Below are 57,671 nucleotides of genomic sequence, written 5' to 3' on the forward strand. Positions count from 1 at the left end.
TCTAATTTCGGCTAACAATCATCCGTTTTCAAACTTGAAGGTGTTTTTTATTTGTCTCATCTTATGGGGTCAGTCCCCATAGGTGCGAAGCTTCTTTTTGTTTTAGCTTTTTAAGCTTTCTTTCAGTTCATTTGTGATGTCAGCTAGCTCGCTCTCATCTGCTTTATAGTAATAGACGTCATTGATTCTTGTGCCTTCGCCTTTCAGTTCGTGCTGCTTGATATGTTTTCGGGCGCCTTTGTAATCGGACTGGATATCCCACATATTATCAAACGTCAAATTGGTTTTCACATTATTTTCAACAACCTTAAACATATCTCCAAACTTTGTAACGGAAGAAATATTTGCCCCTTTGTTAATGATTCCTTCGATCACTTGGCGCTGGCGGTCCTGACGTCCGAAATCTCCTCTTGGATCTTCTTTTCTCATTCGTGTATACGCTAATGCTTCTTTTCCGTTCAGTGTGATTTCTCCTTTGCCGAATGAATAACCGTCATAGCTGAACGCAAATGTGCTGTTAACTGTGATGCCGCCGAGTGTATCAACCACGTCTCTAAAGCTTTCCATGTTGACTTTTACAAAATAATCGACCGGAACATCGAGGAAGTTTTCAACCGTGTCAACTGTCATTTGTGTACCGCCATATGCGTACGAATGGTTGATTTTATCCATCGTGCCTTTTCCGATAATTTTTGTATACGTATCACGGGGAATACTGACCATATCTGTGGTGTTCGTTTTTGGGTTAACGGTCATATAAATGAGCGTATCGGCGCGTCCTTTATCGCCTGAACGTTCATCCACCCCCATAATTAAAACAGAAAACGGGTCTTTTTTATTGATATTAACCTCTGTATCTCTCTTTTTGGATTTATCAATACTTTCATGAATACTTGCCACGGTTGAAGCGGCTTTATGCCATAAGTAGTATGCATAACCGCCTGTACAGAGGACGAACACTGCCAGTATGGTTAAAATGACAAGTAAAACCTTTCTCTTTTTCTTTCTTTTTTCAACTCTCATAAATAATGTCCTCACTTTTTTGTAATCTAGTTCGATTATAAGTTTCTTAATATTTGAAAACAACTAAAATTTGTCTGATTCTTTACAATAGACGACGGCTTGTAACAAATGTTTCGGTAATTTAAGAAAATCCGCAAAAAATTTTCGTTGTTTTGAAAGAAATCTTAAAATAAGCTTAAAATTGTCGATAAAAAGAGGAGAGGTGATATAGGAATGAAAAAAATCGCTATTTTAATGTTCTCAATGCTGCTTCTTTTATCTGCCTGTGGCACAGCTGAGAACAAAACAGGTTCAGAGACAAATTCAGAAAGCCAGGATTCGGCTGCTGAAGAGACTGTAACGAAGGAAGGCACGTTTGCCGGTTTAGCAGACAGCCATACGATTGCAGTCACTATTGATGGTAAAGAAACTTCGATTCAGGTTGGTTCAGACCTTCAGGACAAAATGAACAGCATTTCAGAAGGACAAAAAGTTGTTGTCAAATATACTAAAGGAACAAATGGCGTCCTAGAGCTTAAAGATTTAGAGACGAAGTAATTTAACTTCTTAGGGGGTTTACATGTTTTGAAAAAAATGAAGCTTTTGCTTCTATCGTCAGTCACTGCAGCGGCTTTTGCATGTCCGGCATTTATGCAGTCTGCAAAAGCCGCTGATAAAACCATTTCGGTAAAGCTGAGTAATTATGTAGGCAGTAAGTCAAGTCTGGATGTGGATATAACAGGCGGTTATGAGATCTCTGGTTCAAGAATTGCAGATACAGAGCGGTATGGGGGAGCTACTCGTTTTGATGTTGCCAATAATGTTGCTTCAGCGGGCTGGACAAACCCTACAACTGTAGTCATTGTGAACCGAGATGCCTTTGCGGATGCGCTCTCAGCAACACCGCTGGCTAAAAAATACGATGCTCCGATTCTGTTAACAGATGCGAATTCTTTAACACCTAAAACAGAAAGCGAAATTGCGAAATTAAACCCTGATAATATCCTCATTATTGGCGGGACAATAAGCGTTTCTAAAAATGTAGAAAACACATTGAAAAAATATGGTTCTATTGATCGGATTGGCGGGGCTACCCGTTATGAGGTTTCTAAAAACATCGCCAACCGCATGGGGAATTACAGTCAAGCTGTAGTGGCAACCGGCATGGTCTTTACAGACGCCCTGTCAATTGCGCCATATGCTGCAATGAACGGTTATCCGATATTACTTGCGGGAGACAATAACATCCGCAGCGATTATAAAATTCCGAGCAAGGTTACAATCGTCGGCGGTCCGTTGAGTGTCAGCACTGGCGTGGAAACCACATTAAAAAAACAAGCGACTGTGAAACGGATTGGCGGGGTTTCCCGTTATCAAGTATCTGCCAATATCGTAAAAGAATTAAATATGAAAGCGACAAAGGTTTTCATGTCGAACGGCCAAACCTTTGCGGATGCATTGACGGGATCTGTGCTTGCAGCAAAGCAGGGAAGTCCTTTATTGCTTGTTGAATCCGGCAGCCTGCCGTCACCAGTCGCTGATGTAGTGGCGGAAAAAGGGACACAGTCATTTGCTCTGCTTGGAGGAAGCATCTCCATCAGTGATTCGCTCAAAAATAACCTGGCTGATACCTTTGCGGGGACAGGTTATTCAGTTAAATTGTCCGGCGGGAACCTAGTACTCTATAAAAACAGCACTGCCATTAAAACTTTGGGCACTTCTTTTACCGCAAAGCCTAAAAAATACGCAACAACAAATTCTATTAGCTTGAATGGAACGCCGTATCTCGGAAACATGAAATTTACGATTGAGTCCGGCAAGTACGTTCGCCCGATCAACGTGGATATCCCTTTTGAGGATTATTTAAAGGGTGTTGTTCCGCACGAAATGCCGGCAAGCTGGCAGAAAGAGGCGCTAAAGGCTCAAGCTGTCGCAGCGAGAACCTATTCCATCAGCTCGGCCGGAAAAGAAGTGAAGGATACTACTGCTTTTCAGGTATACGGCGGCTATGACTGGAATTCGAAGACTTCTGAAGTGGTAGAATCTACAAGAGGAAAAGTCTTGAAATACAATGGGAATTTGATTTCAGCTACGTATTCATCAAGTAACGGCGGATATACAGAAGCAAGTAGCGAGGTCTGGAGCAGCCAGCTTCCTTATTTAATCGCCAAAAAAGATACGTACGACCCGCAAATCAGCTGGTCCCTGTCATTAAACAAAACTCAGCTGGATAAAAGCAGTCTGAATCTGAAAAGCCCGGGATCGTGGTGGAGCTCTAAAAATGAAACAAACTCTGCTTATTTAAGCGGTTTGAAAAGCTGGTTTATTAAAAATAAATACAGCAATGCCGAGTCTATCAAAATCACGAAAATTTCCAGTGTGAAATTCAGCACGGCAAAAACAGCCGGCCAGCGTCCGGAAACAGCAGATGTAACATTTTCATATTTCGCAAAAGAGAAATCAAATGGTTACATCCTTTCGAATGGAAGTTTGAGTGAAAAAACAGCGACAATTTCTGTACCGACGACACAGCTTAGAACAATGCTTGGCGCTTCAAATATGAAGAGTACATATGCGTCTGTCTCAAGCAATACAAGTGCTTTTATCATTAGCGGTAAAGGTTACGGACACGGTATAGGCATGAGTCAGTACGGGGCCAATGCCAGAGCTGCTGCCGGGCAATCATATACAACGATTTTAAGTTTTTACTATCCGGGAACGATTCTATCAAGCTATTAAAAGATTGATAGAAGTTCAGGGAGGCGCTGCTGCCTCCTTCGTTCGTTATTTGATGTATGAATCATTATCAATCTTTGGAGGGACTATCTTTGCGGATCTTTCTTAAAAGCATACCAATCCTGATATTAGGAGTCGTGTTGTTTGTACCAGATGCTTTTGCGGCCAATTCTGTCACAAGACTGGATGGGGCAAGCAGATATGAAGTTGCTGTGAATGTTTCAAAACAAGGCTGGAGCAGCGCGGGCACAGTTGTTGTGGCGAATGGAACAGCCTATGCCGATGTATTAACTGCAGCTCCTCTGGCTTATAAATACAATGCTCCTATTCTATTAACTGAATCATCTAAACTGACTGCGCCGACTAAAAACAGAATCAGCCAGCTCAAACCGAGCAAGGTCATCGTAATTGGCGGAACGATCAGTGTTTCCAACAATGTTGTAAATGAAATGAAAAACCTGGGTGTTTCCACAGTGGAACGTATTGGCGGAAGAAGCCGCTATGAGGTTGCCCAAAATATATCTAAGAAATTGTCTTCAAATTCTAAAGCAGTCATCGCCAATGGAACGGCATATGCTGACAGTCTGGCAATCGGTTCTTATGCTGCACGCAACGGAATTCCGATTTTGTTAACAACGGCAAGCTCAATCCCGACACCGACAAAAAATGCGATGAGCAGTAAAGGAACGTCATCGACTATTGTAGTCGGTGGTGAAATCAGTGTCTCAAAAAGTGTTTACAGCCAGCTTCCTTCTCCAACAAGAATCGGCGGAAACAGCCGTTTCGAGGTCGCTGCAAACATAGCGAAAAAGTATTATTCTTCATCAAAAGCCGCTTTTGTCAGCAATGGCTATACATATGCCGATGCTTTAGCGGGTTCTGTCCTGGCGGCCAAGCAAAATCGTCCGATGTTATTTACGGATGCCGGTTCACTGCCGACTGCTACAAGAGCAGCCATTGGGTCAAATAGCAAGAATACGTTCACTGTACTTGGGGGAACCATTTCAGTTACAACAAATGTTGTCAACCAGCTGAAAAATGTAATGGTAGGTAAAAAGGTATTTGTAGATGCTGGACACGGAGCATACGACAGCGGAGCGGTCGGGAACGGATTAAAGGAGAAAGACGTTAACCTTGCCGTTGCAAAGCTCGTAAACAGCAAACTTTCTAAAGGTGGAGCTATACCGATTATGGCTAGATCAACGGACGTATTCTTAGAGCTTTCTGAACGTGTTGCAAAAGCCAAAAGCAACAATGCAAACCTGTTTGTAAGTATTCACTCCAATTCAGCGAGCCCGGCTGCTACTGGAACAGAAACATACTATTATACAAAGTATGAGTCAGACAACAGTAAACGCCTTGCGACAGAAATACAAAACCGGCTCTATAAAGCGCTGAATACTCAAAACCGCGGCGTGAAAATCGGAAACTTCCATGTGATCAGAGAGTCGACGATGCCAAGCAGTTTAGTGGAGCTGGCATTCATATCAAATGCAAATGACGCTAGTAAGTTAAAGAGTGCTTTATACCAAGAAAAAGCAGCGCAAGCGATATATGAGGGAATTATCGGCTATTACTAGAAAGATAAGTACTTACTTGGATACGGCTTGTCGGCAAACCTATCAGGAATTGCTGGCAAGCTTTTTTATACGATAAAATGAATTTGAAATGAGCCTATCTTGTAAAAGTTTAACATAATTTAAACTTAGGTATATTTTTTTTGATATTTGTTTTTGCTATAATGAAATGAATCAAAATATTTATTCTGACCCAGTAGGGTAGTGAGGTAATCGATGAAAATAAGCATTGCTATACCTGTATATAATTCTGAAGATCTTATTTCTGAATGTCTTGACAGCTTAGTTAATCAAACAATGCCTAAAGAGGATTATGAGATTATATGTGTCGATGATAAATCTACGGATTCGTCTTTAGACATATTGAATCAATATAAACAGAAATATGAAAACATTGTTGTTGTTGAAAGAACGGAAAACTCAGGCGGACCAGGTGCTCCGCGGAATGACGCAATAAAAATTGCCAAAGGTGAGTACATTTTATTTGTTGATTCCGATGATTATTTAGGCAGTGAAGCATTATTGAGATGGTATAATTTTTCAAAAGAGAATCAATCTGATATTACTTTAGGAAAATTAAAAGGGATAAACGGAAGAGGAGTACCGAAATCGATGTTTAAGGAAACAAATCCGGATGTTGATTTGGTTGATTCCAAAATCGTTTTTACCCTTGGACCTCAAAAACTATTTAAAGCTTCACTTTTAAAAGAGAATCACTTAACGTTTCCTACTCACATAAAAGCAGCAGAGGATCAAGTCTTCACGATGAATGCTTATCTGAAAGCAAAGAAGATATCTGTTTCAGCTGACTATGATTATTACTATCTGGTCAAAAGAGACGGCGAACATATGAGTGTTGCTTATGTTCCTCCAGAAAATTTTTATGGAGCAATGGAAGATATTATCTCTGCAATCAAAGAAAGTGATTTGGAAGAAGAGAGAAAAATTAAGCTGATGGCAGTATTTTTAAATAGGCATTTCGATTTCTCTCGGACAAAAAATGTCACGATCAAAATGAAAAATGAGAAAGAAAGAGCAGAATGGTTTCAATATCTCTCATCATTTATTCATGCAGTACCTGAAGAGGCTGATCAGTTTTTATTACCGCATATCAAATTACGGCTTCTTTTTATTCGGAATAATGATTTACAAGGGTTAACCCAGTATGAGCGTGAGGAACAAGACATCAAAAAGTTCTGTACGGTGCATGAAGGTAATCTTATTGCACGTTACCCTAGCTTAGAGCGTTATCAAGTTTCTGAAGAGCTATTAAAAGTAAATTATAAAAACAAACTTGAACATTATCTGAAGAATATTGAATTTAGTGACCGTATGCTCAGCATTCAAGGAACAATTAAACACAAATTGTTGGATGATGAAACGAACAAAAACCAATCTCTTACTGGCGTATTTGTTCATCGCAATACTAAGGCGGAGAAGTATATTTCGCCAGTTTCATTTGATAATTCAACATTTGCATTTGAATGTCTGTTTGATGAGATTGCATCTGCTGAAGAAGATTTAGGAGTTTGGGATTTCTTCATTGAATCATCAGTAGACAGCTACAAACTTAGAGCAAGAGTAGGGAATAATCGAGCTTCTTACAAATATTCAACAAAAGCTATGTATCTGGGTCATAATGCTTTGTTTGTCTATAGCGCCAGACCATATTTTACAATGAATTATGATAATCTTTCGATTGATATAAAGAAACATGCCTATACAGAAGCTGAACTTTCTTATGAAACAGAAACAAAAGATTTATCATTTATTTTTAGCGGTAAACAAATCTGTCTGCCAAATCATTCAAAAATTATTGTAAATACCGGCCAGTCTGAAATCTCATTGCCGATAAAACGTGTTGATTTAGAGCCTGATAGCACTAAATTAACGATAAATGTTCAGGGTTTGCTTGACCAATTGTCTAATGTTAAAAAAGATCAGCAATTAGTTGAATTTGCGATAAATACATCAAATAATAAAATCAGTGCAAAAGAGGATAATCAAGCGATTATCCTAGACAAAAAGAGTGCGGAACAAAGCTTTATGTTGTTTTTTAGAAAAACGGTTGAGGTTCAATACAAGCTGACAACCTCTAAATCAAAATTTTACTTTCAATATTAAAATGCTTCTATTGAAGAGACAAATCGATGTAAAACGATTTGTCTCTTTTTTTATACAAAATGCTTAGTTTTTAAAAAAAGTGTCAAAAACAATAAAAAGTTAACAAAGAAATGTCAGAAAAAATAACAAATTCACACTTCTTAACAATCCATTTACAACCAATTAACATCCGTCTGCTAAACTGACTGGCATAGGTCATCATAACATCCCAAACAAATCGTGAGGTGTGTGTCAGTGGGTGCAGAAAAAAGCATGAATGTGAGTCGCGAATTCTCAGTGCAGCAAGCATCATTTGCATTATCTGAAAAAACGGCTCGTTATTTGGCAGTAAAGCGCGTGATGGATATTTGGTTTGCGCTGATTGGATTGGTGGTTGCGCTGCCAATGATTGCGGTATTTTCAATATTGATTTGTTTGGAGACGCCGGGGCCTGCCATCTATACGCAGGAGCGTGTAGGAAAAGGCGGGAAACCTTTTAAGCTTTATAAGCTTCGTTCCATGAAAATAGATGCCGAGAAGTCTGGGGCGGTTTGGGCGCAGAAGCAGGATCCGCGGGTGACACGAATTGGAGCATTTATCAGAAGAACGCGAATTGACGAGCTTCCTCAGCTGTTTAATGTGCTGAAAGGCGATATGAGCATGATTGGACCTCGCCCGGAACGTCCAGTGTTTACGGAAAAGTTCCAGAATGAGATTCCGGGGTTTACACAGCGTCTGGCTGTCAAACCGGGATTGAGCGGCTGGGCGCAGGTGAACGGCGGTTACGACATGACGCCGAAGGAAAAGCTTATATTTGATTTATATTACATTCGCAATCTGACTTTCATGTTGGAATTAAAAATTATGTTAAAAACTTGTAAAGTAGTCTTGACAGGTGATGGTGCAAGATAAACATCTGCATTCGCCATCAAACTGAGCTTAAAAAGAAGTAGGGAATATGATGCCAAGTATTACAAAACAAATCATGAGCGGCGCAAAGTGGACAAGTGTTTCAACAATCTGTATTACAATCATTCAAATCGTTCAGTTTGCCTTGCTTGGAAATATGATGACCTTAACGGAATTTGGACTCGTCGGCATGATCACAACGGTTACAATATTCGCCCAGATTGTGCTTGATATGGGTTTTGGCGCCGCGTTAATTCAAAGAGATGACGCCACGGAGCGCCAGCTGTCAACATTGTATTGGCTGAACATTATGACCGGCATTTTGCTGTTTGTGCTTTTATATGTGTGCAGTCCCGTCATTGCGGGATTTTATCAAAGAGAAGAGCTAGTGTTTCTCATCAGGATTTTGGGGATTATGTTTTTGGTAGCTCCGATCGGACAGCAGTACCAGTATATGCTGCAGAAGGAGCTGCAATTTAATACGTTAAGCAAAATAGAGATTTTTTCAAATGTATTGTCCTTCGGATATTTAGCGATAGCGGTTTTTATGACGGATGCGATTTTGGCGTACGTGGTTTCTCAGGTGCTGCTGCAGTCCAGTAAAGGGATTTTATTCTGGGCTGTATACCAAAAAAAATGGCGTCCATCCTTTGTTTTTGATCTAAGGGGAATGAAAGAGTTCTTCTCCTTTGGAGCCTTTCAGCTTTCATCCCGTCTTGTGAACAGGCTGGGAGCGAACATCGATATGATCTTAATCGGCCGGTTTATCGGTGCCGAAGCGCTGGGCATTTATAATCTTGCCTACCAGATTGTCACCATTCCGGTTTTGAAAATTAATCCGATTGTGACACGGGTCGCGTTTCCCATTTTCGCCAAAAACAAATACGAAAACAGCGTGATCAGAGAAGGCTTTCTGAATATGACAAAAATGCTTGCGCTTGTATCGTTCCCGCTGTTAATCGGGCTCGTATCCGTGTCAGACGCCTTTATCGCAGCTGTTTTCGGAGAAAAATGGCTTGCTGCTGTCCCTGTTCTGAATGTTCTTGCCATCGTCGGGATACTCAGGGTGCTGATGAATCCGAATGGTTCTGTGCTTCTTGCTAAAGGAAGGGCGGATTTGGCTTTTTATTGGGACTCCGGCGTCATGCTGCTGTATGGTTTGTCGCTGTTTGCAGCTGTTCAGACGGGCAATCTTCTGACTGTCGCTTGGGTATATGCCGTCATCAGCGTTTTCAATTTTCTAATCGGTCGCTGGCTGCTGGCATATGTTATTAAGCTCAATCTTTCAGCTTATTTTAAAGCCGTTATGAAGCCGTTTCTGATCACAGCGGGTATGGCCGTTATCGCATTCGGCGCGAGTTTAGGAACAGAACGCTTCAGCATGCAGGCGGAAATGAGGCTGGCAATTTCGGTGGCGGCCGGGGCGCTCTGCTATCTCTTTCTTTTGGGTAAAGCGTACCCTCAGATGAAAAGCAAACTACTAAGAAAAGGACGTTTGTCATGAAGATTTTGTGGATCACAAGCGTATATCCAAGCAGTCTGAAACCCGGCGAGGGAGTGTTTCATGAAACACAGGTGCAAGAGCTGCTGAAGCTCGGGCTGGATATCACCGTGATATGTCCAAGACCTTTTCACCCTGCGCCTGTCCGTATGCTGAAAAAGGTATACCGAAAAAAGGATGCCAGACCAGAATATGAGATACGGAAAGGAATCCCGGTTTACCGGCCTTTCTATCCCGCTGTTCCCGGCCAGCTGAAATGGGCCCAGCCACACGGGCGCATTGGGGCAGCTGTTTTAAAAACCATTAAACAGCATGACTTGAACCCTGATCTGATCCATGCGCACTTTGCTATGCCGTCGGGCGGGGCTGCGGCAGTCGTGTCAAAGACAATCGGGATTCCGTATATTTTAACTTTGCATGGAAGTGATGTGAATGTCTATCCTCACTACAGCAAAGGCGCGTTTAAAGCCTTCAAAACTGCGGTTGGTTCCGCATCCGCAGTTCTTACAGTCAGCGAAAAGCTTCAGGAAGAAACCAAAAAACTTTCTGGCTTTGACAGTACGGTTTTGCCGATCGGCATACAGCTCAGCCGTTTTCAGGAAAATGATCAGACAAAAGAAGAAATCAGAAAAAACCTTGGGCTCCCGCTTGACCAGCGCCTTGCTGTCTATGTGGGCAGGCTCGTTAAGGAAAAAGGCATTTTTGAATTGTCAGAAGCCATTGAGATGATGGAGGAAGCGCCTCGAGCTGTTTTTGTGGGAGACGGCCCCGCAAAATCTTTGCTGATGCAAAAGGGACATATTGTAACAGGCCAAGTGCCGAATCACAGGGTGAGAGAGTATTTGCTCGCCGCAGATATGTTTGTGCTCCCTTCTTATAGCGAAGGAATGCCGACAGTTGTGATCGAGGCGCTGGCACTGCGGGTTCCTGTCATCTGTACAGATGTCGGTGGAGTGGCTTCATTATTCGGAAAGCACCGGCATTTGCTGATTGAACCGAAATCAGCTCAAGCCTTAGCAAACACGATCTCTTTATACGCACAAGATCAAATATGGCAGCCGGAAGTGGCAGATGAATTATATCAAATCATTCACACTCAATATGACGCCGGGAAAAATGCCAGGGCGCTGCATGATCAGTATCAGATGGTTCTGACAACACCTGTTTAATCGTAAGTAACTGCGACCAATATAAATAGGAAGATGAATTTACAGGAGAGGGATGAGGGCTGTGAAAAAAATTGCTGTCATTGGAACAGGATATGTAGGACTCGTATCAGGCACCTGCTTTGCGGAAATCGGAAATAAAGTGATTTGCTGTGATATCAACGAATCAAAAATCAGAAGTCTGAAAAACGGAGTAATCCCAATCTATGAACCAGGGCTTGCAGATTTAGTTGAAAAAAATGTGTTAGAACAGCGTCTGTCTTTTACTAACGATATTCCGTCTGCCATTCGGGCATCAGACATTATTTATATTGCAGTCGGGACCCCGATGTCTAAAACAGGCGAAGCTGATTTAACGTATGTCAAAGCGGCTGCGAAAACGATCGGTGAACATCTCACCGGCTACAAAATCATTGTCAATAAAAGCACAGTCCCAGTCGGTACCGGAAAACTGGTTCAATCTATCATTCAAAAAGCTTCGAAGGGAAGATACTCCTTTGATGTTGTATCCAACCCTGAATTTCTTCGGGAGGGATCAGCGATTCATGACACGATGAATATGGAGCGTGCCGTCATTGGATCAACCAGTCATAAAGCCGCTTCCATCATAGAGGAACTGCATCAGCCTTTTCATGCCCCTGTTATTAAAACGAATTTAGAAAGTGCAGAGATGATTAAATATGCTGCAAATGCATTTTTGGCTACAAAGATTTCGTTTATTAACGATATCGCGAACATTTGCGAGCGAGTCGGCGCGGACGTCTCAAAAGTTGCTGACGGCGTCGGGCTCGACAGCCGGATCGGCAGAAAGTTCTTGAAAGCGGGTATTGGGTTTGGCGGCTCCTGCTTTCCTAAGGATACAACCGCACTGCTTCAAATTGCCAAAACGGCCGGCTATCCATTTAAGCTCATAGAAGCCGTCATTGAGACAAATGAAAAGCAGCGCGTTCACATTGTAGATAAGCTCTTAACTGTGATGGGAAGCATAAAAGGGAGAACCATTTCCGTGCTCGGATTGGCCTTCAAACCGAATACAAACGATGTGAGGTCCGCTCCAGCTCTCGATATCATTCCAATGCTGCAGCAGCTGGGCGCACAAGTGAAAGCATATGATCCGATTGCCATTCCGGAGGCATCAGCCGTCCTTGGTGACCAGACCGAGTATTACACAGATGTGTATGCTGCGATGGAGGGAACCGACGCATGCCTTATTTTGACCGATTGGCCGGAAGTAAAAGAAATGGAGCTTCTAAAAGCAAAAATGCTTTTAAAACAGCCAATCATCATCGATGGCAGAAATATATTTTCACTCGAAGAAATGCAGGCTGCGGGATACATTTATCACTCCATCGGCCGTCCTGCGGTTCGGGGAACAGAACCTTCCGACCGCTACTTTCCGGCTTTGCCAATGGAAGAACTGGCTAAGGATTTGGGGAGTGTCAATTTATAAAAAGAAAAAGGGTTACTTGTTTGAAGTGCCGGCTGCTTAGGCTCGGCCGCCGGCTCCTGAAACATCAGGAAAGGGGTTAAGCATGTGAGTATCAAACGTTCAGCGGTTCATACGCTTGCGTTACTGGCCGCTGTCATATTGGGGATCGTCCTATTGCTGGCAGCCATCCGCACAGATACAGGTCTTATGCAGATGGCTGCCGTTCTCGCTGTATTGGCTATCGGTCTGTTTGGGCTGACACTTGCAGCATCATTTACAACAAAAGAACAGCTGTTTATGGCCGTCATCTATATTTTGATTGCCTGCACTTTTTTAAATAATGCTTTTTTCGCGATTCATCTTGGATTCTTTAGTTTGTTTCTTTATCGGCTTTTGCTCATTGCCGCCGGCTGCCTCCATCTTGTGGGGGTACTGCGGAGCCGAACACATATTGAAAGGTGGAGCGGGCTGCAAGTAAAAGGGATTTTGCTCTTTTTCGCCTTTTGGTTTTTATATGGCCTTGTTTCCTTGCTATGGGCCAAATCAGTTACAGACGGTCTGAAATATTTAGCACTGCTGGCGATGGGGATATTTTTTATTTATCTTATTGTGATATATGTGCAAAAAATGGAACGTCTGATGATTATTTATTCCATCTGGCTGGTGATGACGGTATTTCTGATGATCATCGGTTTTTACAATCATATCACGCATCATCATCTCCCGAGTTCGACTTTGTACAGCGGACCGGAATATAAGCAGCATTATCCGACCTCAGTCTTCTTTAATCAAAATGATTTTGCGACATTTTTGTCGATCAGTTTCTTTTTTTACATCGCAATGGTGAAAAACATAAAGAACGGTTACTTAAAGGGAATTGGCCTTTTGCTCTCGCTTGGTGCATTGTATTTAATCTTTGCGACTGGTTCCAGAGCCAGCCTGCTGGGCGTTTTTGCGGGAATAGCTGTCTACATTTTTATTGTCTTGCCGCCTGTTCTGAAAAAAATCGCTATTTGGCTGTCGGCAGCAGGAATTGCGGTCTTTGCGGCTCTTTTTGCCAGCCGGATTTTCGCAGTGTTTTGGAAGCTGTTCCTGGCTCCTCAGACGTCTCATTCATTCCAAGAGACGCTTCCGTCCAATGTGGCCAGAGCCAATCTGTTAAAAAACGCATGGCACTTCTTCCTTGACTCATACGGATTCGGAGTGGGCGCAGGCAATGTGTCTTATTATCTTGAGCATCATGCTTTATATGATACTGACAATGTGACAGAGGTGCACAATTGGCTGGTAGAGATTCTGGCAAACTTCGGCTTGCTTATCATGCTCGGCTATCTGGCCATTTATTTATACCTGATGTGGGTGCTTTACAAGTTTTATGAAAGAAAAATGGAAAATCAGTCAAAACTGATCACAGAAGGGCTCATCACAGCTATGGTCAGTTTCCTGGTATCCAGCATCAGCCCAAGCTCTGTCTCAAATTTATTTTTCCATTGGGTATTTCTGGCGCTCGTCATCGCTGCGGTGAATGTCTTAAGGCGATCCAGGCAGCAGCTTGAGCCCATATACCGGTAAACAGACTACAAAAAAGCAGGGAGACTTATATGAAGGATATAGTGATAAGATTAGCCCGGCGCATAAAGAAAAATATCATCTGGATTATATTAGTGCCGCTTATTTTAGGTGCGGCGGGATATATACTGCCGTCCCAAATCGCGGATAAAAAGAGTTATACAGCTGAGGTTACTTTAGCTGTGGGGAGCTATGATCATCCGGTTTATAACAGTACAGAAGAGATTCCGCTCCTGCTGAGGAGTGATGCTTTTTTGAAGGAGGCGCTTCCTGACGAAAAAGATGAAGATCTTGCGGAGATCAAAGAGAAGCTCACCGTGAAATCGGAGTCTAAGTCTTTACTGTCTTTGAGCTATGCCGACCAGGATCAGGAAAGAACCGAATCGGTGTTAAACGCTGTTTCCTCCACCTTTCTCAAAAACGACCAAAAGCTGTTTGAGGAAAGAGAAGCCGTCATCCGCCGCAGCATAGATGCGCTGGAAGGTGAAACGGTGAGCGAGGATTCCAAGGTGGATAAAGAAAGATTTTTGTATGAGCTGAAAAACACACAGCTTAATCTGAAAGCGGCCAGTGCCGTTGATTCTGAAACCGTAAGTGAGGCATCAGGCGGAGGAATGTCCCCGAAAAAGAAAGCGGTTCTGGGTGTTCTGATCGGCATCACGATTGCCTTTATGTTCGTTGTCATTCCTGAATTTTTCAGAGAGTCCTTTTAAAATCATACGATGGAGATGTGATCATGACCAACTGGAAACCTCTCGTATCTGTCATTACACCTTCTTATAATGCGCGTGACTATATTGAAGACACGATTCATTCAGTGTTAGATCAGAGCCACCCTCATTGGGAAATGATTATCGTGGACGATTGCTCAACGGACGGCTCACGCGACATTTTAAAGCAGTATGAGAAGATAGATGAAAGAATTCATGTGATCTTTCTGGAAGAGAACAGCGGAGCCGCGATAGCAAGAAATAAAGCGCTGGAACATGCACAAGGACGCTATGTGGCATTTTTGGACAGTGATGACAAATGGAAAAAAGACAAACTGAAAAAGCAGCTTAATTTTATGATGGAGCGGTCCTGTGCGTTTTCCTTTACAGGCTACAGTTTAATGTCGCAGGACGGGGTGCCGATGGATAAATTCATTCATGCTCCCGAAAGCCTGACATATGATGATGCTCTTAAAAATACCATTATCGGCTGTCTAACGGTGATGATTGACAGGGAACAGACGGGACAGATCCAAATGCCGAATATTAGAACGAGGCAAGACTTGGCAACATGGCTGTCTCTTTTAAAAAAGGGTTTTACAGCATACGGAATGAATGAGTGTTTAGCTGAATACCGGCTTGTCAATAATTCGATTTCAAGCAACAAATGGAAGGCTGCAAAAAAAACATGGTTTGTCTACAGAGAGATCGAAAGGCTCCATTTAATGAAAGCGACATGGTGTTTTGTTCAATATGCGAAAAACGCGGTGAAAAAAAGACTGTAACCGCAAACAGAGAGAAAAGGTGATGAAGGTGGAAACAAAAGCAATGATTCACGTCATCGTGGCTACTGCTGAATGGGGAAAAGATCAATTGAGGTACAGACGGCATCGATTGGCTGAATTTTTAGCTGCTCAGGAAGAAACAAAGGAAGTCATCTGGGTCTGCCCGGCTCCGCGCACCCAAAGGATGGAATTTCAGCAAGTTCAATCCGGCATCCGGCAGTTTGCCGTAAAGGACTTACTGCAAAAGAAAATGTTTCGCTTCGGACGCTATACCGATGTGTTTTATAAGCATAAGCTCTCACCTTTATTAGAAGAGCTGAAATCCGCTTCAGCCAGAGGTGAACGCTGCTGCTTATGGTACACGTTTCCCGGATTCCCGCTGCTGTCTTCACTGTATCCTTGGGATCAGGTGATTTATGATTGCAGTGACTTGTGGGCGGCGCCGATCAGCGGACGTTCCAATATGCTTTCCGAGTTCAGGCGGAAAGTCATCAAAACAGCGGAGCTGCGAATTATCGAGCGTGCCGATTCCATTACTTGTTCATCGGAGTACCTGCACAATGAAGTTGACAAAAAGCTGACAGCGGGACAAGAAAAAGTTCATACCGTTGAAAACGGTGTTGAATATGACCTGTTTTCAGAACATAAAGCGGTTCCCGATCGAAGCATCTTGCAGGGAAGAGAAGGGGCTGTACTGGGGTTTATCGGCGGGATTAAACCAAAGTTGGATTTTAAATTGATTGAAGAAGCAGCTCTGAGAAAACCTGATTGGACATTTTTATGGGTCGGCCCGGACGCCACCAATGGTGACACAGCGTTTCAAGAGCTTTTGAAGCTTTCCAATGTGATATGGACGGGGCCGGCAGATCCGAAAGAAGTTCCGCACTTTATGGAACTGATTGATGTCGGTATTATGCCTTATAAAAAGTCATCCTATAACCAAGCGGTTTTCCCGCTTAAGCTATTTGAATTTTTAGCAGCAGGAAAGCCGGTCGTCGGCTCTAACCTTCCGTCAACTTCTAAAATGCAAAAGCCGTATATTTACGAATATATGGAAGGCAATGACCATAATGATTTTATAGCTGCGTGCGAGAAAGTGCTTGAAAAAGACGGAGACGAGACATACAAAGAGATGCGGCGAAACATTGCCCGCACACAAGACTGGAATGTTTTATTCAAACAAATCATGAAATATACAGGCATTCAAAAACATGCGTAGTCCTTTAATTGGGATGCGCGTTTTTTGATTATACGTGTTTCTTTTTGATGAAGCTTGTTATAATAACTAAGGAGAAGGTATAATGGAAGGAACGGTTCTCTATATAAATAAAGACTTCATATAATTCCAAAGGAGACTTCTTTATGCTTGACGAACGCATGATTCGCATTGTTGTTGCGTTTATTGTCTCGCTGCTAACGGTTTTAATCATAACCCCAATCGTAAAAAGGATTGCGATTAAAATAGGTGCAGTTGATCAGCCCGGCAATCGAAAAGTACATGATAAAATCATGCCCCGAATGGGCGGGCTGGCCATATTTATCGGGGTGGTTACAGGTGTGCTTGTATCCGGTATATACACAGAAACAAGAATGACGGCTATCACAGTCGGGGCATTTATCATTATTGTGTTGGGAATTCTTGACGATAAATATCAATTAAGCGCAAAAGTTAAATTTATCATTCAATTAGCCGTAGCTATTATGATTGTAAGCACGGGCTTAAAAATGGACTTTTTCTCAGTACCTTTTTTAGCTGAGCGATTTGAATTGGGCTGGATGGCATATCCGCTGACTGTATTATGGATTGTCGGCATCACAAACGCGATGAACCTGATTGATGGATTGGACGGCCTTGCGGCAGGTCTTTCTGTTATCGGCCTGTCCACGATTGCAGTTATGGCGCTATCTGGCGGAAAAGTACTCATTCTGTCACTTTCATTAGTTGTTATCGCAAGTACGCTCGGATTTTTGTTCTACAATTTTCATCCGGCAAAAATCTTTATGGGGGATACGGGATCACTGTTTTTAGGGTATGTCATTTCCATTCTCTCATTATTAGGGCTGTATAAAAGCGTAACATTGTTTAGTATTGTCATTCCGATTATTATATTAGGCGTGCCGATTTTTGACACAACATTTGCAATCATAAGACGGATACTAAACAAACAGCCGATTTCAGCGCCCGATAAATCACATATTCACCATAGGCTGATGGCCTTTGGCCTTTCACATCGGATGTCGGTCATTGTCATCTACCTGATTGGATTTATTTTCAGCATCAGTGCAATCGTGCTGAAAAGCGCTACAATTTGGCTTTCCCTGTTTATTATCTTTATCTTAATTATATTTATGCAAATAATAGCAGAAGTTACGGGACTCGTGAATGAACGTTTTAAGCCATTTACAAAATTCTATAAACGTCTTGTGAAAAGAAATTAAAAACACCGGTTCTACTATGAGCCGGTGTTTTTTCTGCGCAAAAAAGCCCGATCCGTTAAAGGACCGGGCTTTTTTTCAATATGATGAGTCAGTTGTTGAATTTGTTGTGCCGTTTGAGCTTGTGCTGCTGTCATTTGTGTAGCCGCTTCCGCTCGTAGTGCCGTCTGTTGCAGTGCTTCCGTCAGTGCTTGAACTGCCAGTGCTGTCTGATGTTGAGCCATCGGTACTGGAGCTGTCAGTGCTTGAACTGCTCGTATCAGGAACATAATCTAGATGTTCTTGAAGCGTTTTTCTGACGTTTTCCAGATTCGCAGCATCCGGTTCAAAATAATACGTGTTGTTAGGCCCTAAATACAAATCAGAACCAGTAATTGACAGCGTGTCAATTTTCTTGCTGGTAAAGCCGCTGTAAATTTGCTGTAAGGCTAAACCTTCAGTAATGCGAATATTGGTTTCTACGTTTTCACTGGCTGTTTCTGCGATTTTATCAATTTTTGCAATATTGCTTGCGCTGGACATCCGATCGATCAACGCGTTTAAAATTTGTTTCTGTCTGTCATTACGGCCGAAATCTCCGCGTTTATCCTGTTTTCTCATGCGGGCATACGCCAAGGCTTTTTCGCCATTTAAATGCATCTCGCCTTTTTTGAAATAAATCCGTTTGCTTTCGTCCACATCGCTTTTTTCATCAAAGTCGAAAGGTACATCTACATCAATACCGCCAACTTCATTAATAACATCTTTAAATCCGTCAAAATCGACTGTTACATATTTATCGATTGGGATTTGCAAGAAGTTTTCAACAGTTTCAACAGTCTCATCTTTTCCGCCTTTGCTGTAAGCGGAATTGATCTTTGTTTTGCTGCCGGTTGTGTCACTTGCTAATTGCACACGTGTATCGCGCGGAATGCTCAGCATTTTCATGGTTTTATTTTTTGGATCAAGGGTAACTACAATAAGAGAGTCAGATCTCCCTTTTTGTCCTTTTGTCGCGTAATCTTCGATTCCCATAAATAAAATAGAAAATGGTTTTTTCTTCATATCTACAACTTCACTGCGAAGATTTGATTTATCTCCGCGGGAAAGCGCATCGTATGAATCATCCGCAGCGTTAATGGTTTTATATAGTTTATATCCTCCGAGACCTACAACTACCAATAATGCAAGGACGAACAACAACATAATCCTTTTTAAAATTTTTCTGCGTTTGCTCTTTTTCTTTTTGCGCACACGCACTCTAACGCGTTCAGCCATTATTCAGTCTCCTTTATGTGATTGACGGCTTTTTCAAGATACGTCAACTCTCCCTCTGTAATATCACTTTTTCCATTTGTTAACTCTGTCATCCACTCAGAAAACGATTGTGTTTCTTTTTCTTCTACATATGCTTCGAATTCTACGTTTTCTGCATAATGAATTTCTTTTAATAGAAAAGGTGATTCCCTTAATTCATTTTCAATCTTGCCAAGCCAAGTATAATCTGCGGAAGTATGCATAACCCTCATAAGCTTCCGTTCTACAACACCTATATGGTTTAATCCTTCAGACACTGACTTCCCATAAGCGCGGATTAAACCGCCTGCTCCCAGCTTTATGCCGCCGAAGTAACGCGTAACGACAGCACAAGTATCCTTAAGTCCGCGTTTTTTTAGCACCTCAAGCATGGGTACTCCTGCGGTGCCGCTCGGTTCTCCGTCATCATTGGCTTTTTGGATATGATCGTTTTCGCCAATTACGTAAGCTGAGCAATTATGAGTTGCATTCCAGTGCTGTTTCTTTATTTTCTGTATAAATTCCTGTGCTTCTTGTTCGGTAGAAACACGGCATAAATGACAGATAAAACGCGATTTTTCTATAACAATCTCGTGTTCTCCTGCTTCTTTCACAGTAAAATAGCTGTGCAGCATGCTTGCTGACCCCCTGCTAAGCATAAAAGACCGCCTATACAAATTCGTACAGTCTTTAGAATTTTTGTGCGTATTTTGTTATCATAAAGAGTAAGAAGGTACATAAAATTGTTTTTTTCTAGAATATACGCATTCTTTCATTATAATTCGACACAATTTGCAGATCAATTACATTTATAATAAAAATATATGACAACACCGTGACGGAGGGAAATTATGAATAAAACAAAGATGGATTCCAAAGTTCTGGATTCTATTTTGATGAAGATGCTGAAAACCGTTGACGGGAGCAAGGATGAGGTTTTTCAAATCGGGGAGCAGTCACGCCAGCAGTATGAACAGCTGGTCGAAGAATTGAAACAAATTAAACAGCAGGTTTATGAAGTCATCGAGCTTGGTGATAAACTTGAAGTGCAAACCCGCCATGCGCGAAACCGTTTATCCGAGGTCAGCCGCAATTTTCATAGATTCAGTGAAGAAGAAATCCGCAATGCTTATGAAAAAGCCCATAAGCTGCAAGTAGAACTGACGATGATCCAGCAGCGTGAAAAGCAATTGCGCGAACGCCGGGACGATTTGGAACGCAGACTGTTAGGCCTTCAGGAAATCATCGAACGCTCAGAATCACTAGTGAGCCAGATTACGGTCGTGCTGAACTATCTGAATCAGGATCTTCGGGAGGTTGGGCTGCTTCTTGCCGATGCGCAGGCAAAACAGGATTTTGGCTTGAGAATTATTGAAGCGCAGGAAGAAGAGAGAAAAAGAGTCTCGAGAGAAATTCACGACGGTCCTGCACAAATGCTGGCAAATGTTATGATGAGATCGGAATTAATTGAACGGATTTTCCGAGACCGAGGCGCTGAAGACGGATTCCAGGAAATCAAAAATCTCCGCCAAAATGTGCGGAATGCTCTTTACGAAGTGAGACGGATTATATATGATTTAAGACCGATGGCCCTTGATGACCTAGGCCTGATTCCAACTTTGCGGAAATATCTATATACAACCGAAGAATATAACGGTAAGGTGAAAATACATTTTCAGTGCATCGGCGATACGGAGGACAAACGACTCGCGCCTCAGTTTGAAGTTGCGCTCTTCAGACTCGCACAGGAGGCTGTATCCAATGCGTTAAAGCATTCTGGATCTGAAGAAATTACAGTCAAAGTTGAGATTACAAAGGATTTTGTGATTTTAATGATAAAAGATAACGGCAAAGGATTTGACCTGAAGGAAGCGAAAGAGAAGAAAAACAAATCATTCGGCTTGCTTGGAATGAAAGAAAGAGTAGATTTATTGGAAGGAACCATGACTATAGATTCAAAAATAGGTCTTGGGACATTTATCATGATTAAGGTTCCGTTATCTCTTTGACTATGATTTGTAAAATAGAGCCAAAAGGCATATTGACCGAATACCAGAGTATATAGAACAATAATACAAGGAGGCGTGGCTTGTGACTAAAGTAAACATTGTTATTATCGACGACCATCAGTTATTTCGTGAAGGTGTTAAGCGGATATTGGATTTTGAACCTACCTTTGAAGTGGTAGCGGAAGGAGACGACGGAGATGAAGCGGCTCGTATCGTTGAGCACTATCATCCTGATGTCGTGATCATGGATATCAATATGCCGAACGTAAATGGCGTGGAAGCTACAAAGCAGCTTGTAGAGCTGTATCCTGAATCTAAAGTAATTATTCTATCAATTCACGATGACGAGAATTATGTAACACATGCCCTGAAAACAGGTGCAAGAGGTTATCTGCTGAAAGAGATGGATGCTGATACACTAATTGAAGCGGTTAAAGTAGTTGCCGAGGGCGGCTCTTACCTTCACCCGAAGGTTACTCACAACCTCGTAAACGAATTCCGACGTCTTGCAACAAGCGGAGTTTCTGCTCATCCTCAGCATGAGGTCTATCCAGAGATTCGCAGACCATTACATATCTTAACAAGACGGGAATGTGAAGTGCTGCAAATGCTTGCAGACGGAAAAAGCAACCGCGGCATCGGTGAATCATTGTTTATCAGTGAAAAAACTGTTAAAAACCATGTCAGCAATATCTTACAAAAAATGAATGTAAACGACCGGACGCAAGCCGTGGTGGTCGCCATTAAAAATGGTTGGGTAGAAATGAGATAGCATGAAATTGGACTTGCCTTTTTGAGGCAGGTCTTTTTTTAGGCTTCTGTTTCCCTTACAATAGAGTCATAAAGTGATAAGGCAGGTAACGAAGCTATGAATATTGCAGTAGTAACAGATAGTACGGCATATATTCCCAAAGAAATGCGTGAACAAAATCATATACACATGATTCCTCTCCAGGTTGTTTTTGGGGATGAAACATATCATGAAGAAACAGAAATGGACTGGAAAAGCTTTTACCAAGAAGTGAAAAAGCATACAGAGCTTCCATCCACTTCTCAGCCTGCGATCGGCGAGCTGGTTGCTTTGTATGAAGAGCTCGGCAAGACATATGATGCGGTGATCAGTATTCATCTTTCTAGCGGAATTAGCGGAACGTTCAGCAGTGCAGCTGCAGCGAATACAATGGTCGATAATATTGAAGTATACCCGTTTGACTCAGAGATCAGCTGTCTGGCTCAAGGTTTTTATGCTCTGAAAGCAGCTGAATTGATCAGAAATGGAGCGTCATCGCCGGAAGATATTATAAAAGAACTGGAAGAAATGAAAAAAACCGTTCGGGCATATTTTATGGTGGATGATTTAACACATCTTCAGCGAGGCGGACGATTAAGCAGTGCTCAAGCCTTTATTGGGAGTCTTCTCAAGGTAAAGCCTATTCTGCATTTTGACAATAAGGTAATTGTGCCTTTTGAGAAGATTCGCACACGCAAAAAAGCAATTTCGCGAATTTACGAGCTTCTAGATGAAGACGCGAGTAAGGGCATGCCGATGAAAGTCGCCGTTATTCACGCTAATCGAGAAGAAGAAGCATCGAGTATTATTGAAGAGCTCTCTGCAAAATATCCGCATGTTGAATTTTATAACAGCTACTTTGGTGCGGTTATAGGCACTCATCTTGGTGAAGGTGCAATAGGAATCTGCTGGTGTTTTAAATAAATGATGAAATCTCCGTTTTAGAAGCGGAGATTTTTTTATATTCTTTTTTTAGCTGTTAGACAGAATATTTTCATTCCGGCATAATATCTCGCAAGGAGGCCGTACTATGCAGACTAAGACATCAGAATCGAACAGCCTATTCTCTAAAGAACTGCAGCAGCAGCTTCAGGGCCGTCATCTGCTTAGAACAGAAATCCCATTTTCTGACGAGATCATTGATTGGCATATCGAGCATGGTTATATATCTGCCGAGGAGTCTATATCAAAAAATAAATGGGGATATAGATGCAATAGATGCGGTCAAAATAATCAACAGTATTTTTCTTCGTATCATTCATCAGGAGAAGATAAAGTATACTGCTGCTCTTGTGTCATGATGGGCAGAGTGAGTGAGGATGTTTCTTTATATTCCTGGCGCAAGGAGGCAGAGGCAAACTGGAAGCCTATAAAACTGACTTGGGATGGAAAGCTTTCAAGCGGACAGCAAAAGGCCGCTGACGTCTTAATTGAAGCAATTTCGAAGCAAGAAGAGCTCCTTATTTGGGCTGTTTGCGGTGCAGGTAAAACTGAATTATTATTCCCGGGTATAGAATCGGCATTAAATCTAAGACTGCGTGTTTGTATTGCGACCCCGCGCACCGATGTTGTATTAGAGCTTGCTCCGAGACTGAAGGCTGCATTTCAGGGTGCTGATATTTCAGCTCTATACGGAGGAAGTGATGACAAAGGGCGTTTATCTCCGCTTATGATTTCCACAACCCATCAGCTTTTGCGCTATAAAGACGCATTCGACGTCATGATCGTTGATGAAGTGGATGCTTTTCCATATTCCGCTGATCAAACTCTTCAATTCGCTGTTCAAAAAGCGAGAAAGAAAAACAGCACTCTTGTTTATCTAAGTGCAACACCTCCTAAAGAATTAAAAAGAAAAACGTATAAAGGTGAGTTAAAATCCGTTCGCATACCGGCCAGATACCATCGGAAGCCATTGCCTGAACCGCGCTTTCAGTGGTGCGGAAACTGGAAAAAGAAATTAACCCGAAACAAAATCCCAAATGCGGTAAAAAGATGGATAGAACAGCATGTGAAAGAAGGAAGGCCCGTTTTTTTATTTGTTCCTTCCATTTCTGTTTTGGAAAAGGCTGCTTCCTGTTTTAAAGATATGAATTATCGAACAGTGGCTGTACATGCGGAAGATAAGCTCAGAAAAGAAAAAGTGCAGCAATTTCGAGACGGTCAGTTTGATCTGTTAATCACAACAACAATATTAGAAAGAGGTGTCACAGTTCCTATGGTCCAAACAGGCATCTTAGGGGCAGAATCGCCCATCTTTACGGAAAGCGCGCTTGTGCAAATCGCGGGAAGGACAGGACGGCATAAAGAACATGCAGACGGCGATGTCATTTATTTTCACTTCGGAAAAACAAAGAGTATGATAGAGGCAAGAAAACATATAAAAATAATGAATGAATTGGCTTTAAAAAATAAATTGATAGACTAGTTAATATTTAAAAACATGATACAGTATACTCATATAACTAATGAGGAGCTGTAAAAATGCTTGTCAATTCAAAAGAAATCATGATGGAAGAACTTCTTGACCGATATATGGATCAGCTTCATATGACCTGCACTTGCCAAGTATGCAAAAATGATGTACTTGCACTTTCTTTAAACCAAGTAAGACCAGCTTACGTCACTGATTTAAAAAAGATTGCATATACGAAAGCTGAGCTGGTAGATAAACAGAAAAACACGGCTATGCTTGTGATTTTGGCTGAATCAGCTGCTGTGGTATCGGAGAATCCGAGTGATCAATGCGAAACGAGACAGGAGGAGGCTCTAAAAAACTGATCTGTCTATTATGTGATTCACAATTTTCTCAAGCTGTTTCATGGTGCTCACTATTCTCATTAAAACCTGACGACAGGGTCTGTCAGTCCTGCAGAAACAAATTACAGATCATCAAAGGGGCCATCTGTCCGCTTTGCGGCAGGCCTCAAACCGCTCATGAAGTGTGCGCGGATTGCGAGGCATGGAAATCAAGAATAGATGACGGCTTAAGGCTCAGTCAAAACCGTTCTGTTTACTTATATAATGACATGATGAAAGAAACGCTCGCCCGAATGAAATTCAGGGGAGATGCAGCGATAATAAGCGCTTTTAAAAATGACTTTTCCTCAGAATTCTCTGCTGTCTATCCAGATAAACGCCTTGTGCTCGTTCCCATTCCGTTAAGCGAAGAACGGAAAGCAGAACGCGGCTTCAACCAGTCACAAATGCTTGCTGAATGCTTAAACAGGCCCATCCTCAATCCTCTCATCCGCCTGAATAATGAAAAGCAGTCTAAGAAAAAGAAAACGGAGCGCCTGCTTTCAGAGCATGTTTTTGAAACAAAAAACAGCTCCGTTGAGGGTATGGATATCGTTTTAATCGACGATCTTTATACTACGGGCGCCACTTTGCACTATGCTGCCCGCTGTTTATTGGAGAAAGGCAAAGCTGGTTCAGTGTCATCTTTTACCTTAGTGAGAAGCTAAATGATTCAATTTTTGTGCCGATATAATGTCTAGAAATTACTGCAGGCATATTAATGAATAAGGAGTAAACATGATGGGTGAACTGGCGAATTGTCCGAAATGCAATGCTTTATTTTTAAAAACAAAGCTGCAAACCGTGTGTCAGGCGTGTATTAAGGAAGAAGAAAAATCATTTGAGACTGTGTATAAATTTTTAAGGAAACAGGAAAACAGGCAATCAACACTGAGCCGCATAACTGAGGAAACAGGTGTGGAGGAAGAGCTGATTTTAAAATTCATCAGGCAAAAGCGAATCCAAATCACTCATCTGCCGAATTTGGCATACCCTTGTGAAAGGTGCGGGACATCGATTAGGGAAGGCAAGTTCTGCAAGGCTTGCCAGTCCGATATAAAGGATCAAATAGATCATCTGAACCAAGAATCCGCATTGAAAACAGAACGGGAAAATAGTAAAAAAGACACATACTATGCCTATAATACCAAAAACAGCTGATTCCCTAAACTAACTGAAAACGCAGTCGATAAAAGGGTTAGATTGTTTAAAGACTGCAACGGAAAGCGAGAGGAATCCTATGAAAATCAATCAATTTGGAACACAATCCGTTAATCCATACCAAAAAAATTACGAAAAGCAAGCAGTGCAAAAAAATGCTGCACAGCCTAAAGATAAAATCGAAATTTCATCGCAGGCTAAAGAGCTGCAAAATGCATCCGACGCAGTCACTGGTTCACGCCAGGAAAAAATCGCGCAGCTAAAAGCGCAAATTGAAAACGGGTCATACAAAATAGACGCAAATCATATAGCAAAAAATATAATTAATTTTTATAAAAAGCAGTAAAAAAGGAGAAAGCCATGTCAGCAAAGCCAATTATCGAACAATTGAAGCGACTTTGCGTTCTGCATGAGCATTTGCTCACGCTGTCTGAGGAAAAAACGGAAGCGCTCAAAGCCGGCAAAACAAAAGAGCTTTCTAACATTTTGACAAAAGAACAAAAATATATTCAAGCAATCGAACAGACAGAAGATGACCGGATTAAAGCGGCTTCCGCTTTTCTTGGATACAGCGAAAATAACACTATTTCTGCTTGTATCGCCAAAACTTCAGGCAGTGAAAAGGTAGAGCTTGAACTTTTGTTCGAATCTCTTACTAAAGTTCTCGGGCGTCTAAAAGAAGTGAATAAGCTGAATAGACAGCTGACAAGAGATGCGCTGCAATTCATCTCTATTTCGTACGATATGCTGGTTCCTAAGGAAAATAACTTTAATTACAGCAGATCAATTAAAGCTGAGCTTCCGAAGAGCAGCCGGCTGAAACTGTTCGATTCAAAAGCTTAGCGGAAAGGAATTCAGAATATGACATCTACCTTTATGGGGCTTGAAACTGCAAGGCGGGCGTTAAGCGCCCAGCAGGCAGCGTTAAGCACGACTGCAAATAACGTGGCAAATGCCAACACTGACGGTTATACAAGACAGCGAGTCTCGTTGGAGGCAACTGACTACTTCCCTGCTGTATCAAAAAACGCAGAAAAAAACGCGGGGCAAATGGGAACGGGCGTTCAAGGGAAGTCAGTTGAGAGAATAAGAGATATCTTTCTAGACTACCAATACCGTCTTCAAAACAATAGTGCCGGATACTACGACACGAAGGCCAAAGCCCTGTCCCAAATGGAAGGGATTATGAATGAGACTGGTGGCAGCGGATTAAACAGCGTGCTAAATTCATTTTGGAATTCTCTGCAAGAACTATCCAATAATGCCAATGAGGACAGTGCGCGTTCTGTTGTCTCTCAAAAAGGACAGGCTGTTGCTGATACGTTTAATTATATTTCTGAGTCACTTTCAAAAGTTCAATCAAATTTAAAAGCAGAACTAGATACTAGTGTACTAGATGTTAATTCACTGTTATCTCAGTTAAACAGTCTCAATAAGCAAATTGCACAGGTAGAACCAGTCGGTCTGCTTCCGAATGGTTTATACGATCAACGTGATTTGCTGATTGATAAATTATCTTCGATTGTTGATGTCAAAGTGAGCTATAACAAATCAGGCGGGAATGCGCTTGCTTCTTCAGAAGGTACTGTATCGATCGAAATCCTGGATAAAAATAAACAGTCACTTGGAACTGTTCTGGACGGTAAAAATTACGAGGTTTCAGAGCTGAAAGCTAACTATGATAATGAAACGGGCTTAGTCACAAGTATTTCAATCGGAGACACTGCTGTACAAGCTGAGTCGTTCAGCAGCAATGGGTCATTGTTAGGATTTATACAGTCTTATGGATATGTCACGGCAGACGGCAAAGAAAAGGGCATATATCCGGAGATGCTTTCAGATCTTGATCATATGGCGCTCGAATTTGCAAAAGCTTTCAATGAAGTACACCGAAATGGTCTGACACAGAGCGGTGAACAAGGCGGGGACTTTTTTGATTTTACCGGGGGTGAAACTGAGCCGGCAAAAGGCGCAGCAGGTAAGATTAAAGTCACTGACAGCATAAAAGATTCAAAAGGCGCGAATATCGCTTTCTCACTTACTGGAGCAGCAAACGATAATTCAAACGCAACGAATTTAGCAAATGTGTTAACCGGGGACATCACCATTAACGGAAAAGAAACGAGTGTGCTAGATTATTATGCTGGTCTCATTGGCGAGCTGGGGATCAAAGCTCAAGAGGCGAATCGGCTGGCATCTAATACAGAAACACAGCTGAATGATGCAGACATAAACCGTCAGCAAATGAGCGCTGTTTCTTTAGATGAAGAAATGACCAATATGATTCAATTCCAACACGCATACAATGCTGCCGCAAGAATGGTAACGTTACAAGACGAAATACTCGACAAAGTGATCAATGGCATGGGTGTCGGAGGAAGGTAGGTAGATCAAATGAGAGTAACACAAGGGATGATTCAGCAAAACTCATTGAGATATATCGGTTCAAGCTACTCAAAGCTGGATAAACTTCAATCACAGATTTCTTCCGGAAAAAAAATCTCAAAAGCTTCCGATGATCCAGTAGTAGCTATGAAAAGCTTAAAGTACAATACGCAATTATCTCAAGTTCAGCAATACCAAAGTAATGCTTCTCAAGCCTTTACTTGGCTTGAAAACACAGAAACAAACATTACTGAAGGAATTGACATTATGTCAAAGGTCAGAGAGTTAGCTGTTCAAGCTCAGAATGACACAAATGGTGAAGCAGAATTGCAAGCAATTGGTGTAGAAGTAAAACAATTAAAAGAGCAGCTTTTAAATATTGCTAATACACAAGTGAACGGCAGATATATCTTCAATGGCACTAATTCAGATAAACCCCCAGTTAAAGACAACGGCGACGGAACTTATACGATTTCTGATACTGCTGACGTTATTGTCAATATATCGGATAATATGTCATTAAAGGTGAACTCAGATCCGAAGGCAGCCTTTGGAGGTACTTCTGGAAGCGGACAAAATGTGTTTGAAATGCTTAATTCATTTGAGACAGCACTTAATTCAGGCTCTTTGGACGATGTGGACAGCGTTTTAGATGATATTGATCAATTTTCTGACGGTATGAGCGGAGAACGATCTGATCTCGGAGCGAGATATAACCGTCTTGAACTGATTAATACAAGACTTTCAGCTCAAGAAGAAACAGCTACAAAAGTGTTGTCAGACAATGAAGACGTAGAACTGGAAGAAGTCATAACGGAATTTATTGCCCAGCAAAGTGTACATAGAGCTACCTTAGCTGTAAATGCGCAAATTGTTCAGCCTACATTGATCGACTTTTTAAAGTAAGCGGCTCTCAGGAGTTCGCTTTTTTTATAGTTTAGGAGGTAGAGTGATGCAAATTCCCAGATTGATTATGCATAGTGTTCAAGGGAAAATTGGTTTAACAACGACGCCTGCCAGCTTAAAAATGGAGCAGCCGCAAGCCGACTTGGAAATTGAACAGCCAAGCGCGGAAATGGAAATATCGGTGACCCCGGGAAAACTCACGATTGACCAAACGCAAGCATGGGAAGAATTAGACAGAAAGCATGTATTCAAAAGAATCGAAGAAGCTGCCCAACAAGGGCATGAGGATGTAATGGAAGGGATAGCCCGTACTGCAGAAGAAGGCGACGAGCTTATGAGAATAGAAAATAAGGGGAACCCAATCGCTTCACAAGCAAAGAGGAACTCTGAGATGCACCAAATTCAATTAGGCGAACATTATGCTCCTTCTCTTTCAAGGGTGAAAATACAATATACCCCGTCACAGCTTGATATTCAGATTACGCCGCGAAAGCCTGTTATTCAGGCTGAACCGCATAAGCCGATTGTTGAATATACGCCGGGAAATGTTAAGGTTGACATGCTCCAATACCCTGATTTAAATATAGAGGTAGAAAACCTAAAAGAATCACTCGAAAAGTAAAAAGAAAAGGATCGTGAACAATGATCATTCATACTAAATACCATGGCCAAATGAATGTAAAAGAAGAACAAATCATTCTTTTTGAAAACGGGATTCCGGGCTTTTTAGAAGAAAAACAGTTCGTCATTCTTCCGCTTTCAGAAGACTCTCCATTCGTGGCGCTGCAGTCCGTCACTTCAGAGAATCTTGCGTTCATCGTTGTAAGTCCGTTTATCTTTTTTAAGAATTATGAATTTGACCTTGATGAATCAACTGCTGAACTTTTGGATATCGATAATATTGAAGACGTAGAAGTCATGACATTATTGACCATGGCAGAGCCATTCGAAAAAACTACTGCTAATTTATTGGCTCCTATTATTGTGAATCGCAAAAATATGCTGGCTAAGCAAGTCGTTTTACACGACTCCCCATATACGACAAAGCATCCGATTGGAGGAGAATCATGCTAGTTTTATCGCGGAAAATAAACGAAGCGATTCAAATAGGTGCTGATATTGAAGTGAAAGTGATTGCGGTTGAGGGTGACCAAGTGAAAATTGGAATTGAAGCCCCAAAGCATATTGATATTCACAGGAAAGAAATTTACTTGACCATTCAGGAAGAAAATAACCGTGCGGCAGCGTTATCCAGCGATGTGATCTCCGCATTATCCTCACAAAAAAAGTGAGGATTTTTTTTTATTTTTGTATTAACAAAATCAGAGACAATCCGATATTAATGATGTAGCCGGGAGGAGACGCAAACACTCCGCCAGTTACAAAAAAACAAGGCACAAGGACGTGCCTTAACAACATATTCAGGGAGGAACAAAACAATGAGAATTAACCACAATATCGCAGCACTTAACACACTAAACCGTTTAGGTTCAAACAACGGGGCAGCACAAAAGAACATGGAGAAACTTTCTTCAGGTCTTCGTATCAACCGTGCGGGAGATGACGCAGCTGGTCTTGCGATCTCTGAAAAAATGAGAGGACAAATCAGAGGTCTTGAAATGGCTTCTAAAAACTCTCAAGACGGAATCTCTCTTATCCAAACAGCTGAGGGTGCATTAACTGAAACTCATGCAATCCTTCAACGTATGCGTGAACTTACTGTTCAAGCAGGAAACACTGGAACACAACAACCAGATGATCTTAAATCTATCCAAGACGAAATCTCCGCTCTAAAAGAAGAAATTGGCGGTGGAACTGATGCGAACGGGATTGCAGACCGTACACAATTCAACGGTAAAAACCTATTAGATGGTTCTTTTGCTAGCGGTACAGCAGACCTTACATTCCAAATTGGTGCAAATAAAGGACAGCAATTAACAGTAAATATTGACAGCATGAAAGCGGCTGACCTTGGAACAACTGTAAAAATCAGTGATATCGATGTAACAAAGTTTGATACTTCATCATTCGATGATCAACTTTCCGGAATTGATGAAGCAATCACTCAAGTTTCTAACCAACGTTCTAAACTTGGTGCGGTACAAAACCGTCTTGAACACACAATCAACAACTTAAGCGCTTCTGGTGAAAACCTGACAGCTGCTGAGTCTCGTATCCGTGACGTTGACATGGCGAAAGAAATGAGCGAGTTCACAAAGAACAACATTCTTTCTCAAGCTTCTCAAGCTATGCTTGCTCAAGCGAACCAACAGCCTCAAAACGTACTTCAATTGTTACGTTAATTTTGAAAAAGACCTTGGCGATTGCCGGGGTCTTTTTTATATTCCTAACTCCAAATCTTTCCCCCTTGCTGTCTATACCTCGTGATATAATAATCGGATTCTCCACTAACCTATAAAAGTATTTCCAAACAAGAAATCTAAAACAGATGAGTTTTTTTCCATAAATATGTGTAATCTTATCTCGACTTAGTCGATATAAACGATAGATTGGGACATAGGGGATGATCAATTGAACATTGAAAGACTCACTACGTTACAACCTGTTTGGGATCGTTATGATACTCAAATACATAATCAGAGAGATCATGAGAGTGAGGTTCCTGTTCATCAAGTTTCATATACCAATCTTGCTGAAATGGTAGGGGAAATGAACAAGCTTTTGGAACCTTCGCAAGTTCACCTGAAGTTTGAACTCCATGAGAAGTTAAATGAATACTATGTAAAAGTAATAGAGGACTCTACAAATGAAGTCATCCGCGAAATTCCGCCGAAACGGTGGCTTGATTTTTATGCGGCTATGACTGAATTTCTTGGGTTATTTGTAGATGAAAAAAAGTAGATGAGGAGTGGTTTGAAATGGTCACGAGAATAACAGGTCTTGCGTCAGGAATGGATATAGATGATATCGTATCAAAGCTGATGCAAACAGAAAGAGCGCCGCTTGATAAGCTGACTCAAAAAAAACAGACGCTAGAATGGCAGCGTGACAGCTATCGTGAAGTCAACTCAAAAATAAAAGAATTACAAGATTATATGTCTAAAAATACGTTGACATATCCGAGCACGTATCAGAGCAAAGCTGTGATCAGCTCCAATGAGTCTGTGTTAACTGCTACAGGAAGCGCAAGTGCGCCAAACTCGTCTTCTACTGTTGAAGTAGCGAGTTTGGCAACTGCAGCAACGTATAAGGCAAATAATTATACGGGATACACACAAGGCGATTATAATTTGGCATTTAACGTTGTAGCACCTGGTGAGACAACGGCAAAAACAGTGAACATCAGTGTGACGAGCGCCGATACCATTGATAATGTGATTTCTAAACTTAACAGCTCAGATCTAGGAGTATCAGCATTTAAAGATAAAATATGGAACGGTACAGAGTATGTAGAAACGATTGCGTTTTCTTCTAAAGCAACAGGTGCAGGAGGCAGCATACAGGCAGCAGACTCTGCTACATCCGACTTTATGTCCGGTCAGCTTGGTTTTTCTTTAGACGCTGAAAATAAGCTCACTGCTTACAAAGAAGGAACAAATGCAAAGGTCACAATTAATGGCTTTGAAATGGAGAAGCTGACAAACAACTTTACGGTTAATGGCATCACCTACTCGATCAAAAATACAACTGCAGCCACAGGCCCTGTTACCACATCTGTTTCTACTGATGTTGACGGGATTTATAACCAAATTAAAGAGTTTGTAGATAAATACAATGAATTGGTTGACAGCCTGAATGAAAAGCTCAAGGAAGAAAAATTCAGAGACTATACTCCGCTGACGAGTGAACAAAAAGAAGCAATGTCTGATAAAGAGGTAGAACTCTGGGAGAAGAAGGCAAAAAGCGGTTTGCTGAGAAATGATTCCAGCATCAGCACCGGCACGAACCAAATGCGGACTGATTTTTATACTCAAGTTAATGCGGATGGGAAAACCTATCAATTAACTGAATTTGGCATCACAACCTCAAGTGCTTATCAATTGCGGGGCCATTTAGAGATTAATGAAGACAAACTGAAAGCAAAAATACAAGAAGATCCACAAAGTGTTGCCGCCTTATTTACAAACGGAACGAACAGCAGTGCCTATAGTGATAAAGGGATTATGAAACGTATCGGCGACACACTGAGAAGCACAGTGAAAAGCATTGAAGCAAAAGCCGGCAATTCAACAATGGGGGCAAGCGACTATTCAATTGGGAAGAATTTGCGTTCCATCAGTACTGAAATCACCGATATGCAGAACCGATTGAACACAGTAGAAAACCGTTATTATAAAAAATTCAGTGCAATGGATTCTGCGATTCAAAAAATGAACGAACAAGCGTCCTATTTATCACAGCTACTTGTACAATAAATGTAATTTGGAGGATGACACATGGCGATCCAAAATCCTTATGCAGCTTATCAGCAAAATTCAGTGAATACCGCTACGCCCGGGGAGCTGACCCTTATGCTGTATAATGGCTGTTTGAAATTTATAAAACTTGCATCTCAGGCCATTGAGAATAATGATATGGAAGGTAAAAATGAAAATCTGATTAAAGCGCAAAATATCATTCAGGAATTAAATGGTACACTTAACCGCAACATAGAGCTTTCCGGTTCAATGGGTGCGATGTACGATTATATGTATCGAAGATTGGTACAGGCAAATATCAAAAATGATACGAGCATGCTGGCTGAGGTAGAGGGCTATGTAAAAGATTTTCGCGATGCTTGGAAACAAGCCATGCAAAGTGAACGAAAGGACCGGCACGGATCAGGCGGGATCGCATGAAAAACATAGATCAACTATACACTGAGACGGAGAGTATGCTGTCACACATACAAAATACACCGGAAAGCGATGAACTTTTAAAGCAAATTGAAGACTTTGTGTCTAAACGGTCTGAACTTATTCAGGGGATATCTCTGCCGCTTTCAGAAGAAGAGCGAAAGCAGATGAAGCTTGTCTTGACATGGGATCAGCTTATTGTGAAGGAAATGGAAAGACTGAAGCAGTCAATCGCAGCAGAACTTCAGCAGGTGAAAAGAAAACGTGCGATGCATACGACGTATTTAAATCCTTATAACAACATCACGATTGACGGCAGATATTATGACAAGCGTAAATAGGTGAGTGCCTTGAAGAGCATTGAGGATTATACGCTTTTATCAGCTTATTATCATCTTCTTTTTACCATTGAGGAAGGGCTGTGCTATTTGATAGAGGCGGAACAGAATTTATCAAAAACAGAAGGGGATCGGATCTACCAAGATCTGATCCAAGCCTTTTTTTATTTGGATTCAACCCATTCAACTCTTCTTTTCGTGATGAACACACGGTGCGCAGAAGTATGCGTTAAGGCTTTTGACGAGATTTTTGCAGAATTTGATCAATTGGTTTCTTTCTCATTCCCCTCTCATGAATTCTGCGAGTATTTAAAAGGACATTTTCTGATTCACTATAGGAAATGGATGCTGTCCATTCATCGATGTATGGAGCCCTTTGTGATCAATTGACTTTGAGTAAGGTATTTTTTCTTATTGCCAGCATATACATATACCTCCCGTAACCATAGGAACATCAGCATAAAACGGCATAATTCGACAAAGTTCACTGAATTTTCACAAAAGGTTTACGTTTCAGCAGGAATTGTAAAGGGTAAAGGAGAAATAGATACATATCCTTAATAAAAGGGAGGCGTTCTTTGATGAACTATAACATCAGAGGAGAAAATATTGAAGTGACACCCGCGTTAAAGGATCATGTCGAGAAGAAGATCGGCAAGCTGGAGCGTTATTTTGAGCATAGTGTAAATGCCGATGTGAACGTCAACTTGAAGTTTTACAATGACAAGGAGTCCAAGGTTGAGGTTACGATTCCGATGACAGATCTGGCGCTTCGGTCTGAAGTGCATAACGAGGATATGTACAATGCAATTGATCTCGCTACAAACAAGCTGGAACGTCAAATCCGTAAGCATAAAACAAAAGTAAACCGCAAATTCCGTGAGCAGGGTCTTCCGAAATCTTCAGTGGCAAACGGCCTCGGCTCTGATACAGATATTGCGGTTCAGGACGAAATAGAAGAAGATGAAAGCTTAGAAATCGTCCGTCAGAAGCGCTTTAATTTAAAGCCGATGGATAATGAAGAAGCGATCTTGCAAATGAATATGCTCGGCCATAACTTCTTTGTTTTCACAAATGCGGAAACAAACCTTACAAACGTCGTGTACCGCAGAAATGACGGGAAATATGGCCTGATTGAACCGACTGAATAATGAAGAGCAGCCTTCCGTGATTTTCGCGGAAGGTTTTTGTTTTTTCTTATTTGCAAATTCTTTGGAAATAAGAGAAGGTATGATATGATAATGAGAGGTATACATGGACTAGTAAATTATTTATACATGCTTGTCAAACAGGCATGTGATGATAGAGGAGCGTTATAAATGCTTGGAATTTTAAATAAAATGTTTGATCCAACAAAACGTACGCTGAATAGATACGAAAAAATAGCTAACGATATTGATGCGATTCGGGGAGACTATGAAAATCTCTCAGATGATGCGCTGAAACATAAAACAATTGAATTTAAAGAGCGCCTTGAAAAAGGGGCGACAACTGATGATCTACTTGTTGAAGCATTCGCAGTAGTTCGGGAAGCTTCTCGCCGCGTAACCGGCATGTTCCCGTTTAAAGTCCAGCTTATGGGGGGCGTGGCTCTTCATGACGGAAATATCGCGGAGATGAAAACAGGGGAAGGTAAAACATTAACGTCTACTCTGCCTGTTTATTTAAATGCCTTATCTGGAAAAGGCGTGCACGTCGTGACAGTCAATGAATACTTGGCGAGCCGTGACGCAGAGCAAATGGGGAAAATTTTCGAGTTTCTCGGCTTAACTGTCGGACTGAATTTGAACTCAATGTCCAAAGATGAAAAACGGGAAGCTTATGCGGCTGACATCACTTATTCTACAAACAACGAGCTCGGCTTCGACTATTTGCGCGACAACATGGTTCTTTATAAAGAGCAAATGGTGCAGCGTCCGCTTCATTTTGCGGTAATTGATGAAGTCGACTCTATTTTGATTGATGAAGCGAGAACACCGCTTATCATTTCAGGACAAGCTGCAAAATCGACAAAACTGTACGTACAGGCAAATGCTTTTGTACGCACGTTAAAAGTAGAGAAGGACTATACGTATGATGTAAAAACAAAAGGTGTACAGCTCACAGAAGAAGGAATGACAAAGGCTGAAAAAGCGTTCGGCATCGACAACCTGTTTGATGTGAAAAATGTGGCGCTCAACCACCATATCAACCAGTCCTTAAAAGCGCACGTTGCCATGCAGAAGGACGTTGATTACGTAGTAGAAGACGGTCAGGTTGTTATCGTTGACTCTTTCACGGGACGTTTAATGAAAGGCCGCCGCTACAGCGAAGGGCTTCACCAGGCGATCGAAGCGAAGGAAGGGCTTGAAATTCAAAATGAGAGCATGACCTTGGCGACGATTACGTTCCAAAACTACTTCCGGATGTATGAAAAGCTGGCCGGTATGACGGGTACGGCTAAAACAGAGGAAGAGGAATTCCGTAACATCTACAACATGCAGGTTGTGACGATTCCGACAAACCAGCCGGTTGTTCGTGATGACCGTCCTGATTTAATTTACCGTTCAATGGAAGGGAAGTTTAAGGCCGTTGCAGAAGATGTTGCCCAGCGATATATGACAGGACAGCCCGTTCTTGTTGGTACAGTTGCGGTTGAAACGTCTGAATTGATTTCAAAGCTTCTCAAAAACAAGGGTATCCCGCATCAGGTATTAAACGCCAAAAACCATGAGCGAGAAGCGCAAATCATTGAAGAGGCCGGTCAAAAAGGCGCTGTGACGATTGCGACAAACATGGCGGGGCGCGGAACAGACATTAAGCTTGGCGAAGGAGTAAAAGAGCTTGGCGGACTAGCCGTTGTCGGAACGGAACGCCATGAATCACGCCGGATTGACAATCAGCTGCGAGGACGTTCAGGACGTCAGGGTGATCCGGGGATCACACAATTTTATCTTTCTATGGAAGATGAATTGATGCGAAGATTTGGTGCTGAGCGGACAATGGCAATGCTTGACCGCTTTGGTATGGATGACTCCACTCCGATTCAAAGCAAAATGGTATCCCGCGCGGTTGAATCATCTCAAAAACGCGTTGAAGGAAATAACTTCGATTCACGTAAACAGCTTCTCCAATATGATGATGTTCTCCGCCAGCAGCGTGAGGTTATCTATAAGCAGCGTTTCGAAGTCATCGACTCTGAAAACCTGCGTGAAATCGTAGAAAATATGATCAAATCTTCTCTCGAGCGGGCAATTGCGGCCTATACACCAAGAGAAGAGCTTCCTGAGGAGTGGAAGCTTGACGGTCTTGTTGAGCTTGTTAACACGACTTACCTTGACGAAGGCGCGCTTGAAAAGAGCGACATCTTCGGCAAAGAGCCGGATGAAATGCTTGAGCTCATTATGGATCGCATCAAGACCAAATATAATGACAAAGAGGAAAAATTCGGCGAAGAACAAATGCGCGAATTTGAGAAAGTCATCGTGCTTCGCGCTGTCGATTCAAAATGGATGGATCATATCGACGCAATGGATCAGCTTCGCCAAGGGATTCACCTACGTGCTTACGCGCAAACAAATCCGCTGCGTGAGTATCAATTGGAAGGCTTTGCGATGTTTGAGCATATGATTGAATCCATCGAGGACGAGGTTGCCAAATTTGTGATGAAGGCTGAGATTGAAAATAATCTGGAGCGTGAAGAGGTTGTACAAGGCCAAACCACGGCTCATCAGCCGCAAGAAGGCGATGAAAACAAAAAAGCAAAGAAAGCGCCGGTTCGTAAAGTGGTTGATATCGGCCGAAATGCGCCATGCCACTGCGGAAGCGGAAAAAAATATAAAAATTGCTGCGGCCGGACTGAATAGTTCGTTCGGGCAAGTTTGCTGACCGCGGCGCCTTGAGCGCCCGCGGATCTTTTAATGAGGTGAATGGAATGGAATTATCAGAAATCAGAGTTGAGCTCGAAAATATGGCTTCTCGTTTAGCGGACTTTAGGGGGTCTCTTTGACCTCGAATCAAAGGAGACCCGCATTGCTGAGCTAGATGAGCAAATGGCTGATCCGGAATTCTGGAATGATCAGCAGAAAGCTCAAACGGTCATCAATGAAGCAAATGGTTTAAAGGATTATGTCAATTCCTATAAAAAATTGAATGAATCCCATGAAGAACTGCAAATGACTCATGACCTTCTGAAAGAAGAGCCGGATCAAGATCTTCAGCTTGAGCTTGAAAAAGAGCTAAAGGCATTAACGAAGGAGTTCAATGAGTTTGAGCTTCAGCTTCTTCTCAGTGAGCCGTATGATAAAAACAACGCAATTTTGGAGCTGCATCCGGGGGCGGGCGGTACTGAGTCACAGGATTGGGGCTCTATGCTTCTCAGAATGTACACCAGATGGGCTGAGCGCCGCGGCTTTAAAGTGGAAACGCTCGATTACCTTCCTGGTGATGAAGCCGGAATTAAGTCAGTCACATTACTGATTAAAGGGCACAACGCTTATGGATATATCAAGGCGGAAAAAGGCGTCCATCGTCTCGTGCGGATTTCTCCGTTTGACTCATCAGGCCGCCGCCACACTTCATTCGTATCTTGTGAAGTTATGCCTGAATTCAACGATGAGATCGATATTGATATCCGTACGGAGGATATTAAAGTTGATACGTACCGTGCAAGCGGAGCAGGCGGACAGCACGTCAACACGACAGACTCAGCTGTTCGGATTACCCACTTGCCGACAAACGTGGTTGTGACATGTCAAACAGAACGTTCACAAATTAAAAACCGTGAAAGAGCGATGAAAATGCTGAAGGCAAAGCTGTATCAGCGCAGAATTGAAGAACAGCAGGCCGAGCTGGACGAAATTCGCGGTGAGCAAAAAGAGATCGGCTGGGGAAGCCAAATCCGCTCTTACGTATTCCATCCGTATTCCATGGTAAAAGACCATCGGACCAATACAGAAATGGGTAACGTTCAAGCCGTAATGGACGGAGATATTGACGTATTTATTGACGCATACCTTCGTTCTAAACTTTCATAAGCAGGAAACACACCTGGTGTCTACAGGTGTGTTTTTTTATTGCCTGCATATCCTTGCTTTCACTGCTGCTTTAGCATATTACCACTGTGTTTGGGTGTTATTTACATCTAATCAGGGAAGGATTAAAATGCTATCGGAGAGCATAGGAAGAAACGGAGGAAGGTTGTAATGATGGATGTACGGAATAAAAGTCTTCGGGTTATAAGGGATTATGTATACATACTGATAGGGGCAGCAATTACAGCAGTGTCCTTTAATGTCTTTCTGCTTCCTAACAAAATAGCCGCAGGCGGTGTCAGCGGGATCAGTACCATTTTACAGTCATATGGTTTTGAAGCGGCCTATGTGCAGTGGATCATTAATATTCCCTTATTTATAGCCGGTATCATTTTGCTTGGCGGTAAATTTGGACTCAAGACACTCGCGGGTTCTGTCTTTTTGCCGCTTGTTGTGTTTTTGACGAGAGACATTCAGCCTGCTACACATCATGAGCTTCTGGCGGCGATTTTTGGCGGCGTCGGCATCGGGATTGGAATCGGCATTGTGTACTTAGGCAAAGGATCGACCGGGGGAACGGCATTAGCGGCTCAAATCATTCATAAGTACACAGGTCTCTCATTAGGGACGTGTCTCGCGATCATTGACGGTTTGATTGTTGTTACGGCGATGATCGTATTTAATATAGAGCAGGGACTGTATGCCATGCTTGGGGTGTATGTATCAAGCAAAACCATTGATGTCGTCCAAGTCGGCTTCAACCGCTCTAAAATGGCGCTTATCATTACAAAACAGGAACAGGCCGTCAAGGAAGCTGTTTTTAAAAAAATTGACAGAGGCGTTACGAAAATTTCTGCAGTCGGCGGATATACTGACGATGAACGACCGATTTTAATGTGCGTGGTTGGCCAAACTGAATTCACGAAATTGAAACAAATCGTCAAACAGATTGATGAGACTGCTTTTGTGATTGTAGCAGATGCAAGCGAGGTGCTGGGCGAGGGTTTCAAACGCGCTTAAACGAGGTTATAATGTGGAAGAGATCGTAAAGGAGTTGTGCTTCTCAACATGAAATTAAAACTATCGATACTAATGCTTGTATTTGCTATTTCTGCCCTGCTGGCTGCCTGCGGTTCTAATGATGCAAAAGAAGAGAAGACAGACAACGGCAGCAAAACAGAAGCCTCTGCGTCTGAAGGAGAAGAATTATATCAGCAGAGCTGTGTAGGCTGCCACGGCAAGGATTTAGAAGGTGTGTCAGGACCTAATCTCCAAGAGGTTGGGGGCAAATACGACGAAGAAAAAATTGAAAGCATTATTAAAAACGGACGGGGCAATATGCCGAAGGGGCTTGTAGATGATAAGGAAGCCGCTTCAATTGCCAAATGGCTGTCAGAGAAAAAGTAAGATGAGAAAATCTTTGCCGCGATTCGGGCAAGGATTTTTTTATGCCGAAATCATGATGAATGAAAAGAAACTGTAATAGTATTATGTCTAAATTTGACGTATAATGAAGTGTGTTCAAAATCAAAATTTCAGATTTTTCATCTTTTTACAAATGAATGGGTCATAAACTGTCGAATGCTTTCGAAGAGTATGACCGTGCGACATAAAATGATATAAAAGATTAGGTGATTTCATGATAGAGATGAAAGAAGTATACAAAGCCTATCCGAACGGTGTAAAGGCGCTTAACGGGATTTCAGTTACCATTCATCCCGGAGAGTTTGTTTATGTTGTCGGACCGAGCGGAGCGGGTAAATCTACTTTTATTAAAATGATATACAGAGAAGAAAAGCCGACAAAAGGCCAAATTTTACTCAATCATAAAGATCTCGCATCGGTTAAAGAAAAAGAGATTCCTTTCGTGCGGCGTAAAATAGGTGTAGTCTTCCAGGACTTCAAGCTTCTTCCGAAACTTACTGTGTTTGAGAATGTGGCTTTTGCCCTTGAAGTAATTGGAGAACAGCCGTCTGTCATTAAAAAACGGGTGCTTGAAGTGCTTGATTTGGTGCAGCTGAAGCATAAAGCGAGACAATTCCCTGACCAGCTTTCAGGCGGGGAACAGCAGCGTGTCTCTATAGCCAGATCAATTGTGAACAGCCCTGATGTTGTCATTGCTGATGAACCTACGGGAAACCTTGATCCGGATACGTCTTGGGAAGTCATGAAGACGCTGGAGGAGATTAATAACCGCGGAACAACAGTCGTAATGGCGACACATAATAAAGAAATCGTAAACACCATTAAGAAACGTGTCATTGCAATCGAAGATGGTATCATTGTGCGTGATGAGTCAAGAGGGGAGTATGGTTCTTATGATTAAAATTCTCGGGCGCCATTTGCGTGAGAGTTTTAAATCTCTCGGGAGAAACACATGGATGACGTTTGCATCCATTAGTGCAGTAACCGTTACGCTGATTTTAGTCGGCGTGTTTTTAGTGATTATGCTGAATTTGAATAACATGGCTACGAATGCTGAAAAAGAAGTCGAAATCAAGGTATTGGTTGATCTGACTGCAGATAAGAAGGCACAGGACAAGCTGCAGAACGAGATAAAAGACCTGAACGGCATTCAAAGTGTCACTTTTTCATCTAAAGAAAAAGAGCTTGACCAGTTAGTTGACAGTTTTGGAGACAGCGGAAAATCCCTGACGATGCAGGATCAGGAAAACCCGCTGAATGACGCGTTTGTCGTGAAAACGACCGATCCGCATGATACGCCAAGTGTCGCGAAAAAGATAGAAAAAATGGATCATGTTTATAAAGTTACTTACGGAAAAGAAGAGGTCAGCCGTTTGTTTAAAGTGGTCGGCGTTTCCCGCAACATCGGAATCGCGTTAATTATCGGCTTATTGTTTACGGCGATGTTCTTAATTTCCAACACCATTAAAATTACGATTTTTGCAAGAAGAAAAGAAATTGAAATCATGAAGCTTGTTGGTGCGACGAACTGGTTTATCCGCTGGCCGTTTTTCCTTGAAGGATTGCTGCTCGGCGTATTCGGTTCAGTCATTCCGATCGCGCTTGTATTGAGCACTTATCAATATGTTATCGGATGGGTCGTTCCGAAGGTTCAAGGATCATTTGTCTCTCTTCTTCCATATAATCCGTTTGTATTCCAAGTCTCGCTTGTATTAATTGCAATCGGCGCAGTGATTGGAGTATGGGGAAGCCTGACTTCCATCCGCAAGTTTTTGCGGGTATAAACATAAGAAAAGCCATTCCGATTGCGGGGCGGCTTTTTTCTTTTGCCTTCTTTTTCTTCTATGATTACATGAAATCTCCATCCTTTACATATACTATCTCTAGGTTTTGTAAAGACAGTCTGGCATACAGGAGGAGTAAAGGATGAATCAAAAAATAATCGCTGTGATAGCGGCGGGGAGCATGCTGTTCGGAGGCGCCGGCGTATATGCGGGAATGAACCTGCTGGAAGCCGAAAAGCCGGAAGCCGCAGCTGTTGCTGCAACGACTCAAGCTGACTCTGATCGGGCTGCAGCTATGGATAAAATTGAAAAAGCATATGAATTGATTTCGAATGAATATGTAGAAAAGGTTGATAGAGAAAAGCTGCTTGAAGGAGCCATTCAAGGGATGCTGTCTACATTAAACGATCCTTATTCCGTCTATATGGACAAGCAGACGGCAAAGCAATTTTCTGATTCTCTTGATTCCTCTTTCGAAGGCATCGGGGCTGAGGTTGGAGTGGAAGAAGGCAAAATCATTATTGTGTCGCCATTTAAACAATCTCCTGCGGAAAAAGCCGGGCTGAAGCCGAATGATGAAATCATTAGTATTGATGGAGAATCGATGGCGGGCAAGGATTTAAATGACGCTGTCTTAAAAATAAGAGGAAAGAAAGGTTCTAGCGTGTCAATAAAGATTCAGCGGCCCGGGACGAAGAAGCAATTGTCATTCCGCATTAAGAGAGCTGAAATTCCGCTTGAAACGGTGTTTGCTTCAGAGAAAAAAGTGCAGGGGCATTCTGTCGGGTATATCGCCATTTCTACTTTTTCTGAGCATACTGCGGAGGATTTTGCAAAAGCATTGGGCAAGCTCGAGAAAAAAGGAATTGAAGGCCTCGTGCTGGATGTTCGAGGAAACCCGGGAGGATATCTTCAAAGTGTTGAAGAGATTCTTAAGCATTTCATTACAAAGGATCAGCCGTACATTCAGATTGCTGAACGCAATGGAGATAGAAAACGTTATTTTTCAACATTGACCCATAAAAAAACATACCCTGTCAATGTCATCACAGATAAGGGGAGCGCCTCTGCCTCCGAAATTCTTGCAGGCGCATTAAAAGAAGCGGGACATTATGATGTTGTAGGTGACACGTCGTTCGGAAAGGGAACTGTTCAACAAGCTATACCGATGGGAGACGGCAGCAATATTAAACTGACGCTTTACAAGTGGCTGACGCCAAACGGGAACTGGATTCATAAGAAGGGTGTTAAACCGACCATTGCGATGAAGCAGCCTGATTATTTCTCCGCAGGTCCATTGCAGCTCAAGGAGCCTCTTAAAGCTGATATGAACAATGAAGACGTGAAACATGCACAGGTTTTGCTGAAAGGACTCAGTTTTGATCCGGGTCGGGAAGACGGCTATTTCAGCAAAGAAATGAAAAAAGCGGTTTTGGCCTTTCAGGATCAAAACAAGCTCGCAAAAACGGGTGTGATTGACAATCGCACCGCGGAGAAAATAAATCATTTAATTGAAATGTTAAAATCAGATGAAAAAAATGATTTGCAGCTTCAAACGGCGCTTAAATCATTATTTGTCAATTAAAGGAGATGGTGTTCCATCTCCTGTTTCTTTATGCTTAATGAATGAATAATCCATAAGTCACATAAAAATTGAGTTTTTGACAAGATATTAAAAAATTTTTCACAAATAAACATTTATAAAGGACCGAGATTACCCGATATCAATATATGAGAGAGACTTTCTAACGAGAAAATATGCATTTAAAATGAAACTTTTGCAAGTTGCCTAGTCTTTGTTTACTTCATACAATATAAGAAGGTTCTAAAAAGAACAGTAATCAGGTTTATGGCAGCTGAACTACAGGTATTTAAAAGAGAAACGTTAGCGAGAATGCTTGTTAGCACTCCAGTACTGCTGCTTATACTGGCCCGTGCTTATCTGTACAAAGAAAATGGGGGTTCACAATTGAAGAGGGCAAGTATTGTGCGTGAAAAAAAATATTATGAATTAGTGGAACAATTAAAAGACAGAACACAAGACGTAACATTTTCAGCTACAAAAGCACTAAGTCTTCTTATGCTGTTTAGCAGGTACCTAGTGAATTACACAAATGTTGAATCGGTCAATGACATTAATGAAGAATGTGCCAAGCATTATTTTAATTACTTAATGAAAAACCATAAACGATTAGGAATCAATCTGACAGATATAAAGAGGTCGATGCACCTGATCAGCGGGTTATTGGACGTTGATGTAAACCATTATTTAAAGGATTTTTCACTATCGAATGTCACGCTCTGGATGACGCAAGAGAGATAAACCCTCCTGAGGATATCCAAGCCATTTAATATTTGATAGAATATGAGTAACATGTTTGGCTTGAGGCGGTGAAAGATAGTGTCTGTTCAATGGGGATTTGAACTGTTAAAAAGTGCGGGCCTGTTCTTTTTGCACCCGCTTTTCTGGTTTTTTGTCATTGTAAGTCTGGCTTTCGGATATGTAAGGATCAAGCGTGAGCGAAAAACCTTTCATACAAGAATAGCAGACATTTATGATGAACTGAAATTTACATATACAAAAGGGTTAATTCCCGGTATCCTTTTGTCTATTGTTTTAGGGGTACTCGGAATTTCTATTCCTCTCGGTATGCTTGCAATTATTGCCGTTATGACTGCAGCGGCAGCGCTCACTCTTCGCGCAAACTGGATGTCTGCTGCATATATCGTCAGTGTGAGTATGCTGATAGGTTTTGGACTGCAAGTGAATCAGGCTGAACCTTTTCTGGATCGGTTTCCGCAAGGCTTTGCGGTCGTGTGGCCTGCACTGGCGGTGTTTTTGGGTTTATTGGTTATCGCTGAAGGAGCGGTTGCATATCGTTCTGCCCATGTGAAAACATCACCGGGATTGGTCGTCAGCAGCCGCGGTTTGCCGATCGGTCAGCAGCTTGCAAACCGTATATGGCTTTTGCCGCTGTTTATTCTTGTACCTGGCAATGGATTAGAATCACACCTCAGCTGGTGGCCTGTGTTTTCTGTTCCCGGAGGGTCATTCCATTTTCTGTGGATACCCTACTTTGTCGGATTCGGCCAAAGGGTGCAGGGTTCCCTTCCTGAAACCAGTATAAGAGTCACAGCGAAGCGAGTCTGTATACTCGGGCTTATTGTCTCCGCTCTCGGTGCAGCGAGTTTGCTGTGGACGCCGCTTGCGGGTGCAGCTGTCTGTGCGGCTGTATTAGGACGTATTTTTCTGTCCGTGAAGCAAAGGGTAAACGACAATGCAGCACCGTTTTATTTCTCCAAGCGTGATCAAGGCTTAATGGTGCTTGGCATTATACCAAATACACCGGCTGAAGACTTGGAATTAAAAATCGGAGAAATTATTACGAAAGTCAACGGCGTGCCCGTTAAGCACGTATCTGATTTTTATGAAGCGCTCCAGCGCAACCGTGCGTATGTGAAGCTTGAAATTATCGGTCTGAACGGGGAGATTCGCTTTGATCAGCGTGCGTCTTATGAGGGAGAACATCATGAATTGGGCATTCTGTTCGTAAAGGATGACCGTGAAGATGAGGCAGCCGCTTTACCTGGATCATAAAAAACAGCCCGGCACCACATATTTTGTGTGGCGCCGGGCTGTTTTGTTTTACGCTGAATTTTGTTCCATGCGTGCTGTTTCGTCAGATTTGATGCCTAACGAAACAAAAACGCCAATGATGGATACCGCGAAGAGAATAATAAATAACGTGTGATACCCAGAAATCAGGCCAATTAAGGCTGACGAAATAATGCTTCCGAAATAACGGAAGGTCGAGAAAATGCCGGAAGCCACTCCGGACATCGCGGGCTCTACTGTGGCAAGGGATGACACCTGCATGCTGGTCAGTCCGACTCCGGATGCAAGCCCTCCGAGAATAAGAGAGATCATCAGGAAGAAAACGGAATGGGAGCTGCTCAAGAGCAAAAATAACAAATTAGCTCCGGCCATCATCGCAAATGAGAGAAATATGATTTTTTTCGCACCCCATTTATGATGGAGCTGAGCGCCTGCCCAATTGCTCGCCGACATAAATATCGAAAAGACGGAGAGCGCCATGCCGCTGTTAGACGTATTAAGCTCAAACTGGTTTGTCATGAATAACGGCATAATCAATAAGACGGCATACATCATTAGATTGCTTAACAAGACGGATAGATTGGCATTTGTAAAGGTTGAGCTTTTAAATAGCGCAAAATCAATGATTGGATGCTGTGTGCGTTTTTCCCGTCTGAAAAAAAGCAGGACAAAAAGCAGTATCAATATGCTGTATAATGCATATCCCCATGAAGACTCATTTTTCGTCAGCAGGATAATCGAAACGATGCTGCCTGCCAGCAAGAGAGAGCCGATGATATCCAGCGGCGCCTCTGATTTGTTTTCTTTATATTGAGGAAACATGGTCAATGCTGTAAATAAAGCAATAGCGAGAAACGGGATGTTGACCCAAAAAATCGAATGCCAGCTGAAGCTGTCAATCAAAAGAGAGCCGATAAACGGCCCGAGAGCGGCGCCCAGACCCGCGCCGAGCCCGAAATAGCCAAACACTTTCGGAAGGCGTTTCTCTGATACAACGTGCCGGATAATGGCAATGCTGTTTGGCGTGAGCAGTGCCCCACCGACAGCCTGCAAAGCCCGAAATACAATTAACAAAAACAGGCTCGGCGATAGAGCGCAGCCTAATGAAGCAATCAGAAACAGGCCGACGCCCCATAAATACATGGTTTTGTTGCCGTACATGTCACCGAGTTTTCCGGCTATTGGCTGTGTGACGGCCATGACGATTAAATAAACGGTAACCACCCAAGTGATGCTTGCGATGGATTCGTTATACGTATGTGATATAGATGAAAGCGCGACTGCGATCATCGTTGAGTTAATGGGAACCAGGATGGCCCCCAATAAAAGTGAGACGATCAGCGCCCATTCTTTTTTTGAGCTCATTGGGATCCTCCTTTTGTTTTGCCAAGGAGCTAACGGGCAGTAATTCCTTTGACGAATACAGCTGTACTATGCTCCAGCATTTTTTCCTGGGGCATTGTAATCACTCTGTCTCCTAAATGAAGACGGTGTACAAAGTAACCGAAAATCATCGAAATAAAGACATCGGCATGTTCCGATTCATCTCCTGTCTGGATAGCCCCTTTCTCACCCATGCTTGTGAGATAATCAACTAAAAGCTGTTTCATTGATTGGGGATATTCAGTCACATGGTTGATGACATCCTGAAACATGGCCGGTTCACGAAAGCTGATTTTAATTATATCTTTTCTTTGTTCAAGCTCTTCCAGCAGACAGGTTCCGATATGCAGCAGATCTTTATACAAATCACCCTCTGTTTGCTCAAAGATGCGATTTCGATTTGCAGAATGCTGAGAAAGCAGAGCCTCGACAAGCCCCTGTTTGTTTTTAAAATTCCTGAAAATCGTCGCTTCACTTACATTTGCTTTTTCTGCAATTTCTTTTGTCGTCGTTGCACGATATCCTTTTTTGACGAGCAGCTGCATGGCAGCGTCAAGGATTCTGCGGTTTGTCGGTCTCAATACGTTTCACCTCACGAATATACTGGCAGGACAAGTATACACCTGCCCCGCTTGTATAATAAAGAGGGTGGGCGCATCAGGACCGGCTGACAACTGTGATTTTGCCGCTGTTTCCGTCTACCGTGACGAGGTCTCCATCTCGAAGCCTTTCTGTCGCTGCACGTGTGCCGAGAACAGCGGGAATGCCGTATTCCCGTGCGATTATCGCTGCGTGAGACAAGATTCCTCCTGTGTCTGTAATAATGGCTTTGGCATCTTGAAACAGGCTGGTCCATAGCGGTGTCGTCATTTTGCAAACCAGGATGTCTCCAGGCGCGAATCGAGAAAACTCACTGGCATCCCGAATCAATTTAACCGGCCCTGTTGCGATACCGCTTGATGCTGCAATTCCGAAAATATCATTCTCCGTGTTTTTTTCATCTTCTATGACAGCACCGACAATTTCTTCAGCCGCTTTCAGCTGCGCTTTTGTCGGTGTACCGAGATAAGCAGGCGCCTGTGCCAGCTCATACTCATGAAAAATTTGTCTCCGTTTTTCAGCCTTCTCTTGAAGGGATACGGGATGAAGGAGCGCGTTTTCCACCTCGTCATCATATAAGAACCAAAGGTCTTCTCGATCTCGGATCACACCGCTTTTTGCCAGCAATTCTCCTACCTTCAGCAAAAAGACCCTCGCCTTGGCATCCAGCATAGCATCAATGTAAAAATGATGATCATCCTTAATATTGGACGAATTCAGCGTCCATTGATAATAACGTTCAAATTCTTTCTGCAAAGCGGGATCCTCAATGCTTTGCAAGAATTCATTGTACAACTTCTCACGTTTTTCAATGGTCTTCTTAAATTCGTTGTCAAAATGATAGCCATTGCGGACGTAGTTTTGGATATGAGTCAATGCGTAATATGGATTCTCTGCCCAAGTCTGTTCAATCAGATCGTGGCTTTTTACAGATCGCCATCCGTATTCCTGTAAAAATTCATTGACTTTTGGCAGGAAACGTCTGCCCTCGTCGATTTGTTCTAATTTCTTCTGCAGCTGTTGCGGCTCGGTATGCTCAAAAATGGCTGTCAGACTCGGATTTTCTCGCACTTCAACGGAGAATTGCCATAGGCGTCGGTCTGTTTCCAGCGATTTGTTCATGACTCCTGTCAGCATTTCATAAAAATGTGAGTTTTCAGCTTCACCCTGAATGTTTTGATACATTGCTTGCAGTTTGTTCGTCAACAGAATTTGCGGGAAAACGATATTGAAGTGTTCCTCATAGGCCGTGAGATAAAAGGCCTTCAGTTTTTTAAAGGCATCCAGCGCACTTTCCGGAGTGTGTTCCGTTTGTGCGAGTTGGTCCAATGTCCGGTAAAACGGAAGGTACGTATTATGAATGATGTCGTACATGCGCTCGGCCAATATCGGAAAAAGCTCTTCGGCACTGTCCTCAGGAGGCTGTTGTTGTCCGCCTTGATTTTTTGAATAAATATGTCCCCGGTAAACTTTTACTTCATCGACGATGACACCGATCGGGAACTGCTGCATACTTTTCTTTAAGCCGTATTCAAGTGCGGGCACAATAAAAGATGAAAATAGCGGACTGACCGGGCCTTCGATGTTGGACTCCATATTGAGCCAAAAATCATCCATATCCTCGCCGGTAATCATGAAGTTCCGTTCTTCCTCAGCTGCTTTTTTATCCTGTTCAATGGTGGTAATTGGCCGTGCCTGCAGAAGGTACAGTTTATGATCGGCGATCCCGAATTCTAAATCAACAGGATATCCGTATAGGGCTTCGGTTTTTTTTGTGATTTCAGTCAGCTCAATTATCTGTTCATCTGTAAGGCAAAAACGGCTGCGCATGTCTTCGCTCGTTTCTTTTTCGGCAATGCCTTCTGCTGCGGACTCCATGTAGATCTCTTTTAAACCCATTTCTTTCTGAATCTCAAATGAAGCTTTATGAACGATATACGTGTCAGGAGTGACGCTTCCTGATACGACCGCTTCTCCCAGGCCGTAGCTGGCGCTGATTAATAACTCTCTATCATCATGGGTAACGGGATTTTGGCTGAAAATCACACCCGATATTTCTGAATTGATCAGGCCCTGCACCACAACACCCATTAACGGCTCTGCGATTTGATTGTTCATTTTCTTCTTATAGCGGCTGACCCTGCCTGAGAAAAAGGAGGCCCAGCATTCTTTCACCTTAGCCAGAAATTCCTCTTCTGTTTTTATATTTAAATAGGTTTCATATTGACCGGCGAATGAAGCGCCCTCTAAATCTTCTGAGGCTGATGAAGAGCGGACGGCCACGGAACGATATGATTCTCTCAGCTCGTAAAAGGAGCTCGTCAGCTCATTCTTTAGCTCATCTGAAAATGCTCCGGCAATAATGGCATTTTCGATATTTTCGCTTGAATCATGAAGCTGATTATCCTCCATAAAACGGGCGAGAGCGTTCGTTTGAATGATAAACCCATCTGGAACAGGAAGTCCGTGTTTGGTCAGTTTAATCAGATTCATGCCTTTTGCTCCAGCCAGCTGACTGGATTCTTCAGCTTGGCGAAATAACACAGAGTACATGTTTAAAACCCCACTTTCCTTAGTATTTTTCTCTCTATCTTTTATTTTTGGGAGCCAATGTTCAAAAAATGATAGTGAACACTATCACTCAATTGTAGGTTTAAAGGAAAATGCTGTCAAACGCAAAAAGCCCTAAATAAAATGAATATTTAAGTTAGTTAGATGATCATGAAAAATAAAACTGAAGCGGGTCTGTTTGCTTATTTTTTCGTATTCGCAAATCGTTTCACTGAGCTTTCAAATCACTGTTGGCCAAGCTTCCTTCATTAAACGAGACTTAATACCTATCTTCCTGTTGATTTGACAATCAGTACAGTTTCAGCTCTCATTCAGCCGCACTAAAATCAATTTCTCTTTATATTTGATACCGTCCCTTTTGCTTTTGAACCGAATACGTAAAATTATCATTGCTTGTTTAAGAGAAGAGTTTTGCGGCAGAAACCATGATTGAATTGAGCTGAAAAAGGGTATGGTGTAGAAAGAGGGAACCATTGCACGATTGTCCGATTCTTCATTTTTTACTATAATCAAATCAGATGAAGAATCCCTGAGGAGGGTTTTTGTGATTACAAAAGCCGTTTTTGCATTATTTTTCCCTTTTATGCTTGTCGTCCTATTTACGAGAGTGACCTTTAACCATTACGTGGCGATCGCTCTTACAGCTGCATTGCTGTTTGCTTCTTATTTAAAAGGCTATACAGAAACGTATTTTATTGTAGGATTAGATGTTGTCTCTCTTGTGGCCGGCGGACTTTACATGGCCAAAAAAGCTGCTGAGAAAAAAGAAGAATAAACCGGACATAATGAATATAAAGATGAATTCCTGCTTTTACGTTTTAAAAGCAGGTTTTTTATACATGAAAATAGCTGGAAATAAAAAACCACCGAACTTTAGTTCGTATTTTTGGTGATTTTGCTTTCCATTGTGTTACTATATCTATAGGAAGATTTCGTTAAAGAAACGGAGGCTTATTTGTGAAAGATCGCTTTGAGTTAGTCTCAAAATACCAGCCCCAGGGAGATCAGCCGAAAGCCATTGAAAAGCTTGTCAAAGGCATTCAGGAGGGCAAGAAGCATCAGACTCTGCTGGGTGCAACAGGAACGGGCAAAACATTTACGGTGTCCAATTTGATTAAAGAAGTCAATAAGCCGACACTCGTCATTGCCCATAACAAAACACTTGCCGGACAGCTTTACAGCGAGTTTAAGGAATTTTTTCCGAACAACGCTGTCGAGTATTTTGTCAGCTACTATGATTATTATCAGCCGGAGGCGTATGTGCCTCAAACGGATACATTTATAGAGAAAGATGCCAGCATTAATGATGAAATTGATAAACTCAGACACTCCGCTACATCGTCTCTGTTTGAACGGAGAGATGTGATTATCATTGCAAGTGTGTCTTGTATTTACGGTCTCGGTTCGCCTGAAGAATACCGTGAAATGGTTGTGTCATTGCGTCCTGAAATGGAAATTGAGCGCAACGAGCTGCTTAGAAAGCTTGTTGACATTCAATATGCCCGCAACGACATTGATTTTCAGCGCGGTACGTTTCGTGTGCGCGGAGATGTAGTGGAAATTTTCCCGGCATCCCGTGATGAACACTGTGTAAGAGTCGAGTTTTTCGGAGATGAAATTGAACGGATCAGGGAAGTGGATGCCCTGACCGGAGAAATTTTAGGCGATCGTGAACATATTGCGATTTTCCCGGCATCCCACTTCGTTACGCGGGCCGAAAAAATGGAAAAAGCGATTCAAAATATCGAGAAGGAGCTTGAGGAGCAGCTGAAGGTCATGCATGAAAACGGCAAGCTTCTGGAAGCGCAGCGCTTAGAGCAGCGGACGAGATATGATCTTGAAATGATGCGGGAAATGGGCTTCTGCTCCGGCATTGAGAACTACTCAAGACATTTGACGCTTCGCCCGCCGGGTTCAACGCCGTATACGCTTCTCGATTATTTTCCTGACGATTTTATGATTGTCGTGGACGAGTCGCACGTGACGATTCCTCAGGTGCGCGGCATGTTTAATGGAGACCAGGCGAGAAAGCAGGTGCTTGTGGATCACGGATTCCGTCTACCGTCAGCGCTTGATAACCGCCCGCTCCGTTTTGAAGAATTTGAAAAGCATATGCACAATATCGTCTATGTGTCAGCAACACCAGGACCATATGAGATTGAGCATACCGATGAAATGATAGAGCAGATCATCCGTCCGACAGGGCTTCTTGACCCGCTTATTGACGTGCGGCCGATTGAAGGCCAGATTGATGATTTAATCGGTGAAATTCACGCGAGAGTTGAACGGAATGAACGGGTGCTTGTAACGACTTTGACGAAGAAGATGTCAGAGGACCTAACCGATTATTTAAAAGAAATCGGCATCAAGGTTAATTATCTGCATTCAGAAATTAAGACGCTTGAACGGATCGAAATTATTCGTGATTTGCGTCTCGGCAAGCATGATGTGCTCATTGGCATCAACCTCCTGAGAGAGGGGCTTGATATTCCGGAAGTATCCTTGGTTGCGATTTTGGATGCGGATAAGGAAGGCTTCCTGCGTTCGGAGCGTTCGCTTATTCAGACGATCGGACGGGCGGCGAGGAACGCGGAAGGCCGTGTCATCATGTACGCCGATAAAATGACGAAGTCTATGGAAATTGCAATTAATGAAACGAAACGCCGGCGCGAGCAGCAGGAGCGGTTTAACGAAGAGCACGGCATTACGCCGCAAACGATTAATAAAGAAATTCGTGACGTGATTCGTGCGACTGTGGCTGCTGAGGACAAAGCGGAGTATAAAACAAAAGCTGCGCCGAAGCTGTCGAAAATGACGAAGAAAGAGCGTCAAAAAGTCGTCGAACAAATGGAGCACGAAATGAAGGAAGCCGCCAAGGCGCTTGATTTTGAAAGAGCCGCGGAGCTTCGCGATTTACTTTTAGAGTTAAAAGCGGAAGGATGATGAAAGAATGGCTATGGATCGGATTGAGGTGAAGGGAGCAAGGGCGCACAACCTGAAAAATATTGATGTGACCATTCCGAGAGATCAGCTTGTCGTTGTTACAGGACTGTCTGGGTCAGGGAAATCCTCCCTTGCCTTTGATACCATATATGCAGAAGGGCAGAGACGCTATGTTGAGTCGTTATCCGCCTATGCCCGCCAGTTTTTAGGGCAAATGGATAAGCCTGATGTCGATGCGATTGAAGGGCTTTCTCCTGCCATCAGCATTGACCAGAAAACAACGAGTCGAAACCCGAGATCTACTGTCGGTACGGTAACGGAAATTTATGATTATCTGCGTCTTTTGTATGCGAGAGTAGGAAAGCCGCATTGCCCGGAGCACGGAATCGAAATCACGTCACAGACCATTGAGCAGATGGTGGACAGGATTTTGGAATATCCGGAGCGGACGAAGCTTCAGGTGCTGGCGCCGATTGTGTCCGGCAGAAAAGGCGCTCATGTAAAGGTGCTGGAGCAGATCAGAAAACAAGGCTATGTCAGAGTCAGAATTGACGGCGAGATGGCCGAGCTTTCTGATGAGATCGAATTAGAAAAGAATAAGAAGCATTCAATCGAGGTTGTCATTGACCGGATTGTGGTAAAAGAAGGCGTAGCAGCCCGTCTGTCGGATTCATTGGAGACAGCGCTTCGATTAGGTGAAGGGCGTGTCATGATTGATGTGATCGGTGAGGAAGAGCTGATATTCAGTGAGCATCATGCCTGTCCGCATTGCGGATTTTCAATCGGTGAACTTGAGCCGCGGCTTTTTTCATTCAACAGCCCATTCGGAGCGTGTCCAACGTGTGACGGTCTCGGTATGAAGCTCGAAGTTGATGCAGATCTTGTCATTCCCAATCAAGATTTGTCATTGAAAGAGAATGCAATTACCCCTTGGACGCCGATCAGCTCACAATATTATCCGCAGCTTCTTGAAGCGGTCTGCACCCATTACGGTATTGATATGGATGTGCCGGTAAAGGATCTGCCGAAGCATCAGCTGGATAAAGTCCTTTATGGAAGCGGAGATGACCTGATTTATTTCCGTTACGAAAATGATTTCGGGCAAATACGCGAAGGTGAAATCCAATTTGAAGGCGTATTGCGCAACATTGAAAGACGCTATAAGGAGACAGGCTCGGATTTCATCCGTGAGCAGATGGAGCAATATATGTCCCAAAAGGCTTGCCCGACTTGTAAAGGGTATCGGTTAAAGAAAGAGGCGCTTGCGGTACTGGTCGATGGACGTCACATCGGAAAAATTACCGAGCTGTCTGTCGGAAATGCCCTTGATTTCTTCAAAGGCCTTACGCTTTCTGAAAAGGATATGAAGATTGCCGATCTGATTTTGCGGGAAATTGTGGAGCGTTTAAGCTTTCTGGATAAAGTCGGACTTGATTATCTGACACTGAGCCGGGCAGCGGGAACATTGTCCGGGGGAGAGGCGCAGCGGATCAGGCTGGCCACTCAAATCGGTTCGCGGTTATCCGGTGTGCTTTATATTTTAGATGAGCCATCAATTGGTCTGCACCAGCGTGATAACGACCGTTTAATCAGCGCGCTGAAAAACATGAGAGACCTGGGGAACACACTGATCGTCGTAGAACATGATGAGGATACGATGATGGCAGCCGATTACTTAATTGATATCGGACCGGGTGCGGGCATCCACGGAGGACAAGTTATTTCCGCGGGAACTCCGGAAGAAGTCATGGCAGATCAAGATTCGTTAACAGGCAGTTACTTATCAGGGAAGAAATTTATCCCGCTGCCTCCCGAAAGAAGAAAACCGGACGGCCGCTATATCGAGATTAAAGGCGCTTCAGAAAACAATCTGAAAAAGGCAAATGCCAAGTTTCCGCTAGGGACGTTTACAGCGGTTACGGGTGTATCAGGATCGGGGAAAAGTACCCTCGTCAATGAAATACTTCACAAGGCATTAGCGCAAAAGCTTCATAAAGCAAAAGCGAAGCCAGGCAGCCATAAAGAAATCAAAGGCCTCGAACATTTAGACAAAGTCATTGATATTGATCAGGCGCCGATCGGAAGAACGCCGCGGTCAAATCCTGCGACATATACCGGTGTTTTTGATGATATTCGCGATGTGTTCGCACAGACAAATGAAGCGAAAGTCCGCGGCTATAAAAAAGGCCGTTTCAGTTTTAACGTGAAGGGCGGCCGATGTGAAGCCTGCCGCGGTGACGGGATTATAAAAATTGAAATGCACTTTCTTCCTGACGTATACGTGCCATGTGAAGTGTGCCACGGCAAACGCTACAACCGGGAAACGCTTGAAGTGACGTACAAAGGAAAAAGTATTTCTGATGTGCTTGATATGACGGTCGAAGATGCTCTTTCTTTCTTTGAAAATATCCCGAAAATTAAGCGCAAGCTTCAAACCCTGCACGATGTTGGTCTAGGTTATATTACGCTCGGCCAGCCGGCGACTACTTTGTCGGGCGGTGAAGCGCAGCGGGTAAAACTTGCATCTGAACTGCACAAACGCTCAACCGGGCGCACGCTGTACATTTTAGATGAACCGACAACAGGTCTGCACGTCGACGATATCGCCAGACTTCTTGTCGTGCTTCAGCGGTTGGTTGATAATGGGGATACAGTGCTTGTCATTGAGCATAATCTTGATATCATCAAGACGGCTGATTATATTGTTGATCTGGGGCCCGAAGGCGGAGCCGGAGGCGGCACCATTGTCGCATCGGGAACACCGGAGGAAATCACTGAAGTCGAAGAGTCGTATACAGGGCGTTATTTGAAGCCTGTTATGGAGCGTGACAAAAAACGCATGAAGTCACTCTTGGAAGCGAAAGAAACTGCAACATCTTAAAACCCTCTTTTCAGAGGGTTTTCACTTTTCTTTGCAGTATTTATTAAAACGTCTTCTTATACAGCTGCCGGCTCACATTCATTAAATCTTGAACAATATGAGTGCTGCTGCTGTCCAGGAGAACTTTTATATATTGAATGTCATGAGAGATGGGAAGAGGCCCGTGAATCTGTTCAAGCTCGGCTAACATTTCACGGTTCATTCTTTTTTGTTCATGAATCAGTTTTAAAACGGATTCTTGTGTTACTGTATAGTCACTGGGATCTTTCTCCATTGCTTGTCCAGCCTCCTTGATTGCCGTAAGCTTTTTACATATTGTAATCGGTACGGATGAAAGATTCTACTTCTAAAACTTTTTAAAATCCAATTTCCGTAAATGGAAGCATGTCTAAAGGATGATTTTGAAACCTCTGGAGGTTTTATACGTATATCTATCTGAGTAAAACGTCCTGACTTATAATCACGGATGATTAACGATGGGAGTTGAATAAATTGAACCGTAATCAAGCCATAATTGCATCACTTTGTTATTTCAGCGTCTTTATCGCGCCGGTCATTGTGCCGATTGTCGCTTATTTTGTTGTTGATGAGAAAGAGACAAAACGTCACGCGATACGTTCTCTGCTTTCTCACATTGTTCCTTTTGCCGGCTGGCTGGTCTTATTTATCGCTTTTCTTGGCGGGGCTATTGCCATAGATGGGGACAGTGTGATGCCTGTATTTGTGATGATTGGCGGCGCAATCGTATATTTCTTAATTGTGATCGGCATTATGATTTGGAACGTCATTCAGGGCATTAAGGTGCTGCGTGCAGCATAAGTAGATCATAGGGAGGAGATCGAATGAAGCAGGAAAAGGAACGAATCCTCAAGCTTGTGGAGGAAGGAAAACTGACGGCACAGGAAGCACTGACGCTGATTGAAAAGCTCGACAGCGACTATAAGGAAAAAGAAGAAAAAATCACGGCTCTGTCAGTTAACGTTCATGAAGAGGATGAGCCATTCACAGCGGCCAAAAAAGATGGCAACAAGCCGTCATTAGGGGCGAAGCTGTTCGATTGGATTGACTCTGCTGTGA

At 42.6% G+C, this 57,671-nt stretch carries 55 protein-coding genes (1 of these 55 running past the window's edge); 48 read left to right on the top strand and 7 right to left on the bottom strand.

Annotated elements, in window-relative coordinates:
* Positions 1-102 precede the first annotated feature (102 nt).
* Complete coding sequence (tagU, locus tag MTN95_RS13425) at positions 103-1,023, bottom strand: polyisoprenyl-teichoic acid--peptidoglycan teichoic acid transferase TagU (RefSeq protein ID WP_202852872.1); 921 nt, start codon at positions 1,021-1,023, stop codon at positions 103-105.
* Between the two features lie 213 nt (positions 1,024-1,236).
* Here tagU and MTN95_RS13430 point away from each other — a divergent pair, with 213 nt between their 5' ends.
* From MTN95_RS13430 to MTN95_RS13490, 13 genes are all read left to right on the top strand, one after another.
* The gene (locus MTN95_RS13430; protein ID WP_105954028.1) at positions 1,237-1,560 is read left to right on the top strand and encodes a hypothetical protein; all 324 of its coding nucleotides are present in this window, start codon (positions 1,237-1,239) and stop codon (positions 1,558-1,560) included.
* 27 nt (positions 1,561-1,587) lie between these two features.
* Complete coding sequence (locus MTN95_RS13435) at positions 1,588-3,741, top strand: SpoIID/LytB domain-containing protein (protein WP_248338520.1); 2,154 nt, start codon at positions 1,588-1,590, stop codon at positions 3,739-3,741.
* A gap of 89 nt (positions 3,742-3,830) precedes the next feature.
* Positions 3,831-5,318 carry an N-acetylmuramoyl-L-alanine amidase gene (locus tag MTN95_RS13440; protein WP_248338522.1) on the top strand — a complete coding sequence of 496 codons (1,488 nt, stop codon included), beginning with the start codon at positions 3,831-3,833 and terminating at the stop codon, positions 5,316-5,318.
* A 213-nt stretch (positions 5,319-5,531) separates the two neighbouring features.
* Positions 5,532-7,439 (top strand): glycosyltransferase family 2 protein, encoded by a 1,908-nt coding sequence (locus MTN95_RS13445; protein WP_248338524.1) that lies wholly within the window; start codon positions 5,532-5,534, stop codon positions 7,437-7,439.
* 234 nt (positions 7,440-7,673) lie between these two features.
* Entirely contained in the window at positions 7,674-8,330 is a 657-nt protein-coding gene (locus MTN95_RS13450) for a sugar transferase (RefSeq protein ID WP_024123040.1), read from the top strand.
* 49 nt (positions 8,331-8,379) lie between these two features.
* Positions 8,380-9,831: a teichuronic acid biosynthesis protein TuaB gene (gene tuaB / locus MTN95_RS13455; RefSeq protein ID WP_105954137.1), complete on the top strand. Its 1,452-nt coding sequence runs from the start codon at positions 8,380-8,382 to the stop codon at positions 9,829-9,831.
* Positions 9,828-10,997: a teichuronic acid biosynthesis protein TuaC gene (tuaC, locus tag MTN95_RS13460; protein WP_105954024.1), complete on the top strand. Its 1,170-nt coding sequence runs from the start codon at positions 9,828-9,830 to the stop codon at positions 10,995-10,997. The genes tuaB and tuaC overlap by 4 nt, the downstream gene beginning before the upstream one ends.
* A gap of 61 nt (positions 10,998-11,058) precedes the next feature.
* Positions 11,059-12,444 (top strand): UDP-glucose 6-dehydrogenase TuaD, encoded by a 1,386-nt coding sequence (gene tuaD / locus MTN95_RS13465; RefSeq protein WP_248338526.1) that lies wholly within the window; start codon positions 11,059-11,061, stop codon positions 12,442-12,444.
* 84 nt (positions 12,445-12,528) lie between these two features.
* Positions 12,529-13,995 carry a teichuronic acid biosynthesis protein TuaE gene (gene tuaE / locus MTN95_RS13470; RefSeq protein ID WP_248338528.1) on the top strand — a complete coding sequence of 489 codons (1,467 nt, stop codon included), beginning with the start codon at positions 12,529-12,531 and terminating at the stop codon, positions 13,993-13,995.
* Positions 13,996-14,024: 29 nt separating this feature from the next.
* Positions 14,025-14,705, top strand: a complete 681-nt coding sequence (tuaF, locus tag MTN95_RS13475) for a teichuronic acid biosynthesis protein TuaF (protein WP_101859863.1) — start codon at positions 14,025-14,027, stop codon at positions 14,703-14,705.
* A gap of 23 nt (positions 14,706-14,728) precedes the next feature.
* Positions 14,729-15,487 carry a teichuronic acid biosynthesis protein TuaG gene (gene tuaG, locus MTN95_RS13480; protein ID WP_202852877.1) on the top strand — a complete coding sequence of 253 codons (759 nt, stop codon included), beginning with the start codon at positions 14,729-14,731 and terminating at the stop codon, positions 15,485-15,487.
* A gap of 28 nt (positions 15,488-15,515) precedes the next feature.
* Positions 15,516-16,706, top strand: coding sequence for a teichuronic acid biosynthesis protein TuaH (gene tuaH, locus MTN95_RS13485; RefSeq protein WP_095712901.1), 1,191 nt, complete (start codon positions 15,516-15,518; stop codon positions 16,704-16,706).
* Positions 16,707-16,849: 143 nt separating this feature from the next.
* Complete coding sequence (locus MTN95_RS13490) at positions 16,850-17,926, top strand: glycosyltransferase family 4 protein (RefSeq protein ID WP_010332075.1); 1,077 nt, start codon at positions 16,850-16,852, stop codon at positions 17,924-17,926.
* Between the two features lie 75 nt (positions 17,927-18,001).
* Here MTN95_RS13490 and MTN95_RS13495 read toward each other — a convergent pair whose 3' ends face one another.
* The gene (locus tag MTN95_RS13495) at positions 18,002-19,180 is read right to left on the bottom strand and encodes an LCP family protein (RefSeq protein WP_024123032.1); all 1,179 of its coding nucleotides are present in this window, start codon (positions 19,178-19,180) and stop codon (positions 18,002-18,004) included.
* The gene (locus tag MTN95_RS13500; RefSeq protein ID WP_248338530.1) at positions 19,180-19,833 is read right to left on the bottom strand and encodes a YigZ family protein; all 654 of its coding nucleotides are present in this window, start codon (positions 19,831-19,833) and stop codon (positions 19,180-19,182) included. The genes MTN95_RS13495 and MTN95_RS13500 overlap by 1 nt, the downstream gene beginning before the upstream one ends.
* 216 nt (positions 19,834-20,049) lie before the next feature.
* On the opposite strand from MTN95_RS13500, the gene degS reads away from it, so the two are divergent.
* The 30 genes from degS (at position 20,050) to minJ (ending at position 46,198) form a co-directional block, all read left to right on the top strand.
* Positions 20,050-21,207, top strand: a complete 1,158-nt coding sequence (gene degS / locus MTN95_RS13505) for a two-component sensor histidine kinase DegS (RefSeq protein WP_024123030.1) — start codon at positions 20,050-20,052, stop codon at positions 21,205-21,207.
* Positions 21,208-21,289: 82 nt separating this feature from the next.
* Positions 21,290-21,979: a two-component system response regulator DegU gene (gene degU, locus MTN95_RS13510; protein WP_003219701.1), complete on the top strand. Its 690-nt coding sequence runs from the start codon at positions 21,290-21,292 to the stop codon at positions 21,977-21,979.
* A 96-nt stretch (positions 21,980-22,075) separates the two neighbouring features.
* A complete protein-coding gene (locus tag MTN95_RS13515; protein WP_248338532.1) occupies positions 22,076-22,921 on the top strand; it encodes a DegV family protein in 846 nt (281 codons plus the stop codon).
* Between the two features lie 106 nt (positions 22,922-23,027).
* Positions 23,028-24,422, top strand: coding sequence for an ATP-dependent helicase ComFA (gene comFA / locus MTN95_RS13520; protein WP_248338536.1), 1,395 nt, complete (start codon positions 23,028-23,030; stop codon positions 24,420-24,422).
* A gap of 56 nt (positions 24,423-24,478) precedes the next feature.
* A complete protein-coding gene (comFB, locus tag MTN95_RS13525; protein WP_059292436.1) occupies positions 24,479-24,775 on the top strand; it encodes a late competence protein ComFB in 297 nt (98 codons plus the stop codon).
* Complete coding sequence (locus tag MTN95_RS13530; RefSeq protein ID WP_248338538.1) at positions 24,739-25,461, top strand: phosphoribosyltransferase family protein; 723 nt, start codon at positions 24,739-24,741, stop codon at positions 25,459-25,461. Before comFB ends, MTN95_RS13530 begins: the two co-directional genes overlap by 37 nt.
* A 73-nt stretch (positions 25,462-25,534) precedes the next feature.
* Complete coding sequence (locus tag MTN95_RS13535) at positions 25,535-25,954, top strand: TIGR03826 family flagellar region protein (protein WP_024123026.1); 420 nt, start codon at positions 25,535-25,537, stop codon at positions 25,952-25,954.
* A gap of 79 nt (positions 25,955-26,033) precedes the next feature.
* Entirely contained in the window at positions 26,034-26,300 is a 267-nt protein-coding gene (flgM, locus tag MTN95_RS13540; protein WP_024123025.1) for a flagellar biosynthesis anti-sigma factor FlgM, read from the top strand.
* Between the two features lie 14 nt (positions 26,301-26,314).
* The gene (flgN, locus tag MTN95_RS13545) at positions 26,315-26,797 is read left to right on the top strand and encodes a flagellar protein FlgN (protein ID WP_248338541.1); all 483 of its coding nucleotides are present in this window, start codon (positions 26,315-26,317) and stop codon (positions 26,795-26,797) included.
* A gap of 18 nt (positions 26,798-26,815) precedes the next feature.
* Positions 26,816-28,339: a flagellar hook-associated protein FlgK gene (gene flgK / locus MTN95_RS13550; RefSeq protein WP_248338543.1), complete on the top strand. Its 1,524-nt coding sequence runs from the start codon at positions 26,816-26,818 to the stop codon at positions 28,337-28,339.
* 9 nt (positions 28,340-28,348) lie between these two features.
* Positions 28,349-29,245 (top strand): flagellar hook-associated protein FlgL, encoded by an 897-nt coding sequence (flgL, locus tag MTN95_RS13555; RefSeq protein ID WP_202852883.1) that lies wholly within the window; start codon positions 28,349-28,351, stop codon positions 29,243-29,245.
* 46 nt (positions 29,246-29,291) lie between these two features.
* Positions 29,292-29,867 (top strand): DUF6470 family protein, encoded by a 576-nt coding sequence (locus MTN95_RS13560; protein WP_105954014.1) that lies wholly within the window; start codon positions 29,292-29,294, stop codon positions 29,865-29,867.
* Between the two features lie 20 nt (positions 29,868-29,887).
* On the top strand, positions 29,888-30,319 hold the full coding sequence (fliW, locus tag MTN95_RS13565; RefSeq protein WP_024123020.1) for a flagellar assembly protein FliW: 432 nt from the start codon (positions 29,888-29,890) through the stop codon (positions 30,317-30,319).
* Positions 30,313-30,537 (top strand): carbon storage regulator CsrA, encoded by a 225-nt coding sequence (csrA, locus tag MTN95_RS13570; RefSeq protein ID WP_010332059.1) that lies wholly within the window; start codon positions 30,313-30,315, stop codon positions 30,535-30,537. The genes fliW and csrA overlap by 7 nt, the downstream gene beginning before the upstream one ends.
* Before the next feature lie 147 nt (positions 30,538-30,684).
* Complete coding sequence (hag, locus tag MTN95_RS13575; protein ID WP_024123018.1) at positions 30,685-31,548, top strand: flagellin Hag; 864 nt, start codon at positions 30,685-30,687, stop codon at positions 31,546-31,548.
* A 229-nt stretch (positions 31,549-31,777) separates the two neighbouring features.
* Entirely contained in the window at positions 31,778-32,107 is a 330-nt protein-coding gene (gene flaG, locus MTN95_RS13580) for a flagellar protein FlaG (RefSeq protein WP_105990893.1), read from the top strand.
* A gap of 17 nt (positions 32,108-32,124) precedes the next feature.
* A complete protein-coding gene (locus MTN95_RS13585) occupies positions 32,125-33,621 on the top strand; it encodes a flagellar hook-associated protein 2 (RefSeq protein ID WP_248338546.1) in 1,497 nt (498 codons plus the stop codon).
* A gap of 21 nt (positions 33,622-33,642) precedes the next feature.
* Complete coding sequence (gene fliS, locus MTN95_RS13590; protein ID WP_024123015.1) at positions 33,643-34,044, top strand: flagellar export chaperone FliS; 402 nt, start codon at positions 33,643-33,645, stop codon at positions 34,042-34,044.
* A complete protein-coding gene (gene fliT / locus MTN95_RS13595; RefSeq protein ID WP_024123014.1) occupies positions 34,041-34,382 on the top strand; it encodes a flagellar protein FliT in 342 nt (113 codons plus the stop codon). Before fliS ends, fliT begins: the two co-directional genes overlap by 4 nt.
* 9 nt (positions 34,383-34,391) lie before the next feature.
* Positions 34,392-34,769 carry a DUF8042 domain-containing protein gene (locus MTN95_RS13600; RefSeq protein WP_024123013.1) on the top strand — a complete coding sequence of 126 codons (378 nt, stop codon included), beginning with the start codon at positions 34,392-34,394 and terminating at the stop codon, positions 34,767-34,769.
* A 191-nt stretch (positions 34,770-34,960) separates the two neighbouring features.
* Positions 34,961-35,530, top strand: a complete 570-nt coding sequence (hpf, locus tag MTN95_RS13605; protein WP_044159437.1) for a ribosome hibernation promotion factor — start codon at positions 34,961-34,963, stop codon at positions 35,528-35,530.
* Between the two features lie 168 nt (positions 35,531-35,698).
* Positions 35,699-38,224 carry a preprotein translocase subunit SecA gene (secA, locus tag MTN95_RS13610; protein ID WP_248338548.1) on the top strand — a complete coding sequence of 842 codons (2,526 nt, stop codon included), beginning with the start codon at positions 35,699-35,701 and terminating at the stop codon, positions 38,222-38,224.
* Between the two features lie 68 nt (positions 38,225-38,292).
* A protein-coding gene (gene prfB / locus MTN95_RS13615) for a peptide chain release factor 2 (RefSeq protein WP_099043490.1) occupies positions 38,293-39,394 on the top strand; the annotation gives its coding sequence in 2 pieces (ribosomal slippage) (positions 38,293-38,364 and positions 38,366-39,394; 1,101 coding nt in all).
* A 171-nt stretch (positions 39,395-39,565) separates the two neighbouring features.
* Positions 39,566-40,411: a YitT family protein gene (locus MTN95_RS13620; protein ID WP_024123009.1), complete on the top strand. Its 846-nt coding sequence runs from the start codon at positions 39,566-39,568 to the stop codon at positions 40,409-40,411.
* A gap of 48 nt (positions 40,412-40,459) precedes the next feature.
* Positions 40,460-40,798, top strand: coding sequence for a cytochrome c551 (cccB, locus tag MTN95_RS13625; RefSeq protein ID WP_105954009.1), 339 nt, complete (start codon positions 40,460-40,462; stop codon positions 40,796-40,798).
* A 232-nt stretch (positions 40,799-41,030) separates the two neighbouring features.
* The gene (gene ftsE, locus MTN95_RS13630) at positions 41,031-41,717 is read left to right on the top strand and encodes a cell division ATP-binding protein FtsE (protein WP_010332047.1); all 687 of its coding nucleotides are present in this window, start codon (positions 41,031-41,033) and stop codon (positions 41,715-41,717) included.
* Entirely contained in the window at positions 41,710-42,600 is an 891-nt protein-coding gene (gene ftsX / locus MTN95_RS13635; protein WP_024123007.1) for a permease-like cell division protein FtsX, read from the top strand. The genes ftsE and ftsX overlap by 8 nt, the downstream gene beginning before the upstream one ends.
* A gap of 142 nt (positions 42,601-42,742) precedes the next feature.
* Positions 42,743-44,185, top strand: a complete 1,443-nt coding sequence (gene ctpB, locus MTN95_RS13640; protein ID WP_248338550.1) for a carboxy-terminal processing protease CtpB — start codon at positions 42,743-42,745, stop codon at positions 44,183-44,185.
* 384 nt (positions 44,186-44,569) lie between these two features.
* Positions 44,570-44,923 (top strand): swarming motility protein SwrAA, encoded by a 354-nt coding sequence (swrA, locus tag MTN95_RS13645; protein WP_015251121.1) that lies wholly within the window; start codon positions 44,570-44,572, stop codon positions 44,921-44,923.
* 78 nt (positions 44,924-45,001) lie between these two features.
* Positions 45,002-46,198: a cell division topological determinant MinJ gene (minJ, locus tag MTN95_RS13650; RefSeq protein ID WP_227598890.1), complete on the top strand. Its 1,197-nt coding sequence runs from the start codon at positions 45,002-45,004 to the stop codon at positions 46,196-46,198.
* 48 nt (positions 46,199-46,246) lie between these two features.
* Here minJ and MTN95_RS13655 read toward each other — a convergent pair whose 3' ends face one another.
* The 3 genes from MTN95_RS13655 to MTN95_RS13665 form a co-directional block, all read right to left on the bottom strand.
* The gene (locus tag MTN95_RS13655; RefSeq protein ID WP_248338552.1) at positions 46,247-47,581 is read right to left on the bottom strand and encodes an MFS transporter; all 1,335 of its coding nucleotides are present in this window, start codon (positions 47,579-47,581) and stop codon (positions 46,247-46,249) included.
* Between the two features lie 29 nt (positions 47,582-47,610).
* The gene (locus tag MTN95_RS13660; RefSeq protein WP_024123004.1) at positions 47,611-48,180 is read right to left on the bottom strand and encodes a TetR/AcrR family transcriptional regulator; all 570 of its coding nucleotides are present in this window, start codon (positions 48,178-48,180) and stop codon (positions 47,611-47,613) included.
* Positions 48,181-48,256: 76 nt separating this feature from the next.
* The gene (locus MTN95_RS13665) at positions 48,257-50,752 is read right to left on the bottom strand and encodes a PEP/pyruvate-binding domain-containing protein (RefSeq protein ID WP_248338554.1); all 2,496 of its coding nucleotides are present in this window, start codon (positions 50,750-50,752) and stop codon (positions 48,257-48,259) included.
* Between the two features lie 562 nt (positions 50,753-51,314).
* Here MTN95_RS13665 and MTN95_RS13670 point away from each other — a divergent pair.
* The 3 genes from MTN95_RS13670 (at position 51,315) to uvrA (ending at position 56,594) form a co-directional block, all read left to right on the top strand.
* On the top strand, positions 51,315-51,545 hold the full coding sequence (locus tag MTN95_RS13670) for a CsbA family protein (RefSeq protein ID WP_003228053.1): 231 nt from the start codon (positions 51,315-51,317) through the stop codon (positions 51,543-51,545).
* Positions 51,546-51,727: 182 nt separating this feature from the next.
* On the top strand, positions 51,728-53,713 hold the full coding sequence (uvrB, locus tag MTN95_RS13675) for an excinuclease ABC subunit UvrB (protein WP_010332039.1): 1,986 nt from the start codon (positions 51,728-51,730) through the stop codon (positions 53,711-53,713).
* Between the two features lie 7 nt (positions 53,714-53,720).
* A complete protein-coding gene (gene uvrA, locus MTN95_RS13680; protein WP_248338556.1) occupies positions 53,721-56,594 on the top strand; it encodes an excinuclease ABC subunit UvrA in 2,874 nt (957 codons plus the stop codon).
* 43 nt (positions 56,595-56,637) lie between these two features.
* Here the strand turns inward: uvrA and MTN95_RS13685 are convergent, their stop codons facing one another.
* Positions 56,638-56,868 (bottom strand): hypothetical protein, encoded by a 231-nt coding sequence (locus MTN95_RS13685; RefSeq protein ID WP_024123000.1) that lies wholly within the window; start codon positions 56,866-56,868, stop codon positions 56,638-56,640.
* A gap of 218 nt (positions 56,869-57,086) precedes the next feature.
* Between MTN95_RS13685 and MTN95_RS13690 the strand changes: the two genes are divergently transcribed.
* Together MTN95_RS13690 and MTN95_RS13695 are read left to right on the top strand one after the other, a co-directional pair.
* The gene (locus MTN95_RS13690; RefSeq protein WP_105990905.1) at positions 57,087-57,413 is read left to right on the top strand and encodes a hypothetical protein; all 327 of its coding nucleotides are present in this window, start codon (positions 57,087-57,089) and stop codon (positions 57,411-57,413) included.
* Between the two features lie 23 nt (positions 57,414-57,436).
* Positions 57,437-57,671, top strand: partial view of a DUF4097 family beta strand repeat-containing protein gene (locus MTN95_RS13695; protein WP_248338558.1) — the start only. Its footprint extends 863 nt past the window's final position; 235 of the gene's 1,098 nt are visible here — the first part of the coding sequence; its start codon is at positions 57,437-57,439; the stop codon falls past the right edge of the window.

The organism is Bacillus sp. 2CMS4F (genome assembly GCF_023161785.1).
Classification (GTDB): domain Bacteria; phylum Bacillota; class Bacilli; order Bacillales; family Bacillaceae; genus Bacillus; species Bacillus halotolerans.

What these genes read in the sequence shown, in the direction of transcription:
- MTN95_RS13560 (WP_105954014.1), top strand. Translation starts at nt 29,292, where the DNA reads ATGCAAATTCCCAGATTGATTATGCATAGTGTTCAAGGGAAAATTGGT.
- MTN95_RS13685 (WP_024123000.1), bottom strand. Translation starts at nt 56,868, where the DNA reads ATGGAGAAAGATCCCAGTGACTATACAGTAACACAAGAATCCGTTTTA.
- fliS (WP_024123015.1), top strand. Translation starts at nt 33,643, where the DNA reads ATGGCGATCCAAAATCCTTATGCAGCTTATCAGCAAAATTCAGTGAAT.
- MTN95_RS13430 (WP_105954028.1), top strand. Translation starts at nt 1,237, where the DNA reads ATGAAAAAAATCGCTATTTTAATGTTCTCAATGCTGCTTCTTTTATCT.
- flgL (WP_202852883.1), top strand. Translation starts at nt 28,349, where the DNA reads ATGAGAGTAACACAAGGGATGATTCAGCAAAACTCATTGAGATATATC.
- tuaF (WP_101859863.1), top strand. Translation starts at nt 14,025, where the DNA reads ATGAAGGATATAGTGATAAGATTAGCCCGGCGCATAAAGAAAAATATC.
- tagU (WP_202852872.1), bottom strand. Translation starts at nt 1,023, where the DNA reads ATGAGAGTTGAAAAAAGAAAGAAAAAGAGAAAGGTTTTACTTGTCATT.
- fliW (WP_024123020.1), top strand. Translation starts at nt 29,888, where the DNA reads ATGATCATTCATACTAAATACCATGGCCAAATGAATGTAAAAGAAGAA.
- comFB (WP_059292436.1), top strand. Translation starts at nt 24,479, where the DNA reads ATGCTTGTCAATTCAAAAGAAATCATGATGGAAGAACTTCTTGACCGA.
- hag (WP_024123018.1), top strand. Translation starts at nt 30,685, where the DNA reads ATGAGAATTAACCACAATATCGCAGCACTTAACACACTAAACCGTTTA.
- flgK (WP_248338543.1), top strand. Translation starts at nt 26,816, where the DNA reads ATGACATCTACCTTTATGGGGCTTGAAACTGCAAGGCGGGCGTTAAGC.
- tuaB (WP_105954137.1), top strand. Translation starts at nt 8,380, where the DNA reads ATGCCAAGTATTACAAAACAAATCATGAGCGGCGCAAAGTGGACAAGT.
- MTN95_RS13530 (WP_248338538.1), top strand. Translation starts at nt 24,739, where the DNA reads ATGCGAAACGAGACAGGAGGAGGCTCTAAAAAACTGATCTGTCTATTA.
- uvrA (WP_248338556.1), top strand. Translation starts at nt 53,721, where the DNA reads ATGGCTATGGATCGGATTGAGGTGAAGGGAGCAAGGGCGCACAACCTG.
- csrA (WP_010332059.1), top strand. Translation starts at nt 30,313, where the DNA reads ATGCTAGTTTTATCGCGGAAAATAAACGAAGCGATTCAAATAGGTGCT.
- MTN95_RS13490 (WP_010332075.1), top strand. Translation starts at nt 16,850, where the DNA reads ATGCTTGACGAACGCATGATTCGCATTGTTGTTGCGTTTATTGTCTCG.
- comFA (WP_248338536.1), top strand. Translation starts at nt 23,028, where the DNA reads ATGCAGACTAAGACATCAGAATCGAACAGCCTATTCTCTAAAGAACTG.
- cccB (WP_105954009.1), top strand. Translation starts at nt 40,460, where the DNA reads ATGAAATTAAAACTATCGATACTAATGCTTGTATTTGCTATTTCTGCC.
- ftsE (WP_010332047.1), top strand. Translation starts at nt 41,031, where the DNA reads ATGATAGAGATGAAAGAAGTATACAAAGCCTATCCGAACGGTGTAAAG.
- MTN95_RS13655 (WP_248338552.1), bottom strand. Translation starts at nt 47,581, where the DNA reads ATGAGCTCAAAAAAAGAATGGGCGCTGATCGTCTCACTTTTATTGGGG.
- secA (WP_248338548.1), top strand. Translation starts at nt 35,699, where the DNA reads ATGCTTGGAATTTTAAATAAAATGTTTGATCCAACAAAACGTACGCTG.
- MTN95_RS13495 (WP_024123032.1), bottom strand. Translation starts at nt 19,180, where the DNA reads ATGGCTGAACGCGTTAGAGTGCGTGTGCGCAAAAAGAAAAAGAGCAAA.
- degS (WP_024123030.1), top strand. Translation starts at nt 20,050, where the DNA reads ATGAATAAAACAAAGATGGATTCCAAAGTTCTGGATTCTATTTTGATG.
- MTN95_RS13500 (WP_248338530.1), bottom strand. Translation starts at nt 19,833, where the DNA reads ATGCTGCACAGCTATTTTACTGTGAAAGAAGCAGGAGAACACGAGATT.
- tuaC (WP_105954024.1), top strand. Translation starts at nt 9,828, where the DNA reads ATGAAGATTTTGTGGATCACAAGCGTATATCCAAGCAGTCTGAAACCC.
- ctpB (WP_248338550.1), top strand. Translation starts at nt 42,743, where the DNA reads ATGAATCAAAAAATAATCGCTGTGATAGCGGCGGGGAGCATGCTGTTC.
- MTN95_RS13445 (WP_248338524.1), top strand. Translation starts at nt 5,532, where the DNA reads ATGAAAATAAGCATTGCTATACCTGTATATAATTCTGAAGATCTTATT.
- flgN (WP_248338541.1), top strand. Translation starts at nt 26,315, where the DNA reads ATGTCAGCAAAGCCAATTATCGAACAATTGAAGCGACTTTGCGTTCTG.
- MTN95_RS13535 (WP_024123026.1), top strand. Translation starts at nt 25,535, where the DNA reads ATGGGTGAACTGGCGAATTGTCCGAAATGCAATGCTTTATTTTTAAAA.
- MTN95_RS13585 (WP_248338546.1), top strand. Translation starts at nt 32,125, where the DNA reads ATGGTCACGAGAATAACAGGTCTTGCGTCAGGAATGGATATAGATGAT.
- hpf (WP_044159437.1), top strand. Translation starts at nt 34,961, where the DNA reads ATGAACTATAACATCAGAGGAGAAAATATTGAAGTGACACCCGCGTTA.
- flgM (WP_024123025.1), top strand. Translation starts at nt 26,034, where the DNA reads ATGAAAATCAATCAATTTGGAACACAATCCGTTAATCCATACCAAAAA.
- tuaG (WP_202852877.1), top strand. Translation starts at nt 14,729, where the DNA reads ATGACCAACTGGAAACCTCTCGTATCTGTCATTACACCTTCTTATAAT.
- ftsX (WP_024123007.1), top strand. Translation starts at nt 41,710, where the DNA reads ATGATTAAAATTCTCGGGCGCCATTTGCGTGAGAGTTTTAAATCTCTC.
- fliT (WP_024123014.1), top strand. Translation starts at nt 34,041, where the DNA reads ATGAAAAACATAGATCAACTATACACTGAGACGGAGAGTATGCTGTCA.
- MTN95_RS13515 (WP_248338532.1), top strand. Translation starts at nt 22,076, where the DNA reads ATGAATATTGCAGTAGTAACAGATAGTACGGCATATATTCCCAAAGAA.
- MTN95_RS13620 (WP_024123009.1), top strand. Translation starts at nt 39,566, where the DNA reads ATGGATGTACGGAATAAAAGTCTTCGGGTTATAAGGGATTATGTATAC.
- MTN95_RS13665 (WP_248338554.1), bottom strand. Translation starts at nt 50,752, where the DNA reads ATGTACTCTGTGTTATTTCGCCAAGCTGAAGAATCCAGTCAGCTGGCT.